A 56,238-nucleotide genomic window follows, 5' to 3' on the forward strand; every position below is an offset into this window, starting at 1 on the left:
TAAAGCTTTCGAAAGATGGTTTCACCGTTGAGGATGCTGGTCCAGAGCGCCGGATTCCGATCCGGCGAGCCACTGGTGACCGCCTGTGGGGGCGTGAGGCGTGGAGAACAGATCGCTGTTACGATGATCTTGCACCGTTAGAAATGGGGGGTGAAGAGCCTCTGATTTACACCTGCGACGACACTGTGCAGCGATGGGGGTGGAGGCCTGACGCATTGTCGATGTGGGGTCGCATCCGTCGCCCCCAACACATGCCCCGCTGGGCCTCTCGCCTGACCCTGATCGTCACAGACGTGCGGGTTATGCGGGTGCAGGAGATTGGCGACGTTGACGCCAATAAGGCGGGCCTCAAGGGCTTCATATCGGCAGACGGTCAAGACGGGGTGTCCCCTCGCGAAGAACTTCAAGACACCTGGAACACCCGCCACGCCAAGCGCGGCCTTGGCTGGGACGCGAACCCCTGGGTGACAGCCACCACCGTCACCGTACACCGCTGCAATATTGACCAGACGGAGGCTGACCATGACTGACAAGCAAGTAGGTGCAATTTGCATATCTGCCATGTGGTGCGTTTGGGCGCTGGCGATGGGTGCGATTGGATACGGCGAATCCATTCACGAGACAGCGAACGCCACAAACTGCGCGCAGACCGAGGTCCGCCAATGAAAGACACCTTCCTAGACCTGCTGGACGCCCCAACCGAGCTGGAGCGCGGACCCGATGGCCGCACCTTCACCAAAACCGAACAAACCCGCATGTGCGGCAACTCAGTGCCCCCGGTAATGGCCGAGGCGCTGGTGTCCGCCAACGTGCCCGAGCTGGCCGTGGTGGCCTGAAAGGAGAGAAGAAATGCAATCAGCAATCAAATGGGCGGTGAGATACTTTTTCGAGCCAACGGCATCCGCTGCCGGCATGATTTTGATTTTGTGCTCAGCCATAGCCATAGATAGCGCACCGGAAACACGACAAAAAGTGGCGGCCTTTCTGATCGGGATGGTGCTCTATTTGCTCTGCTATGCGGTATGGCCCACTGTCAATCAATGGACCGCGCCCAGGCGGGATGGTCACGTCTTGCGCCACCCGACGAAGCGCGAACTTCTCGTTCAGGCCGAGATTAAAGACCGGCGCATGGCTGAACTAGAGGCCAAGTTAGCAAAGGCCAAAAGGGCCTTGCTGGCTATTTCGAAATGGGAGGTTGGGCCAAGCGGAACGACGGCCGGGGAACGATCCATCAAGAATCTTGCCCGCGCCACCCTGGCAGAACTGGAGGATGGAAAGTGATGCCTCAAAGACCATTCACACCCGAAACCCTCGCCGCCACCTGGGGATGCAGTGCGGAAACCGTGCGCAATCTCTGCCGATCTGGCACCTTGAAACATTTTCGCCTTGGGCGTCTATATAGAATTCCAGCCAACGCAGTAGAGGAATACGAATGCCAGACATCAGCATCGGACGGTTCAGAGGTGGTTTCTGCGTCTACTGGACCAAACCCGACGGAAAGCGCGCCAGGCATAAGCTTGCGGCACGCACCCGAGCGGAAGCAGAACCGGAAGCAATAGACGTCTATCGCCGCGAGAACCAAAAGGCCCCAGGGGCGCGCACCGTTGCTGCGCTGTGGGAGGCCTATCGCGAAGACCTGGGCGAGAAGCCGACAGCAAAGACGATGGGCTACACCGGAAAAGCCGTGCTGGAGCATTTCGGAGCCTATCGCCCCGACCAGATCGACAAGGCGCTGTGCCGATCTTATTCCGACAAACGGATCGCCGCCGGAAAATCGGTCGGAACCGTCTGGACCGAACTCGGACACCTGCAATCCACCATGAATTTTGCGCGCGACATCAACGCCATTGACCGCGCACCGCGGATCTGGCGTCCAGCAAAGCCCGAGACAGACAAGCGAATACTGAATGCAGGCGAGGCCCGCGCGCTGATTGACGGAGCCCACGATCCTCACATTCGTTTGGCTTTGATCCTGTTGCTGGGCACCGCTGCCCGCGTCAGCGCCGTCCTGGAGCTGACTTGGGACCGGGTAGATTTTGAGCGCAACTCGATCAACCTGCGAATCGACGACGGCACCACGCGAAAAGGCCGCGCAATCGTTCCGATGAACAGCGGCGTCCGGGCCGCGCTGTCAGTCGCTCATGACGCCGCCCTGTCTGACTACGTGATCGAATACGCCGGCCAACCGATCAAATCCATCCGCACCGGCTTCAAAGCAGCCACCAAGCGCGCTGGTCTTGGCCGCGTCACCATCCACGAGCTGCGCCACACCGCCGCCGTGACCATGCTGTCAGCTGGTGTTCCGCTTGTAAAAGTTGGTCAAATGCTGGGCCACACAAACACAGCGGTCACCTATCGAACATACGCCAGATACCTGCCTGAACAGATGCAAGACGCCGCCGACGTGCTGGATTTTGCGAGTCGCAAGCGCAGCGTTTAGGTTCACTGAACCTGAATGCACTTCGTTAAATGCAGATCACCACACATAAGGCACTGTTATTTATAGGGAAAATGGTGGGTGATAAGAGATTTGAACTCCTGACATCTTCGATGTGAACGAAGCGCTCTACCACTGAGCTAATCACCCGGTAGCGGGGTATTTAGAGAATCCCCGCGCGATGTGCAAGAGGGTTCGCACCCGGTTTTTGCAGGAAATTTGCGCATGAAAAAGGCGCCGCTGTGGGCGCCTTTTCCGCAGGTCCTCAATGGGCGACGGCCCCTGCCCCCGGCTTGGCCGCCAGGGCGGCAGCGGCGGCGGCCTCTTCGGCCTCCTCGTCCCATTCCACCGCTTCGGGTTCGGCCACCAGCGCCAGTTTCAGCACCTCGCTGACATGGGTCACGGGAATGATCTCCAGCCCTTCCTTCACGTTGTCAGGAATATCGGCCAGGTCTTTTTCATTCTCCTCGGGGATGAGGACGGTCTTGATGCCCCCGCGCAAAGCGGCCAGAAGCTTTTCCTTGAGCCCGCCGATGGCCGAGGCATTGCCGCGCAGCGTGACCTCGCCAGTCATGGCGATGTCCTTGCGCACGGGAATCCCCGTCAGGACAGACACAATGCCCGTCACCATGGCCAGACCCGCCGAAGGCCCATCCTTGGGTGTTGCCCCATCCGGCACATGGACGTGGATGTCCATTTTGTCGAATTTGGGGGGTTTCACCCCGATCTGCGGCGCGATGGAGCGCACGTAAGAGCTGGCCGCGTCGATGGATTCCTTCATCACATCGCCCAGTTTCCCGGTGGTTTTCATCCGGCCCTTGCCCGGCAGGCGCAGCGCCTCGATCTGCAACAGATCCCCCCCGACCGAGGTATAGGCCAGCCCGGTGACAACGCCCACCTGATCCTCTTTCTCGGCCAGACCATAGCGGAATTTCTTCACGCCCAGGAATTCGTCCAGATTGTCCGGCGTGACCTTGATGGCCTTGGCCTCGCCCTTGACGATCTGAGTGACGGCCTTGCGCGCCAGCTTACCGATCTCGCGTTCCAGATTCCGCACGCCTGCCTCGCGGGTGTAGCGGCGGATCATCTCATCCAGCGCGTCATCCGTGACCTCGAACTCGCCCTTGCGCAGCCCGTGGTTTTTCACCTGTTTGGCGATCAGATGCTGCTTGGCGATCTCGCGTTTTTCATCCTCGGTATAGCCGGCCAGGCTGATGATCTCCATCCGGTCCAGCAGCGGGCCCGGCATGTTGTACGAGTTCGCCGTGGTCAGGAACATCACGTTGCTGAGGTCATATTCGACCTCCAGATAGTGGTCCACAAAGGTGCCGTTCTGTTCGGGGTCCAGCACCTCCAGCATCGCCGAGGCAGGGTCGCCCCGGAAATCCTGACCCATCTTGTCAATTTCATCCAGCAAGATCAGCGGGTTGGTGGTTTTCGCCTTTTTCAACGCCTGGATGATCTTACCAGGCATCGAGCCGATATACGTCCGGCGGTGACCGCGAATTTCGCTTTCGTCGCGCACGCCGCCCAACGAGATGCGGATGAACTCGCGCCCCGTGGCCTTTGCCACCGATTTCCCAAGCGAGGTTTTCCCCACACCCGGCGGGCCGACAAGGCACAGGATCGGCCCCTTCAGCTTGGCCGAGCGCTGCTGCACCGCCAGATATTCGACGATCCGTTCCTTGACCTTCTCCAGCCCATAGTGATCGGCATCCAGCACGTCCTGAGCCTTGTTCAGGTTCTTTTTCACGCGCGACTTGGTGCCCCACGGAATGCCCAGCAGCCAGTCCAGATAGTTGCGCACGACGGTCGCCTCGGCGCTCATCGGGCTCATGTTTTTCAGTTTCTTGATCTCGCCCTCGGCCTTTTCGCGGGCCTCTTTGGACAGTTTGGCGCCGGCGATTTTCTCTTCCAGCTCGGCGATTTCATTCGAGCCATCCTCGCCATCGCCCAGCTCTTTCTGAATGGCCTTCATCTGCTCATTCAGATAATATTCGCGCTGGGTGCGCTCCATCTGCGATTTGACGCGGGTCTTGATCTTCTTCTCGACTTTCAGCACGGACATTTCGCCCTGCATCAGGCCATAGACCTTCTCCAGTCGCTCACTGACGGAAAGCGTCTCCAGCAGCTCTTGTTTTTCGTTCACCTCGATGCCCAGATGGCCCGACACCAGGTCGGCCAACTTCTCGGGCTCGGTGGTTTCCGAAACGGCGACCAGCGCCTCCTCGGGGATGTTCTTCTTGACCTTGGCGTAGCGCTCGAATTCTTCGGCAACGGTGCGCAGCAGGGCCTTGATCGCTTCGGGATCGCCCTCTTCTTCGGTCAGCGGCTCGGCCGTGGCCTCAAAAAACGAGTCGTTTTCCAAAAAGTCGGTGATCTGCACACGGGCCTGCCCCTCGACCAGCACTTTGACAGTGCCATCGGGCAGTTTCAGTAGTTGCAGCACATTGGCCAGCACGCCGGTGCGATAAATGCCGTCCGCCTCGGGCTCGTCCACGGCCGGATCAATCTGGCTGGACAGCAGGATCTGTTTGTCATCCTGCATCACCTCTTCCAGCGCCCGCACGGATTTGTCTCGCCCGACGAACAGCGGCACGATCATATGCGGAAACACGACAATGTCGCGCAGCGGCAGGACGGGATAGGATGCGTTGAGATGCTCTTGCATACGTTTTCCTTGTTCTTGGCAAGACAGCACCGGCCCCGACATGCGGCAGCCACGGCTGTCTCCGTTTCCAGGTTGTTAATCTGGGGCGCCGCGCCGCAGATTTCAACCGTATCACACTTTCCTGACACCAAACTGCCCGCCCCCGCGACCGGGCGCAAGCCGAGATCGGACAGAATGGTTGAAAAGAAGCGAATCCGCCCCGCAATCGGATAAAACACCACCAAAAGCAGCAGATCCCACCGCCCCAACCACAACATATAGGGACGGTGGGTGGGGCGATGCGCCAGCGAGCGTCACCTACCGTCCCATCTCTCTCACAGCCGCTCGATATCCCCATCAGCGCGCTGCGCGTGAAAATCCGCCTCCCACGCGTCAAACCGCCCTTCCGAGATCGCCGCACGCATCCCGGCCATGATCTCTTGGAAATAATGCAGATTGTGCCAGGTCAGCAACATCCCCGAAATCATCTCTTTGGACCGATACACATGATGCAGATAGGCCCGGCTGTAATTCCGGCAGGCCGGGCACGAGCACTCTTCATCCAAAGGCCGCGGATCGTCCTGATGACGGGCATTCTTGATATTGACCACCCCATAGCGCGTCCACGCCTGCCCCGTCCGCCCCGAGCGCGACGGCAACACGCAATCCATCATGTCGATCCCGCGCTTCACCGCCCCCACGATGTCATCGGGTTTGCCCACCCCCATCAGATACCGCGGCTTGTCCTGCGGCAAAAACCCAGGCGCATAGTTCAGAACGTCGAACATGGCCTCCTGGCCCTCGCCCACCGCCAGACCGCCCACCGCGTAGCCGTCAAAGCCGATCTCGACCAGGGCCTTGGCGCTTTCCTCGCGCAGATGCGGCGTCACGCCCCCCTGCATGATCCCGAACAGCGCATGACCGGGCCGATCGCCAAAGGCATCGCGCGAACGCTGCGCCCACCGCATCGACAGGCGCATGCTCTCGGCCACGCGGCGTTCATCGGCAGGCAGCGCGGGGCATTCGTCAAAACACATCACGATATCCGAGCCCAGCAGCTTCTGAATCTTCATTGACCGTTCCGGCGACAGGAAATGCCTGGAGCCATCCACATGGGATTTGAAGGTCACGCCGTCTTCGGTCAGTTTGCGCAGATCCGACAGGCTCATGACCTGAAACCCGCCCGAGTCCGTCAGGATCGGCTTGTCCCAATTCATGAACTTATGCAGCCCACCCAGACGGTCCACCCGTTCCGCCGTGGGGCGCAGCATCAGGTGATAGGTATTGCCCAGCAGAATATCGGCGCCGGTGGCGGCCACGCTTTCGGGCATCATCGCCTTCACGGTCGCGACCGTGCCAACGGGCATAAAGGCCGGCGTGCGAATATCGCCGCGCGGCGTGCGGATCACGCCCTGCCGGGCCTTGCCGTCGGTTGACTGTAGCTCGAACGAGAATTTCCCGGTCATCGTGCTCATCCTGCGCCTCTTTATCTCAGAACCCGCTGCTTTTCCCACTCGGCACAAGAAAAGCCAAGCTTTGAGTCGCACAATTCCGGCACCCTCCCTCCAGACCAGAGGATTTCATGACCGATTCCATCTGTGCCGATCTGAAACACCACGTATTAACGCTGACATTGGGCGGCGGCGTGGCGCATCCGCTGTCACTGACCATGATCGAGGAGCTGCACCGGGCGATCCGTGCCGCCCAGACCGATCCGCAGGTCCGCGTCATCGTAATCCATGGCCCCGGACGGATTTTCTGCGCCGGTCATGACCTAAAGGAAATCGACGCCCATCGCAGCGATCCCGATCAGGGGCGCGCCTACCTGACCCGGCTGTTCCAGACATGCAGCGCGCTGATGCAGGACATCACCAACGCCCGCCAGCCCACCATCGCCATGATCGAGGGCATCGCCACCGCCGGCGGGCTGCAACTGGTCGCGGCCTGCGATCTGGCCTATGCCGCGCCGCAGGCCCGGTTTTGCCTGCCCGGCGTGCAGAATGGCGGGTTCTGCACCACCCCCGCCGTCGCCGTCTCGCGCAATCTTTCGCGCAAGCACCTGATGGAGCTGGCCCTGGCCGGAACCCCTTTTAATGCCGAATGGGCGCTGTCTGCAGGGTTAATCAATCGCATTATCTATGACGATCAACTTTTTGATTTTACGATGGATTTTGCCAAAGATATTGCACAAAACAACCCCCGCGCCATCGCCAGTGGCAAGCAGACTCTTTATGCGCATCTGCACCTGCCGCTGGATCAGGCCTATGCGATGGCGACCGGCGTCATGGTCGAGCATTTCATGGATCCGCACCGCATCGCCAGGGACGCCCGCCGCCTCCACGATGCCGCGGATGCGAAAAAGACCTGACCGCTTGGTCTGGACGAAGCCCGCCTCATTCCTTATATCTTCACTCAGGATATACAGGACGGGCCACAGGCATACACTCGATGACTGAAAACGCAGAACCACTTGAAGGCACCCCTTTGATCGCGCCCTCGACCGTTGACCACCCGCTGTTCGATAAGGTGGTGGATGGATGCCGGTCGGTCTATGATCCGGAAATCCCGGTGAATATTTACGATCTGGGGCTGATCTATACCATCGACATCAGCCCCGAAAATGATGTTAAGATCATCATGACGCTGACCGCGCCGGGCTGTCCGGTGGCGGGCGATATGCCCGGCTGGGTCGTCGATGCCGTCGAGCCGATGGAAGGTGTCAAAACCGTCGATGTCCAACTGACCTGGGATCCGCCCTGGGGCATGGAGATGATGTCGGACGAAGCCCGCCTTGAATTGGGTTTCATGTAATTTCTCAATGGATTGAGAGGCAAAGCTCATGTTCGGAATTCCTGGCAAGCAAGCGGTCACCATGACCCCGAAGGCCGCCGCTCAGATCGCCAAGCTGATGGCCAAGGACGGTCACAAGGGCCTGCGCATCGGCGTAAAAAAGGGCGGCTGCGCGGGCATGGAATACACCATGGATTATGCCAATGAGGTGGACCCGAACGATGAAATCGTCGAACAGGACGGCGCGCGGGTGATGATCGCCCCCATGGCGCAGATGTTCCTGTTCGGCACGCAAATCGACTATGAGGTTTCGCTGCTGGAATCGGCCTTCAAATTCAACAATCCCAACGTAACCGAGGCCTGCGGCTGCGGAGAATCCATCAAATTCGAGGGCATGTAAATGGCCGTCGAGCCAGAGTTCCTGACCCATGTTCTGGAACTCTTTGAGGGCCTGGGCCCCATCCGCGCGGGGCGGATGTTTGGCGGTGTCGGGCTTTTCGTCGAAGAGGACGTGATGTTCGCCATGGTCTCGTCCTCGGGCACGGTCTATATGAAATCCGACGCACAGACCCTGCCCGCATTCCAGGGCGCGGGCAGCCAGGCATTCTGGTATATGCGCGGCGAAAAGCGCATGGAAATTCAAACCCTTATGAGCCTTCCTGAAAGTGCCCTGGACGATCCCGAGGACGCCATGCACTGGGCGTCTCTGGCCTTGCCTCCGGCCCGTGCCGCGGCCGAGCAAAAGCGCAGGCAGAAGGCCCGCAGGAAGAAACCCTAGTCTCGGATCAGCAAATCCACCAACGGGCTTGACCTTGGGCGCGCCATCGCAATGATGCGCGCGATAGATAACCAAAATAATTGACGGGGTGCATAAAATGCGACGCAAACTGGCGGCTGGAAACTGGAAGATGAACGGGCTGATCGCGCAACTGTCCGAGCTGAAGGCGATTGCCGAGCAGAACAGCGCCCCCGCGGTGGATCTGTTGATCTGTCCCCCGGCGACTTTGGTGGGCGTGTCGGCGGCGAAACTGGCCGATCACCCGCTGATGATCGGCGGGCAGGATTGTCACGCTCAGGACTCGGGCGCGCATACGGGTGATATTTCGGCTTTGATGCTGGCCGACGCTGGCGCGGGCGCGGTGATCGTGGGCCATTCCGAACGGCGCGAGGATCATGGCGAAACCGACGCGGATGTGCGCGCCAAATCGGTGGCTGCGATGCAGGCCGGGCTGATCTCGGTCACCTGTCTGGGCGAGTCGCTGGCGCAGCGCGAGGCTGGCGACACCCTGACAGTGATCGGCGCGCAGCTGGCAGGATCCCTGCCCGATGACGTGGATGCCGCCAAGCTGGTGATCGCGTATGAACCCATCTGGGCCATCGGCACCGGGCTGGTTCCGACGCTGGAACAGATCGCCGAGGTGCATGATTTCATCCGCGCCGAGCTGACCGCCCGTTTCGGCGCTGACACCGCTGACGGGGTGCGTATCCTCTATGGTGGCTCGGTCAAGCCAGGCAATGCGGCCGAGATTTTCGCCGTGTCCAATGTGGATGGCGCGCTGGTCGGTGGGGCCAGTCTGAAGGCGGCGGATTTCACCCCGATCATCAAGGCGCTGGAAGCGACCTAAGCCCCTGCCCCATAACGCAAAACGGCGCCCCAGGAGGCGCCGTTTTTATTTGTGTATCCGGGGTCACTTGGTGATGATTTCCGGCCCCATGAAGGTTGTCGGCAGGAAGGTGGACAGCCACGGAATATACGTCACCATGATCAGGAAGACGAACAGCACAGCCAGGAAGGGCAGCGCCGCACGCACGACCCGCATCATCGGCATCCCCGCCACGCCCGAGGTGACGAAGAGGTTCAGGCCCACGGGCGGTGTGATCATCCCGATCTCCATGTTGACCACCATGATGATGCCCAGATGGATCGGGTCGATGCCCAGCTCGATCGCGATGGGGAACACCAGCGGCGCGACGATCACGATCAGGCCCGAGGGCTCCATGAACTGCCCGCCGATCAGCAGGATGATGTTCACGATGATCAGGAACATGACCGCACCGAACCCTGCGGACAGCATTGCCTCGGCGATCTGCTGCGGGATCTGCTCGTCCGTCAGAACGTGTTTCAGGATCAGCGCGTTGGCGATGATGAACATCAGGGTGATGGTCAGCTTGCCAGCCTCGAACAGGGTATCGCGGGTGTCACGGTGGAAAAACGCGGTGACGATGGCCAGAGGTTTCTGGATCAGCGAGAGGTTGCGCTCGCCCTCGGGACGGGCCAGCGGGCCCATATCGCGATAGATGAAATTCGCGATGAAGAAGGCATAGACAGCGGCCACGGCTGCGGCCTCGGTCGGGGTGAAGATCCCGCCATAGATGCCGCCCAGGATGATCACGATCAGGAACAGGCCCCAGCCGGCCTCGCGGCCCGCGGCAAAGGCTTCGCCCCAGCCTTTCCACTCGCCCTTGGGCAGGTTTTTCACCTTAGCGATGGCATAGATGGTCAGCATCAGCATGGTGCCCGCCATCAGGCCCGGAATGACGCCCGCCAGGAACATCCGCCCCACGGACACATCCGTGGCCGAGGCATAGACCACCATCACGATGGACGGCGGGATCAGGATGCCCAGGGTGCCCGCATTGGCGATGACGCCGGCGGCAAAATCCTTGGAATACCCCACCTGGCGCATCCCGGCGATCACGATAGATCCAATCGCCACCACGGTGGCCGGGCTGGACCCGGACAGAGCCGCGAACAGCATACAGGCAAAGACGCCCGCGATGGCCAGACCACCGGGGAAATGCCCCACGATCGCGATGGAGAAACGGATGATCCGTTTCGCCACACCGCCCGTGGACATGAAAGACGAGGCCAGGATGAAGAACGGGATCGCCAGCAGCGTATAATGGCCCGCCATCGCCTGAAACAGCGTCTGCGCGATGGACGCCAGCGAGGTATCGCTGAGCACCAGCAGGAACACGATGGACGAAAAGCCAAGCGAGACGGCAATCGGCACGCCGATCAGCATCAGGCCAATGACCATGGCAAAGAGAATTGCGACTTCCATGATCTTAGTCTCCGGCGTTCATGTGTTTGACATCTTCGATGGCATCCTCGGCCTCATGGCTGACGATCAGCGACGCGGCCTGCCCCGAGATCAGACGCAGCGTGGCCTGAACGAAGCGGAACAGCAGCAGAGCCATGCCAAAAGGCAGGATGAAATAGGGAATGAAGCGAGGCAGTTTCTCGTAATGCTCGCCCTCATTCATGATCGGCTCGATCCAGCGCAGGAATTCGGGCAGCGGAATGTCCACGACCTCGTACCAGCCGCGATAAGAGGTGCGGCGCATTTCCTCCAGCCCGGTGGGGAACCAGCGCCCCGTGGTCTGCGGCAGGTTGGCGAAATTGGCCCAGTAATCCCAGGCGCCTTTCAGCAGCAGGGCCGCGTAGATGATGCAGATCGCCGCCGCAATCAATGCCACGATGCGGCGCAGATTGGGCGAGAAGAAATTGATCAACGCGTCCACGCCCAGATGGGCTGTGACCTTGACCGCATAGCTAAGCCCGAACAGCACCAGCCAGGCGAACAGGAAGGTCACGGCTTCCAGCCCCCAGATCAGCCCGGTGTTAAAGCCATAGCGCAACACGACGTTGACGAAAGTGATAAGTGTCATGAGCCCCAGGAGCACCGCAATCGCGGTTTCCTCGATCTCGTTGACGATGCGGCCCAGGGCCGTCTTCGCTTGGTAATGGGTGGACATGCCTATCCCCTTTCCCCCGAGGATATAAAAAACCCGGCCCCGTAACAGGGCCGGGTCAGTTCGGCCTGTTGATCAGGCTTAGTGTTTGGCGTTGATCGCCTGAGCCGCGTCGATGTTCTCTTGACCGACGTCTTTGGTGAACTGCTCCCAGACGGGTTTCATCACGGTGACCCATTCGGCCCGCTGTTCAGCAGTCAGTTCGCGGATGACCCCGCCCGCGTCCAATACGGCCTGACGGGCCTGCGCATCCACTTCGGCCACGGCCGAGTTGCGGGTCTCGGTGACTTCGGTCACGATCTGACCCAGCTGGGTGCGCACGTCGTCAGGCAGGCTGTCCCACCAGTCAGCGCTGGTGACAACCATGTAGTCCAGCACACCGTGGTTGGTTTCGGTGGTGCCGTCCTGAACCTCAAAGAATTTCTGGCCGTAGATGTTGGACCAGGTGTTTTCCTGCCCGTCCACAACGCCGGTTTGCAGCGCGCCGTAGACCTCTTTGAAGGCCATCGGCTGCGGGCTGCCGCCCAGGGCCGCCATCTGCGCCTTCAGCACGTCCGAGTTCTGCACACGGAATTTCAGACCCTCGGCATCCTTGGGGCTGATCAGCGGTTTGTTGGCCGACATCTGCTTCATGCCATTGTGCCAGAAGCCCAGGCCCAGCAGACCGCGGCGCACCATGGATTCCTTCATCGCCTGGCCGGTTTCCGAGGTCTGGAACGCGTTCACCGCATCCATGTTCTTGAACATGAAGGGCAGGTCGAAGATGCGGAATTGCTTGGTGAACTGCTCGAATTTCGACAGGCTGGGCGCGGCCATCTGCACATCGCCTCCAGCACCTGGTCATCGTTGTAAAGGGTCGAGTTGGGGAAGACCTCCATACAGGCCTTGCCGTCCATTTCAGCATTCACGCGCTGTTGCAACAGCGAGGCCGCCAGCCCCTTGGGGTGCTTGTCGGTGTTGGTTACGTGACTGAATTTGATGACGATTTCGCCGTCCTGGCAGGCATCCGAGGCAAATGCAGCCTGCGCGGTGACGGTCAGGGCCAAGGCCGTGGCGGCAGTGGTCAGGAATTTCATTGTCTATCTCCTCCCAGAGACTTTGAGACGTTGGACACCCCCATTGGGCGCTGTGCGCTCAGGTTTCTATGCCGCCCGCAAAGCTGACAAGGGAAAGTCGGAAAATTCAGAAAACCTTGAATTTTTCATGCAATTTCAGAGAGGTAGAGTTGCAAAACCCGCATATCCGCCATGCCTGCGCCGCCCGGTGTGCGATTTTCCGCACAGGCATTTTCAGGGACTGTGCGGAAATTCGCACAAGCTGCAATGCAGCGACTCGGGGTTAACGATAGGCTTCAGGTTTGATGCCGTGGCGGGTCAGCTTGTCATAGAAAGTCTTGCGCGGAACTTCGAGCGAGCGCGCCGCCTCGGTGGCGTTGCCCTCTGCCCGGCGCAGCGCGGCAATCAGCAACGAGCGTTCGACCCGCGCCATCTGCCCGGACAGCGACAGCTCTTCTGTGGGGGGCTCGTCGGTTTCGGCCACGCCCTGCCCCAGCACGAACCGCATGGCCCAGCTCATCAGCGAGCGCGCATTGCCCGGCCATTCGCGCCCCATCAGCGCCGACAGCACACCCGAGGTGATCTCAGGCGCGGTCAGGCCCGCCTGCTCGCTGGCCTGTTCGACATATTGGCGGAACATGACCGGGATGTCGTCGCGCCGTTCGGACAGGGCCGGAATGCGCACCTGCATCACATCCAGCCGGTAAAACAGCTCAGGGTTCAGCCGGCCCGCATCCACGGCCTCTTGCAGATCCACCGTGGTGCCCGCGATCAGACGCACGGGATTTTCCCGCTCCAGCCGTTCGAGCAGCGCAAATTGCGTGTCCGCGGGCAGGTTACCGATGTCGTCCAGAAACAGGCTGCCGCCCTGGGCCATATCCAGCGCCATATCCAGCGCCTCAAGCGTCAGCCCGGTGGCCGTGCGTTTGACAAACGGCCCCTTGGCCAGCGGAGACATCAGATGAATGACCTCGGCCACCTTGGAAATCCCGGTTCCGGGGGCGCCGGTCACCAGGGCCTCGGTGCGCGCCATGCCGGCGATCCGCACCCGCGCGCGCAGCCCCTCGGCCAGATCGGACGAGCCAAAAATCAGCCGCGCCGCCGGATCGCCGGTTTCCAACTGCACTTTCATCCGGCGGTTTTCCAGCACCATCGCCCGCAGGCCGAGCGCGCGTTTCAGCACGTTCAGCAGTTCCTCGGGGGCGCAGGGTTTTTCCAGAAAACTGTTCGCCCCCGCGCGCAGGGCCCGCACCGCCATCGGGATGTCGCCCTCGCCCGTCAGCAAGATCACCGGCAATTCGGCATCCACGGATTTGGCGTGCTCCAGCAGGTGAAACCCATCGCGCCCCGGCATCCGGATATCGGACAGAACGACGCCCTCGAACGTCTCCGAGATATGATCCTTGGCCTCGATAAAGCTGCTGACGGCGATCGGGGCCAGATCGGATAATTCCAAGGTCTGCCCCAGCGCGTCACGCACCGCTGCATCGTCATCGACCACCAGAACTTTGCGGATCATGCTGCCTTGGCCCCCTGGGGTTCGTGTGGTTCCTGTGCTGCGGTCAGCTCCACGGTGAAAATCGCGCCGCCCTCGGGGCGGTTGCGGCCACGGATCATGCCGCCGAAACTTTGAACCAGACCATAAGAGATGGACAGCCCCAGGCCCATCCCCTCGGCCGCGCCCACTTCTTTGGTGGAATAGAACGGATCGAAGATACGCTCGGGTTCCTGAATGCCGGGGCCGGTGTCGGCCACATCCATACAGATCTGCCCGCCCTCGCGCCGCAGAGCGATCGTGATCCGCCGGTCGGCCTGTCCGGCCCCCACCATCGCATCCGCCGCATTGCCGATCAGATTGACCAGCACCTGGCCCAGCCGGACTTCGCCGCCCATCACGATCATCGGGGCGCTGGGGGCCGTCCACTCCAGGGCGATCTGATCGCGGCGCAGGCGGGGCTGCGACAGCTCCAGCGCGCTGTCCACAACCGAGACCAGATCCACCTGCGCGACCGGCTCGCTTTCCTGGCGGGCAAAGGCGCGCAGGTTCTTGATGATCCGCGCCATGCGTTTGGCCAGCCCGGCGATCCGAGACAGGTTTTCGGCGGCGGTCTCAGGGGCGCCGCGCTCCAGAAAGGCCGTGCCGTTTTCGGCATATTGCTGGATTGCCATCAGCGGCTGGTTCAGCTCGTGGCTGATCCCGGCAGACATCTGCCCCAGCGCTGACAGTTTCCCGGCCTGCACCAGATCGTCCTGCGCCTTTTTCAGGGCAAGCTCGGCGGCGGTGCGCTCGGCGACTTCGTGGCGCAGGGCCTCGTTGGTGCGGGTCAGCGCGGCGGTGCGTTCGCTGACGCGGCTTTCCAGGCGGGCATTGGCCAGCGCCAGCGTGCGCCGGCGTTCAAGCGTCAGAAACAGAACCGAGCCAAACGCCAGAAACACCGCAGCCACCACAGCCGCCTGCAACCACGCAATATTGCGCGCCGGATCAACGTCTATCAGCGCCTCGGCCCGCAGCCCGATCACCGGCAAATCGCGCTGCACATAGAGCGCCCGGCTGGGCACATAAGGAGACCAGTTTTCCAGCCAGATCTCATGCCCGCCCACAGTCCGACGGCTGAACGCCGGCACGGGCCCGGTGGGCGGAGCCAGCCCGCCCTGATCGGTCTTGCGCCAATGCAGCAGCTCAGAGCGGTTGGTGATGAACACCTCGCCCGCGGCATCGGTGAAAAAGACCGCCGGCCGCGCACCGCGCCATTCGGCCTCGACCTTGCCGACATTGGCCACCACGATCAGAGCGCCGCCCACCCGGCCATCGTGCCGGAACACGGGCGCCGCAAAATAATAGGCCCGCAGCCCGGTGGCCGGGTTGATCCCGTGCCCCTCGCCCAGGGCTCCGTGCATTGCGCGCTGAAAATAGCGCTGGCCCGACAGTTCGCGCGGCTCGGTTCCGTTGGCCGTGGCCAGCACCCGCCCGTCCCGGTCGGCCAGCAGCACGTCCAGCGCGCCGGTCTTATCCGAGGCCTGCAACAGCAACGTATCCGATGGCCCCGATTGAATGCCCGACAGATAGCCCGTGACCGCCGGATGCTTGGCCATCAGGACCGCCAGTTGCTGATACAGCTGCAACTGCCCGGTCAGCCGGTCCGCCGTCAGCGTCAGATCCGAGGCTCCGCGTTGCGCCAGCTGGTCCAGCGCCTGCAAATAGCCGTAACGCCACACGCCTCCGGCCACGCCCAGAACGGCGCCCAGAAACAGCAGCACGATTGCCAGTCGCCTGCGCAGATCGCGTGAAATCTCGCCTGTGATGCCTGTCATGGCGGGCAATTTAGCGCGCGCCCCCCGCAAAAGACCAGAGCCTTAGCGCGTCTCCAGCGCCTCGGCCAGCACATTGCGCACGATGGACAGGTCCACATCCTGCGTCACAAAGGCCTGCCCAATGCCACGCGCCATGATGAAACGGATCTTCCCATCCACGACTTTTTTATCCTGCCCCATCAGCGCGATCAAATCGTCAGCCGAGGGCAAATCCCCTGGAATATCAGATAGATCGACCTTCATCTTCATGTCAGACAGATGGGCGCGCAGGCGGCTTGGGTCTTCTTGCGGGCACAGGCCCATACGCGCCGACACCTCGAAGGCCAGCGCGCACCCGATGGCCACGCCCTCGCCATGTAGCAGCCGGTCCGAATAGCCCGTCGCGGCCTCAAGCGCATGACAGAACGTGTGGCCCAGGTTCAGCAAAGCGCGGTCGCCCTGTTCGGTCTCGTCGCGTTCGACGATCTCGGCCTTCATCTCAACCGAGCGTTTCACCGCCGTGATCCGCGCCTCCATGTCACCTGATGCGGCACGTGAGGCATTACCCTCAAGCCATTGGAAAAATTCATAATCTCCCAGAAGCCCGTATTTGACGACCTCGCCGTATCCCGCCAGAAAATCGCGTTCTGTCAAAGTGCCCAGAACCTCGGTATCGGCCAGAACCATCGAGGGCTGATGAAACGCGCCGATCAGGTTTTTCCCCTGCGGCGCGTTGATCCCGGTTTTCCCCCCGACCGAACTGTCAACCTGCGCCAGAAGGCTGGTCGGCAACTGCACAAAGCGCACGCCCCGGCGCAGAACCGCCGCAGCAAAGCCCACCAGATCGCCAATTACCCCGCCACCGAAGGCCAGAACCACGTCGTTGCGCTCGATTTTCTGTTCCAGAAGCCATTCAACGGTGCGGGTAAAATGCGGCCAGCTTTTGGTGGATTCACCTGCGGGCAACACCAATGAAACGCTTTCAATACCAGAGACTTGAAGTCCATTCTTCAAGTTATCCAGATGCAGACGCGCAACATTTTCATCCGTGACAATCGCCACGCGCGGCCGTTTCAGCAAGGGCTTGATCAGCGCGCCGGACTGCGCCAGAAGACCCGGCCCGATATGGATGTCATATGCGCGCCCTTCCAGGCCAACATGCACGGTTTCCATTATGAAATTTCCTCTAATACATCCGGGCGCGTCAGCAGCGCGTCAATCACCAGGCTGGCGGTTTCCTCGATCGAGAATTTGGGCTGTACCGATATGGCCAGATCCGCATTCGCATAGACCGGCGTGCGCGCCTGGTAAATCCCGCGCAGCGTTTCATAGGGGTTTTCAGTGCGCAGCAGCGGGCGCGTATCCTTATGCCGGACACGATTCCACAGCAGATCCAGATCGGCATTCAGCCAGACCGAGACCCCCTGCCGTGAAATCATGTCCTGATTGCGCGGTGCCATGAACGCGCCTCCGCCGGTGGACAGAATGCAGCGTTCGTTTTCCAGCAGGCGCTGGATCACTTGGCTTTCCTTTTCACGAAAGAACGGCTCTCCATCGCGGGCGAAAATCTCGGCGACGGTCATGTTGGCCGCGCTTTCGATCTCGGCATCCGAATCGAGAAAAGGCACCTGTAGCCGCGCCGCCAGAGCCTTGCCCACAGCGGTTTTACCCGCGCCCATCATGCCCACCAGGGCGACTGTTTTCTTCAGTTTCCAACTCATGGCTGCGCCTTTTCGGCTATCTTGCGCCGTTTTTCAATCTTCACGGATGAATGACGTGATCTTGGGCAAAAGGCCAGTTATAAGTTCAGGAAAATGCACACACACAAAATCAAACGGGCAGATCAATGGGGCGTCTCATCAAATGGTTGTTCATTCTGGCTATCCTTGGGGTTATCGGGCTGACGGGCTATGCTTATGTGGGGCCGTTTCTGGGTGCGGATTTTTCGCCCGATCAGGTTGAGGTGCGTGAAAAGGTGACATTGGATGCAAGCTAGGTGGCTGGCGGTTTTTCTCTGCCCCACGATGGCGCTGGCCCAGCCGCCCCTGTCGGCGATTGACTGGCTGAACGATCCGGTTCCGGTGATCCAGCCCATTGCGCGGGACGAGCCCCCCGTGACCGGCGGCGTCAGCACGCCGGATGTCAAGGTCACCCCCCTGGGAGAGCCGGCCCGCGATTCTGTCGGGCTGCTGCCGGTGTCTGTGACCGGGCTGCCCACCAGCCTGTGGCAGTTCAGCCAGACCGAGCGGATCGCCGCCCTGATGAAGGCGCAGAAACTGGCCGATCTGCCCGCGATGCAATCTTTGTTCTACACGCTGCTGCTGGCCGAGGCCGAGCCCCCCGCCCAATCGGGCACCGATGGCACATTTCTGTCGCTGCGGCTGGACATGCTGATGGGGCTGGGTGCGGTCGAGCCCGCGCAGGCTCTGCTGCAACGGGCCGGGCCCGTCACCCGGCCTTTGTTTGCGCGCTGGTTCGATGCCACGCTGCTGACCGGGGACGAGGACACCGCCTGCGCCAAGCTGGTGGATGCGCCGGGGCTTGCGCCTTCCTGGGCGGCGCGGATTTTCTGCACCGCGCGGATGGGCGACTGGCGCGCGGCGGCGCTGACGCTGAACACCGCGCAGGCGCTGGGGGTTCTGTCCACCCAGGAAGAGGCCCTACTGCATCATTTTCTGGACCCCGAGGCCTTTGAGGACGAGCCCCTGCCGCTGCCTCCCGTGCGCCCCTCTCCGCTGGTATTCCGCCTGTGGGAGGCCCTGGGCGAGCCGCTGCCCACCGCGCCTCTGCCGCGCGCCTTTGCGGTCGCCGATCTGCGCAACACCGCGGGCTGGAAGGCCCGGATCGAGGCCGCCGAGCGCCTGGCGCAGACGGCCGCCCTGCCCGTCAATCGCCTGCTGGGCATCTATTCCGAACGTCTGCCGGCGGCCTCGGGCGGGATCTGGGACCGGGTCGAGGCCGTCCAGCGCTTTGACACCGCGCTGCAATCCACCGATCCGGGGTCTGTTGCGCGGGCGCTGACCCCTGCCTGGCGCGCGATGCAGGCGGCCCGGCTTGAGGTGCCCTTTGCCCGCGCCTATGCCGAACAGCTGGCCCACCTGCCCCTGACCGGCGAGGCCGCGCGCCTGGCCTATGACATCGCCATGCTGTCCCCCGATTACGAAAAAATCGCCCGCAGCAAGGGCGCACAGACCCCCGAGAGGGCCTTCGTCACCACTTTGGCGCTGGGAGCACCGCGCCCCGCCGAAGCCCGAACCCCGCTGGAGCGCGCGATTGTCAGCGGGTTTCAATCGCCCAACCTGCCGATGGATCTGACCGCCGCCCTGCAACAGGCCCGCGTGGGCGAGGCAATCTTGCAGGCCATGCAGCTTTATGCCAGCGCGATGCGCGGCGAAACCAAAGATCTGGTCACCGCGCTGGCCGCGTTGCGCAAACTGGGGCTGGAGGATACCGCCCGCCAGGCCGCGCTCCAGGCGCTCTTGCTGCAAAGGCGGCCCTGATCATGAACGCGCATCGCTGGATCTCGACCTTTCTGGAAGCCCAGGCCGCCGAGCTGGGCGCGGCAACGAACACGCTGCTGGCCTATGGGCGGGATCTGAAGGATTTCGCCGACTGGTGTGACCGGCAGGGCCATGATCTGGCGGATCTGACCCGCGCGGATGTGGAATCCTATCTGGTGTTCTGCGATGCGCAGGGGCTGGCGCAATCCACCCGCGCCCGCCGCCTGTCCGCGATCAAACAGCTGTTCCGCTTTGCCTTCGAGGAAGGCTGGCGCACCGACAATCCCGCCATTCAGATCAAAGGGCCGGGGCGCAGCAAAAAACTGCCCAAAGTCCTAAGCATCGAGGATGTCGAACGCCTGCTGCAAGCGGCGCGCAGCACCGGCCGGTCCCCATCGGACCGGCAGCGCAACACCTGCCTGATGGAGCTGCTCTATGCCACCGGGATGCGGGTGAGCGAGCTGGTCTCGCTGCCGCTGGCAGCCACGCATGGCGATCCGCGGATGCTGCTGATCCTGGGCAAGGGCGGCAAGGAACGCATGGTGCCGCTGTCCCCGCCGGCCCGCGCGGCGCTGGCCGACTGGCGCGAGGCGCTGGCGCAGGAAACCGCAGAACAGAAGGCGCAGGGCAAGCCGCCCTCGAAATACCTGTTCCCCGGACGCGGCAAGGCAGGCCACCTGACCCGGCATCGCTTCTTTGCGCTGATCAAGGAAATCTCTGTGGCCGCTGGTGTGCCCCCCGCGCATGTGACGCCCCACACCCTGCGCCACGCCTTTGCCACGCATTTGCTGGCCAACGGGGCCGATCTGCGCGCGATTCAGACCCTGCTGGGTCATGCGGATGTCTCGACCACGGAAATCTACACCCATGTTCTGGATGAGCGCCTGAAAGAACTGGTTCTGACGCACCACCCGCTGGCAAAGGGCGACAATCGCGGCTGATCTCTTGATCACGCCCGATTTGATCCCCATAACCCTAGCAAGTTTCTGGCCGATGGATTGATAAGGGATCACCATGGACACCACTCCCGTTTTGGGCCCCGCTCTGGACAGCGCATTCTGGATCACCGCCGCGTCGATCCTGTTTCTTTTGGTGCTTTCGGGCTTTTTCTCGGGGTCGGAAACCGCGCTGACGGCGGCCTCGCGCGGGAAGCTGCGGGCGCAGGCCGATAAGGGCTCGCGCGGGGCGCAGCGGGCGCTGAACATCACCGAAGATAACGAACGGCTGATCGGCTCGGTTCTGCTGGGCAACAATCTGGTGAATATTCTGGCCACCTCTCTGGCGACGGCGCTTTTCACCCGCGTGTTCGGTGAAAGCGGCGTGGCGCTGGCGACGCTGGTCATGACGCTGCTGGTGCTGATCTTTGCCGAAGTCCTGCCCAAAACCTATGCCATCACCAATGCCGAGCGCGCCGCCGCCGGGGTCTCGCGTCCTATTCAGATCGTGGTGACGGTTTTTGCCCCGCTGGTGACTGCCGTGCGCTGGCTGGTGCGTCTGGTGCTGCGGGTTTTCGGCGTGCAGACCGACCCGGACAGCCAGATCCTGGCCGTCCGCGAGGAAATCGCCGGCGCGCTGCATCTGGGCCATTCCGAAGGGATCGTCGAAAAGGAAGATCGCGATCGCATCCTGGGCGCGCTGGATCTGGGGGACCGCGCGGTCGAGGAAATCATGCTCCACCGCAGCGGCATCGAGATGATCAACGCCGATGACGCCCCCGAGGCCATCCTGTCGCAATGTCTGGAAAGCAGCCACACCCGCCTGCCGGTATTTCAGGGCGATCCGGACAATATCGTGGGCGTCGTCCATGCCAAGGATCTGCTGCGCTCGATGCACAAACTGGCCTTCGGGCCCGAGGCCAAGGGCCTGAAAGGGTTCAATATTCTGGACGTGGCCATGCCGCCCTACTTTGTGCCCGACACCACCACGCTGGACGATCAGATGCGTCAGTTCCTGCGTCGGCACACGCATTTCGCGCTGGTGGTGGATGAATATGGCTCGCTTGAGGGGCTGATCACGCTGGAGGACATCCTGGAAGAGATCGTCGGCGAAATCACCGACGAATTCGATGCCGCCGCCGATCACCCCATCCAGAAAACCAAGGACGGGCAGTCGCTGATCGACGGGGCCATGACGATCCGCGATCTGAACCGCGCCACCGATTGGGCCTTGCCCGATGATGAGGCCAACACCGTCGCCGGCCTGGTGATCCACGAGGCGCAGATGATCCCCGAGGTCGGGCAGGTGTTCAGCTTCCATGGGTTCCGTTTCGAGGTGCGCGGCCGCGATGGCAACCGCGTCACCCGCCTGAAAATCCGCAAACTCTGAGGCCGGGGATGGAGCGCACCACGCTTATCCTGGCCGCCGGAAGTTCATCCAGAATGGGAACTTCGGGCGATAAGCTTCTGGAAAAAATCAACAATACCCCCCTGCTGGCAATCATAACCCAACGCGCCATGGCCGCTTCCGATCGGGTGTATGTTTGCCTGCCCGGCCCCAGTCATCCCCGCGCGCAGCTGGTGCAGCCAGAGCAGGCGATCTGGGTGTCAGAGGCACACGAAGGCATGGGCGCCACGATCCGCACCGGGATCGGCGCGCTGCCCGCCGCCAGCGATGTGATGATCCTGCCCGCCGATATGCCCGAGCTGACCGAACAGGATCTGGCCTCGGTCTGGGGCGCGCATGAGGAAGGGGCCATCACCCGCGGGGCCTCGGCTGCGGGGCGCGCGGGCCATCCGGTTATCTTCCCGCAGGATTTGCTGCGCGAATTGCTGGAACTGCGCGGGGATGAGGGCGCGCGGCAGGTGATCGTCCGCCACCGCCACCGGCTGCACCTGGTCCCCCTGCCGGCCGAACACGCGCTGACCGATCTGGACACGCCCCAGGCCTGGGCCGCCTGGCGCGCGCAGCAGGGTTAACCCAGCAACACCCGCGCCTCGCGCGAGGACAGGGTGACGCGCGCCGCCGGATATGCCTCAAGCGGGTTTTCATCGGCCAGTTCGGGGAACAGGGTGAACAGTTCGGCCCGTTGCGCCGGGTCCATCCCCGCCAGCGTTCTGTCACCGGGCTGGAAGCTTTCGCTCCAGGCGCCATCGCCCATCACCACCTGGTGACGCTCCATCATGAAATGCACATAGGTGACGCCCGGCGCGCGCACCTGTTTGACCCCCGGCAGGCACGTCAGCGCAATGGCGGGCACGAACAGCTCGGGCTCGCCGAACCACAGTGCCGCCTGACGCGAGCTAACCAGCATCCGGTGCTGAGGCGAGACCATCAGATCCCGTTCAGGCTGTTGCCCGCCCAGAGCCCCCTTGCGGATCAGAACGGGCCGCAAATCCGGAGCCCGCGACAATCCCCGCCGGGACAGCGCGCGCGCGCCAATCCAGGTGATCGGCTGCATCCCATTGTCACGCGTCAGGATCAGATCCCCCGGCTGCAACAGCCCCGCCGGCTTTTCGCCGCGCGCGGTCTTGATCAGCGCGGTGGGGGTAAAGCAGGGCACATAGTTCACATTTTCAATGTTTTCAAAGCTCAGCGTGGTGCCGTCGCGCCATTCGACCGTGCCATTCTCTGCATTCAGCGGATCATAGGTGATCGTCGCCGGCCCGATGATATTAAGCGTATCGCCCAGGGTTTCGCCGTCCTCGCCCCCGTCAATCGTGTTGGAGGTGCCGCCCTGCGCGCCCATGGTAAAGGTGTCATCCCCGCCGCCGCCACGCATCGTGTCATTGCCCGCGCCGCCGTCGATCGTGTCATCGCCCGCGCCCGCCTCGATCAGGTCATCATCGCCGTCCGCGCCATCCACCACATCGCCGTCGGGATCGCCGGCATAGCTGTCGTCGATCAGGTCGCCGCCGCTGGTGCCCTCAACCACCCCATCGGAATTGACCGGGGCCAGCGGAATGCCAATCGCGTGCAGAGCCGCAGGACTGCCCAAAGCCGAGGGCGCAATGCCGATCAGCGTCAGCCCCTCGCCGCCTGGAAACGACAGCACCGCATTGCCCGCACCGTCATCCGATACGGTGACATCGGCGGTATCAATCAGATCGCCATCGTCATTGATCATATCGGTCAGGTCCAGCACGTCATGGCCGGTGAAGGTTCCGTCACCATTATCCGTAGGGGCCGTGAACCCCTGCAACACATCAACCCCCGAGGTCTGCCCCAGCACGATCGTATGATCGCCCGAGCCCAGGATCAGATGCTCGACCCCTTCGAAATGCGCAGTGGACACCCCATCCGACAGCGTGCCCACCCCGGCCGAGGCCGCGCGCAGATCCACCGTCAGATCCGAGGTCACGGCGCTGGCGTCCAGCACATCGCCGGTGGTTTCGTCGATGTCCTCCATCTCGATAGTGTCATTGCCGAAATTATCCTCAAGCGAGATCGTATCGTCCTGAAACCCCGACCAGATGTAATCATCCCCAGTGCCGCCCGACATTGAATCATTGCCGACGCTGCCGCGCAGCCAGTCATTGCCCGCGCCGCCAATCAGCGTGTCATCGCCCACATCCCCCAGGATGGAATCGTCGCCCGCGCCGCCCTCGAAATAATCGCTGCCATAGTTGCCTTCGAACGTGTCATTGCCCGCGCCGCCATAGCCGACATCATCGCCGTCATTGCCATACATGCGGTCGTTACCCGCATTGCCATAGAGCGTGTCGTTCCCCTCGCCGCCCTCCAGCTGGTCATGGCCCGCGCCGCCTTCGACCAGATCATCGCCCAGCCCGGCCAGCACCGTGTCATTGCCGCCCCCGGCCTGAACGTGATCGTCATCCGACAGGTCCGGCGCATCGCCCGCGTCAATCAGATCGCCCTGCGGATCGTCTGTATAAAACGTGTCGATCCAGTCATCGCCGCCGGTGCCGGACACGATATGATCCGGCATCGGCCCATACACATGGTCCGGCAGATTGATGTTGAACCAGGTGTTGCCCTCTTCCGTCGTACCGCCCTGGATCATGCCATCCCCGTCCAGGTCCACATCCGTGTCCCTGTCCAGCGTCAGGCTGCCATAAGCGTCATTCGCGTCTGCCCCCGGTGCGACGAACATGTCCCCCAGCACCGGCGCCCCCGCATCCCCCGAGACCAGAACGCTGGCGTCGAACCGCAGGTAGGTGTCGCCCATCCCTTCAAGATCGGCCTGCGTCGGCGCATATTCCCCCGGCGTGGTCGGGCTGTAATCATACAGAACCGTGCCCGCCTGATACTCGGCCAGATTGGCGTAAACCTTGATCCCGGTGATCTGAGCGCCGGGCATAATCTCACCGTCGGCCGAGACTTCGCTGACGAAAAATTCGACGATCTTGCCGTCATCGAACAGCTGACTGCCGCCGGTCAGCGTGATCTGGCCTGCCCCGTCATTGCCCCCCCCAGGCTGCAAGACCAAAGCGGGGTCGCTGACCACGTCGATACCATATGAAACGAATGAAACACTCACCTTGCCGACTCCAATGTTTGGCAAGGCCCCTGTGTCTGGGCTGCGCTGCCCAGCACACGCGCGGACGGAATGTGTGTGCTCCGCATGTGACTTTGCCTCAATACCTGTGTCCCGGCGATGTCCGGAACTTATCGCGCATTGGTTACACAAGGGTTTCCCGGCAAGAATGGGGCGCGAATAGGGTTTTTCAGCAGAAATCCGGGGGAAATGGGGCGATTGTTTCGCCTCAAAGTTAAAAACCCTGCCCCAGGCAGTGCCCAGAGCAGGGAATTCGCAAGGAACAGAGGACAGCCCCACCCCCTATTCCCGCACCCGCCCGAACAGGCCGGGCAGGTCGCTGCAAAGAGTATAGAGAGCTTAGCCGTTCACCAGCAGACGGGCCTCATAGGACTTCAGCGAGCGGCGCGCGGCGGCATAATCCCGAATACCGTCCTGCGTGGCCAGTTCGGGGAACAGCTCCAGGATTTCCTGACGCTGCGCATCGCCGATACCGTTCAGGGTGTAATCCCCCGGCTGGAAGCTCTCGGTCCAGGCGCCATCCGACAGGACGACCTCGTGCCGGTCGAACATGAAGTGGATATAGGTGGTACCCATCACGTCCACATTATGGATGCCGTCCATCCCGACCAGATGTTTGGCTGCGGCCAGGACCTCGCGCTCTTCGAAATAGAGCGCAGCCTTGTCGCTATTCACCAGCATCCGGTGGTTGGGCGACACCATCATGTCGCGTTCCGGCAGGCCATTGCCCAGGGCGCCGGCCTTGATCAGCACGGGTTTCAGGTGCGGGGTCTGCGCCAGTTCCAGCCCTGTCAGCTGTTTCGCACCCACCCAGCGGATTTCCTGAATGCCGTTGTCACGGGTCAGAACCTTGTCGCCTTCCTTCAGATCCTGCACCAGACGCGCGCCCTGAGGCGTGGCAATCCGGGTGCCGGGGGTAAAGCAGGGCACGATTTCCTCGATATTTTCGAAGGTCGCGGTGCCGATCACATTGCCGTCGTCATCCAGATATTCGATGGTCCCGTCAAAGCCGTTGCCATCACTGTCTGTCGTGGTGGTGCCCACACGCGCATTGCCGCCCGTCAGGATCAGCGTATCCCAGTCATCGCCATCCTCGTCACCGCTGGCATGTTCGCCCGCTTCGATGCCGATGATGGTATCGCGATCCGCGCCGCCGGTCATGTTATCCACGCCCGAGCCGCCAACCAGCGTATCGTCGCCGTCGCCGCCGAACAGGGTGTCATCGCCATTGCCGCCGATCACCAGGTCTTCGTCGATCTGGCCATCCAGGAAGTCATTGCCCGCGTCGCCATACAGGGTGTCGTCGTCATCGGCCCCAAAGATGGTGTCGTCGCCGGTTTCACCGTGGATCAGATCGCGGCCGTTTTCGGGGCGCAGGTCAGAGTCATCCTCGATATTCACCGAGTCGGGATAGATCGGGTCCAGCCCGCCGTAGATGAGGTCATCGCCCGAACCCGCGTTGATCGTGTCCGAGCCCTCGCCGCCGATGATCGTGTCATGGCCCGAGCCCCCATCGATCAGGTCGGCGTCAATGCCGCCGTCAATCGTGTCAGCGCCCAGACCGCCCAGAATGGTGTCCGCGTCATCGCCGCCATAGATCTCATCCGCGCCGTCACCGCCGTCGATATAGTCACGGTTGTTATCCGGGTCCGCGTCCGAGCCATACAGCCCCGGATAGCCCAGATCGGGCAGATCGGTGGCATCCGGCACGGTATCGTCGCCATAGATGACATCGTGGTTGTCACCGCCATAGACCTCATCGGCGCCGTCACCGGCCTCGATCGTGTCTTCGCCATTGCCGCCCAGGATGGTGTCATCGCCGTCACCGGCCTGGATCACGTCATCGTCGGGGTCATTGCCGGGGAAGATATTATCGCCCGCATCCACGAAATCGCCATCGGGATCGCCGTCATACGAGGTGTCGATCAGATCGTCCCCGCCAGTACCCAGAACGATACCGTCGCGCTCGCCCGGCTCTTCGGGTTCATCGCAGTCGATGGTTTCGAAATGCACATCGGTGACATAGACGCGCTGCGCGCCGTCGCCTTCGTTGGCGTATTCGATCTCGATCCGGGCCACGGGGCCGGCGATTTCCACCAGAGCCGAGCCCTCGGCGTCCGTGGGTTCGAAATTGGCACCGCCGCCGGTCATGTCATCGCCGGTCACGCCAACGGCGCTGCCGGGGGTCAGGGTCACAGGGACCACGTTGCCATGCGCATCATAGGCGCGCACGGTCACCACATCCAGCATCGAGGTGCCGCCCTCGGTGTAGGGGTCCGCGCCGCCGTCAATATCCGAAATGCGGAAACTGACATCCTGAACTTCGTCACCATAGGCATCGTCGGCCGAAGCAAAATCCAGCGACACAACCGAGGTGGTGTCCCGGCCGCCCTCGCCGCCCGATCCCAGCAGTTTCAGCACGGAATCGCCAGCGTCGAACACCTCGCCCGGCGCAACGTAAGTGTCTGTTGCCATGACGTAGGCTTCGGCACTTTCATCAACGGGGGTAAAGCCGACGGTGACATTCACCCCGCCAGTGTCCACAGTTGACGATCCCGTTACAGCCGCGTTGGTTGCCCCAATGGCACCCCAATCCAAAAACAAATTAGCCATGACAAACCTCTTTCACCAGACTCTCGCGCCTTGCGGCCTTATCCTTAGACAAGCGGGCGCGAGGCCCATGCCCATTTCCACAATGTCGCGCAATCAGCCGTCAGCGAAGCAAACCTGTCCCGGCACCGGAAACGCATTCCGGCGTTGGTCTTTCCGATCCAGTACCTGACCTGTTTTCCCCCCCAGGATTACACAGATGTGGTACGTCAGCAGCTTCGCATCAGTGATGCGCAACGGTTCCAATGGCCGCCCCAGTGGCCATAGACTTCGCCCCCCAGTCGGGCTGTCCATTGAAATCTAGCCAAAGCCATGGCCCCAAAAAAGACAGGATTTCCACGGAATTGCCCGGTTTCGCCCCATTTTGTGACAAATTTGATCAGCCAGCACGGGGAATTTGCAATGAATGTAGACAATATGAGGCTCAAATTTAGTGACAAATTGAGATTTTACCGCAAGATACGCCCCGAACCCGCAACCCCTGCGGGAATCCTGCGCCTTATAGCTGCAAAACTGTTCCCGAATTGCGAACAATGCCACATTTCCCAATTCAGCCGCCTGGGTGACACATTTTCGCCCAATTTCAAACTTCCGCAGGGTCAATTGTCGCCAATGTCGAACCAATCTCGGGGATTTTAGGGGTTTGGCCCCTTCTCGGCCCCAGCAGGCAACGTATTTATGCCCCGCAAAGGGCGCGAATCACCCTCAGCGCGCAGCCCGGTCCGTTCGGTCTCCAGCTCACGCGCATGACGCCCCAGAATCAGCAATCCGGGCCACAGCATATAGGCCTCGATCTCGATATTCTCGCCAAAGGACAGCAGGACAAACGTCATGACAATCCCCAGAGGCAGCCGCCCGCGTGGCCCGCGCGCCGCATCCCACAGCCCCAGACCGATCTGCCACAGCAGCGGCACCAGCAGGGCGGCAAAGCCCACCAGCCCCTTGACGAACAGCAGCCCATACCAGGTGTGATGGCTGCCGATCGGCATGTATTCCACCAGATGCGGACCGGGCTGGACGGTGCCATGGCCGAACCAGTAGGCCTCATTCTGCCAGCGCTCAGAGGCAATGCGTTGCAGCGTTGCGCGCACTCGCGTGCTATCTGCCCGCGCCGAGGCAAATGCGTTCACCCCCGCCTGAAGACTGTTCCAGATCGCCCCGCCCAGCACCGCCATCGAGGCCGTCACCCCCGCCAGCACCTGCCAGGCCCAGCCGCGCAGGATCAGCGGCAGCATCCGCGGGCCGATCGTGCAGGCCACCAGCCCCACCAGCCCCATGCGCGATTTCGAGGCCAGGATCATCAGCACCCCCGCCGTCAGCCCAACCCACATCCAGCGGCGGTTCTTTTCCTCCAGCGCGAACAGCACCATCATCACCCCCAGCAAGGCCGCAAAGGGCGACCAGGGCGCAAAGAACTGCCAGCGCGGCGTCCAGCTGGCCGGATCCAGCGTATACAGATAAACCGAGAAATATTCAGGCCCCGGCCCGCCCACGGCCTTGAACGGCGAGGTAAACAGCCTGGACGGCAGCCCCACATAGGGCGCCACCAGCAGCAGCGGCGCCAGAGCCAGCGTCCACGCCCCCACCACGCATTGCGCCCGCACCAGCAGCTCGCGCCGGATCGGCAGGATGGCACCAGCCAGAATGAACAGCGCCAGCAGCGCCCAGCCCTTGGCCCATCCGATTGAGGATTTGATCGTCTTCTTCAGCCCCAGGCCCCAGTCCAGATGGCCCACCCACAGCGCCACCAGCATCACCGCCATACCCGCGATCCACGCCCAGACAACAGGCGGGATCGGGCCCGTGGCGCGCAGGTCGGTGCGGATCGCGGGGCCCAGATACAGCGACAGCACCGCCAGCCCGGCCAGCAGCCACCCCAGAACCGGCCCCACCAGATACAGCGCGCCGATGGCATAGAACGGCCATGTCCAGATCAGCGCGCGCCAGATCAGCGCCTCGGCCGGGTTGAGCGGCCTCATGACCGGGCCGCCTTTGTGCCCAGCAGCCCGTCGATCAGGCGGCGGCGGACCCAGCCCATGGCCAGCCCGATCAGCAGGAACACTGTTGCGCCTGCCCCGGCCACCAGCGCCAGTTTCCGATTAGGAGAGCTGGGGCGCTCGGCCAGGGTCGGGTCTTCCAGCACCTGCACCAGCGGATACGAGGCATAGATGTCCGATTTCGACGATTGCGCCCGCGCAATGGCAGAGGCAAAGACCGCCTCGGCCACGTCGAAATCACGCTGCATATCCTCCAGCTGCGCGGCCTGGGGGGCGGCGCGGTCCAGACGGGCGGTTTCACGCATCAGACGCCGCGCCAGGGTTTCGGTCTGCGCGTGCAGCCCCGCGCGCTCGGTTTCCTGGCGGACCAGTTCAGACAGCAAATCCGCTCGGGCCCCATCCGGAGCCAGATCCAGATGCGCCAGCGCCTGCGCGCTTAGCCCGGTCAGCGCGGTGGCGCGCGCCAGTGTCAGGCGCTGCTCGGCTTCATGCGCCGCCCGCGCACGGGTCACATCGGGATGCTGCGGGCCAAAGCGCGCCCGCAAACCGGCCAGATCCGAGGCGCTCTGGGCCATTTGCGTCATCATCGTCAGGTATTCGCGATCGGCAAAAAGCTTCAGCGCCGCAGCCGCCTGATCGGGGCTGACCCCCAGCTGTGTGGACAGTTTGGCCACGGCCCCGCTGCGCTGTTGCAGCTGAGCGCGCAGGGTTTCCAGCTGATCGCGCAGACGGTCATTGGCGGCGACTTGCTCCTTATATTGCCCCGCCGAATGCAGCCCGGTTTCCCGTTGCAGGGCAGTGATCGCGGCACGCGTCGCCTGCACCGAGGCGTAATATTCCTGAATGGCACCCTGCCCGCCGCCCTCGCGGGTTTGCTGTTCGTCCTGGCGCAGGCGGTCCAGTTCCTCGAAGAAGGCGTTCAGCAGCGCCTGCGCGCGGGCCTGCGCCTGCGCCGGGCTGGGGCCGTCCAGACGCAGGTGAATCATGCCGGTCTGATCCACCAGGGTCACGCGCGGTTTGCCAAAGGCCCGCGGCTGGACCCCCACCCGATCGGCCGCAGCCTGAACGATCCGATCCGCGGCCAGCAGGCGTTTGTAGGTTTCCGTCGGGCTGATCGCATTGCTGGCAAAGGCCGAATTAGCATAGGACGAGGCCTGCCCGATCTCATTGAGATTCACCGAGGCCGACGCGCCCGAGCCAGGCAGGATCAGCGACCCATGCGAGGCATAGCGCAGCGGCGCGGTTTTCAGATAGCCCGTGATCGGCGCCCAGATCAGCGCCGCGCCCAGCAGGAAAAACCCCAAATAGCGCGGCAGCCGGCCCAGATCGTCCAGACGCCCCCCCCGCAACACCCGCCGCACCGACAGCAGACGCAGAGGGATGCGCCACAGGCTGGGCAAGGCAGGTTTTGGGGAAATTGCGGGGTGGGGCCTGGTAACCATTGGATGTCTCCTTTGGCTACATCCCTAACGCGAAACGCGCCGCATTTGTGCCGCGCGCTTGGATGGTCCTCTTGGGGAAATGGCTAGGCCCCTATCCGATCGGATGGGTGCGTGGGCCGGTCAAAACACCCCCGCATCGCGCGCCACGATCGCCGCCTGCGTCCGGTTCGACACCTCAAGTTTGCGATAGAGCGTCTTCATATGCAGCTTGATCGTCGGCTCGGTCAGGTCCAGATCGCGGGCGATTTCCTTGTTGGATTTGCCCTCGGTCAGCCCCTTCAGAACCTGCATCTCGCGGGTTGTCAGCTTCTCGGCCAGCGGGTTGACGGCCTCTTCTTCTTCGGCGGTCATGAAGGCGATGGGGGCGTATTGTTCGCCCATGGCCATGAATTTGATCGCGTTGACCAGCGACTTGGCAGGCAGCGTTTTGGGGACGAACCCGGCCGCGCCGGCCTCCAGTGCTTCTTCGGCAATGGCGCGCGTGGCCTCGCCCGAGATCAGCGCCACCCTCAGACCATCGCGCATCTGCAGCGCCTGGCGCAGGCTGTCCAGCCCGTTCATGCCTGGCATCTTGTAGTCCAGCAGCACCAGATCATAGCTTTGACCGCCCTCGATCAGCGCACGGGCCTCATCGAACGAGCCAACGGTGTCTGTCTCCAGCCCGCCCTCGGCACTCAGGAACGCAACAAGCGTGTCGCGCAGCAATTCATGGTCATCGGCTATCAGAATACGCAATCGGTTTTTCTCTCTCTATCTATGAGCGATTAAATCCTCAGCGCCCCGCGAACTCAAGCGTTTATCCCAAAGCCCCCCCGCGCGTTCGGGCAGCCCACCTATCCGGACGGATGGGTTCCGGGGCGTCAGCGCATCTTGGGCACCCTATCGGCAGCCCCGACCAAACCAACGCCCCCCGAACCTGTCCGCCCGCCTGATTGCGCGGCGCAGGGTCAGGGCGGCACGCTCAGGGCAATCCCGAACCCATCCACACCCCCGAGGTTGCCCCATGCAGATGACCCAAGTTTTCCCCGCCGCCGATGCCCGTCCTTTCACACGCATCCCCGCCTATCCCAAACCGCGCTGCGCGGATGGGAGCCTGCCGACGCTTCCCATTCTGGGACTGCCCGTCGTTACTGCCACCACTCATGAAACGGTGCAGGCGCTGCTTAGCGGCAGCGCGGCGCGGCAGGTGTTTTTTCTCAATGCGCATTGCGCCAATATCCGTGCGCAGAATCCGGCCTATGGCGCGGCGCTGGCGCGGGCCGATTATGTCCTGCCGGACGGGATCGGCGTTGAGCTGGCCGCGCGGATGCAGGGCAATCGGCTGGCAGAGAACCTGAACGGCACCGATTTCACCCCGGCCCTGCTGGCCGAGGCGGCGCGGCGCGGCAAATCCGTGTTTCTGCTGGGCGGGCGTCCGGGCACCGCGCAGGCGGCGGCGGACCGGCTGTGCCTGACCATTCCGGGGTTGAAAATCGCGGGCACGCTGAACGGGTATCAGGATGCGCAGAACGAGGACGCCGCCATTCACACCATCAATGCCTCGGGCGCGGATATTCTGCTGGTCGCTCTGGGCGTTCCGCTGCAAGAGCTGTGGCTGGATCGCAATGGCGCGCGCCTGTCGCCGCAGCTGCGGCTGGGGGTTGGGGCCTTGTTCGATTTTCTGGCCGGCAATGTGAAACGCGCCCCCAAGCCGGTGCGCCGGGCGCGGGCCGAATGGGTCTGGCGCCTGGCAATCGAGCCCCGCCGCATGGCCCGCCGCTATCTGATCGGCAATGTCACCTTTCTGGCCCGCGCGATGCGCCATGCCCTGCCGCGCCCCAGCCCCGCCCAGATCGCCAAGCGCGCATTGGATCTGACGCTTAGCGCCTGCGGCCTGCTGGCCCTGACGCCGCTGTTCGCGCTGACCGCTCTGGCGATCAGGCTGGACAGCCGGGGCCCGGTCTTTTTTACCCAGGAACGGGTGGGGCGCGATGGGCGTCCCTTTCGGATGATCAAGTTCCGCTCGATGCATGTGGATGCGGCGGAACGGCGCGCGGCGCTTCTGGCCAGCTCGGATCGGGACGGTATCTGCTTCAAATCCCGCAACGATCCGCGGGTGACGCGTGTGGGCCGGTTGCTGCGCCGCTCGTCTCTGGATGAGCTGCCGCAGATCCTGAACATCCTGCTGGGGCATATGTCCGTGGTCGGCCCCCGCCCGGCCCTGCCCGAAGAAGTGGCCGCCTACCCCGCCCCCGCACTGGAGCGCCTGTCCGTCCGCCCCGGCCTGACCGGCGTATGGCAGGTGTCAGGCCGCGCCGACATCAGCTTTGAAAAGATGATCCAGATGGATGTGGCCTATGCGCGCTCGCGCTCGGTGCTGCTGGATCTGATCCTGATCGCGCTGACAGTCCGCACGGTGATCAGCGGGCGCGGCGCCTATTGACCCCCCAAAAGGATAGGCGCACCTATCCGACCGGGTAGGTGCGCATCCGATTGCCCAGATGCCCGGCGATCCGCTCTATGCGATAACTGGGTCCAAGCCGTTCTACGTCAAGGAGACCTCAATGTTGCCCCCCCTCTTTCGCCCGCTGCGCCCCCTGGCCCTTGGTGCGGCGCTGACGCTTTCGCTTGCACAGGTGGCACTGGCCGAGCTGGCCACGCCCGAAGGCAAGGTGGTTCTGACCGTGTCTGGCACGATCAGTGAAACCAACGCCGGCGACACCGCGCAGTTCGACATGGCCATGCTACGCGCCCTGCCCGCGCAGGAAATCACCACCTCGACAATCTGGACCGCGGGCGATCAGACATTCGTGGGCGTCGCGTTGAAGGATCTGGCCCAGGCGGTGGGCGCCGAAGGGGCGATCCTGCGCAGCTATGCGATCAATGACTATTCGGTGGACATTCCGGCCTCGGACGCGATCGAGGGCGGCCCGATCATCGCCTATCAACTGAATGGCGCGGCCATGTCCGTGCGCGACAAAGGACCACTTTGGATTGTATATCCGTACGATTCGGCCTCCTCGTATCGAACCGAGGTGATATACTCGCGCAGTATCTGGCAGCTGGATCGCATCCAGATCACCGACTAAGGCCAACCCGCACGAGGATAAATGTTACGAGCCGGAACTTTGCGCCGCCAGGGATATGCCGTTCTGTTGACCGCCGCCGTGCTTTGCATTGTGGCGATCATCTCTTTGGCGCAGGCGGTTTCGCGCGATTTGACACTGCTGGAATCGGCCAATTCCGATAACGTGCAATGGACCCTGTCGCAGGCCGAAGTCGAATATCTGGAATTCGAACGCGAGCTGGACCACGGCATCGCGCGCGGCGCGCCCGATCTGGATCAGATCCGGCAGGAATTCGACATCTTCTATAGCCGCATTGCCACGCTGCAAAATGGCGCGCTCTATCAGGATCTGCGCCAGACACGCGATTTCACCGAAGCACTGACCGGGATTCGCGCCTTTCTGGACCGACATGTGCCGCTGATCGACGGGCTGGAAGCGGCCTCGGAGCAAGAGCTTCTGGTCCTGCAACGGGAAACGGCCGAGCTGGATTCAGAGGTGCGCAAACTGGCCAATTCGGGGCTGTTCTACTTTGCCAAACTGTCGGACGAGCGGCGCAAATCCATCGCCATTTCGCTACAGCGGCTGGCCCTGGTGACGACCTCGCTGATCGCGGCGCTGGCGCTGCTGGCTTATTATTCCCACTGGATGCGGCATCAGGCGCAGCGCGGCAAGATCGAACTGCAAAAGGCCTATGCGCGGGTGAACACGGTGGTGAATGCGTCGCTGGATGCGGTGATCGTGTCGGACAATCAGGGGCGCATTCTGGATTTCAACGCCGCCGCCGAACGGATTTTCGGCTATCGGCTTGAGGACATCCGCAACCAGCCTCTGGGCGATCTGCTGGTGCCCGAACACCTGCGCGAGGCACATTTCAACGGGGTGCGCCGGATGAACCGCAACGGCGAGGCCCGCGTGATCGGCCATGGCCGCCTGCAACTGGAGGCCATGCGCGCAGGCGGCGAGGTTTTCCCCTGCGAACTGGCCCTGGAAAGCGCCGGACGCGGCGAAGACCGCCTGATCATCGGCTTTCTGCGCGACATCTCGGCCCAGGTCGCCGCCGAGCAAGAGCTGGTCGAGGCCCGCGACCGCGCCCTGGCCGGAGAGAAAGCCAAATCCGATTTCCTGGCCGTGATGACCCACGAAATCCGGACACCGCTGAACGGGGTGATCGGCAATCTGTCCCTGCTCGAAGAAACCCAATTGACCCAGCGGCAGGGGCGCTATGCGCATAACATGTCGATCTCGGCCCGGCAGCTGATGCAGCATGTGGACACGGTGCTGGACATCGCCCGTTTCGAGGCCGGACAGATCGCCAGCACCGAGGCCCCCACCCATCTGGGCCACCTGCTACAGGATATCGTGGACGGCCAGAGCGGCCACGCCGAGGCGCGGGGCAACACGCTGCAATGGGGCTGGCTGGGCCAGCAGATGACCTGGGTCCAGACCGACGCGGCCAAGCTGCAACAGGTGCTGCTGAATCTGGTGGGCAATGCGATCAAGTTCACGCGTGACGGCAAGGTCTCGCTTGAAGCCGAGCGCGTGGCGCCCGGACAGGTGGAATTTCGGGTGATCGACACCGGGATCGGAATTGCTCAGGCCGATCAGGCCCGCGTCTTCGAGGATTTCCAGACGATTGACACCTCATTTCAGCGGCAGAGCAGCGGCACCGGGCTGGGGCTGGGCATCGTGCGCCGGCTGGTCGAAACTCTGAACGGCGAAGTGGGGCTGGAAAGCGCGCCGGGGGCCGGCAGCGTGTTCTGGATTCGCCTGCCGATGACAGAATGCGCCCCCCCCGAGCCCGACGCCGCGCCGCCCACCTTGCATGACCTGCAGCGCAAGCTGGACATCCTGGCGGTCGAGGACAATGAAATCAACCTGATGCTGCTGCAAGAGCGGCTGGAGCTGATGGGCCACAGCGTCCAGACCGCGCGCAACGGGCTGCAAGGCGTCCAGGCCGCGGGCGCGCATCGGTTTGACCTGATCTTGATGGATATTTCGATGCCGGTGATGGACGGGCTTGAGGCCTGCCGGCAAATCCGCGCGGGCCAGGGGGCCTCGGCCGGGGTGCCGATTGTGGCGCTGTCGGCCAACGTGCTGCCGGATTTGCGCAGCAAAATCGACGAGGCCGGCATGTCCGGTTTCCTGGGCAAACCGCTGCAACAGAACGAATTGCTGACCCTCCTCAGCGAGGTCGAACGCGCCCCCACAGCCGCCCCCGTCCCCACAGCCGCCCCCGTCCCCACAGCCCCCGCCCCCGCGCCGCACAGCACCGTTCTGGAACGGCTGCGCGGCCGGTTCGAGGCCGAAGTCTCCGAGCTGATGGCCTGGCTGAACGCCCCCGGCACCGATCACGCCGACATCGCCGCGCGCTGTCATATGGTGGCCGGGTCCGCCGCCGCCTTTGACCGGCTGGACCTGCGCGACGCGCTTGTGCAGATTGAACATGCGGCCAAAACCGGCGCGCCCTCTGAGACCTTGCAGGCAAAGATCAAAGCCGCCCAGGCGCTTTGGCCTGTGCCGTGATCCGGCCCATCGCGCGCGCCAGGGCAGCACCGGCCCGCCATGCCCGTGGCTTTAATCGCTTCCAGAGCTTTTGTTAAACAGGGTCAGCGCGCCGATCAGCCCCAGCACGCGGGCGGCCTCGGCCAGGTTGGTGACGCTGCTGTCATAGCAGGCCAGCGCATCGCCGGGCAGCACGTAAGGATCATAATCATCGCGGTCCGCGCGGCGCAGCAGCGGCTCGATTTTGCGTTCGATCACCGTGGACACACCCGTCATCGGATTGCGCGAAGCCAAAAGCGCCGAGCGCCGCGCGCTGGTCACTTGTGCCCCGCCCACGCAGTTCGAATCCACCACCGCCTGAATATAGCGCGTGCCATACGGCACCTCGCGCACCTCGCGGCCAATCGCAGACGAAGCATTGTGCAAGGCCGGTTGGGTCAGGTTCGACAAAAACAGCGTCACCCCCGGCGGGCTAAGCGGGCCCGGTTTCATCAGATCGTCCTGAAAACAATCGCGGCTGTGGACGAAAATCTCGTCCCCGGTCAGCAACATCACATCGGCATTGGTGCGCCCGGCGAACAGATCGCGCAGGTCCAGCCGGTAGGTGCGGTTTGCCCGGCGCAGCTCGACCGCGGAGAGATCGGCATCGGGGCGCAATCCCCCCGCCGCCCGGATCGCCGCCGACAGATTGCGCGCCTCGGTCGAGGATCCCAGCGCGGTTTGGCGTTCGCTGTCGATCTGATCGCCTGGCACGCCGCCGATCTCGACCGCGTGGGGTTCGAACACGGCGCCATTCACCCCCACCGAAACCGAGGCAAAATCCGTCACCCGCACCGACAGGCGCGGCAGCGTTTCGTAAAACCCTTCGGCCAGCAGGGCGCGGCCCAGATCCGCCTCGATGTCATCCGTGGTGCGCCCCTGCGCGCGGATCGGATCCAGAAAGGGCAGCTTGAGCGTGCCATCACGCGAAATCACGTAAGATCCGTTCAGCACCTCATCGTCATCGACCCGCACATCCACCAGATCATTGCGCGTCACCCGTTCGCCCAAAAGTGGCAGCGCCGCCAGTTTTCCGCCCTTACCGCCCTGCGCCATATCGGTGAAACCGCCCCCCAGAAGCGGCTTGCAGCGCTGCGCGTTCATCGTGGCCGATTCCAGAAAGACGGGCTTTGCGATGGCCGAGGGCGGTTCGCGATATTGCGCCTGATACCCCCCCCCGCGCGAGACTTGCTCGATATTGTCGGGCATGGGCGAAACAGAGCAGCCGCCCAGAAAAACCAGGCCAAGGCCCAGAAAAGCGTTCGCTTTGGGGAAGGATGTCATCGGGGCTCCGCTCGGGTTCTTGTTTTAACCATCTTAGGGTCAGCGCCCCCTCTAAGGCAACAATCTGTTCGCGCCAATACTGCGGACAGATAGGCGGACCTACCCACCCGGATAGGCGCGCGCTGCCTTTCCCCCAACGATCCGCCCCTGTGCGCAGCGGCATGCGCCTTCGCCTTCAGATAGTCTGAGCCTATACCCAAGCACGGACACGATCATGAACAGCGCAAAGCAGACAAGCAGCACAAAGACACTGGCCCAGAACCTGGCCGCCTATGGCGCGTCCGAGGCTGCGGCCAAGCTGTCGCGCCTGTTCGTGGTCGTGGCCGTCGCACATCGTCTGGATCCGGTTCAGATCGGCCTGGCCGCCGCCGCGCTGGCCGCTGCCGACATCCTGAAGGCGCTGACGGAAAACGGGGTGATCCAACGTATTATCGCCGCGCCCGACTCGGTGCTTGCGGCCACCTGCGCCGCCGCCCACCGGATTTTCTGGGTCTGGTGTGGGGGGCTGTTCGCGCTTCAGGCCAGCGTAGCCGGAGCACTGTGGATGCTGGGCGGCAATCTGACCGTATCGCTGCTGATCCTGATCCTGGCGGCCGAGTATCTGTTCATGCCCGGCGGGCTGGTGCAGGCCGGCCTGGCCATGCGCGCCGGGAAAATGAAACGCACCGCCGCCATTGCCGGCAGCCAGGTGGTGATCGCGAATGCGATGGCCGTGGCGCTGGCGCTGATCTGGCCAAGCGCTCTGGCGCTGATCCTGCCGCGCCTGCTGACCGCCCCCTATTGGCTGATCGCCATGCGCCGCCTGCACCCCTGGCAGCGTGCCCCACAAGTGCGCCCGGCGGCCCTGCGCCCCTTTGTTTCTTATGGCGGGGCCGTGCTGGGGGTTGAGATCGTCAAGGCCCTGCGGATGCAGGCCGATAAGCTGATCGTCGGGCTGGTGCTGGGCACCGAGGCGCTGGGGATCTACTTCATGGCCTTCAACGCGGGGCTGAGCATTGCCAGCTCGTTCTCGGTGGCCTTTGCCACGGTGCTGTTCCCGCATCTGTGCGCCGCGCAGGATCGGGCCCATGCGCTGCGCAACTCGATTATCATGAGCCTGGGTCTGATAACCCCCGCCGTTCTGGCTCAGGCGCTGCTGGCGCCGGTCTATGTGCCGCTGCTGCTGGGCCAGACCTGGGCCGAACATGCGCCTGTCGTGTCCATCCTGTGCCTGGCGGCGATCCCGACCCTGCTGTGGACCTCGGCCGCCGGATGGCTGCGCGCCCAGGACCAGCCGCAAAAGGAATTCGCCGTCACCGCCCTGCTGACCACCGCCCTGGTGGCCAACACGATCCTGATGGCGCCTCATGGCCTGCTGGCCATCGCCACCGGCTATACCGCCGTCACCTTTGCGGTGCTTGGCCTGGCCTCGATCCCGGCGCTGTCCTTCGCTTTCTCCCGTCCCCTGATCCGAGTGTAACCCATGCCCCGTTTTTCCATCATCATCCCCGCCTATAACGCCGCCAACACGATCGGAGACACCCTGTCCGCCATCGTCGCGCAGACCTATACCGATTGGGAGGCGCTGGTGATTGACGATGGCTCTGTCGATGCGACGCGCGAGATCGTGGGCCAGTGGACCCGCAATGACACCCGTATCCGCCTGGCCGGCCACCCCGGCGACGGCCCCAGCGACGCGCGCAACTTTGCCGCCTTTCATCTGGCTCAGGGCGATATTCTGGCCTTTTGCGATGCCGATGACATGTGGGCCAACACCAAGCTGACGCAGATCGCGCAGGCCATGGTTTCACCGCTTGTGGATGGCACTTTCGGACGGGTGGCGTTTTTCGCCCAGAACCCGGCCGATGCGCGCAGCCTGTCGAACATGCCCAAAACCGCGCTGAGCATCCCGATTCTGATGGGGGAAAATCCGGTCTGCACCCTGTCCAACCTGTCCATCCGACGCGAGATTTTCCTGCTGTCGGGCGGGTTTGACCGCAGCTTTGTCCACAACGAGGATCTGGACTGGCTGATCCGCGCCGTCGGCTCGGGGGCCAGCCTGCGCGGCATTGACGAGGTGCAGGTGTGGTATCGGGCCTCTCCCACGGGGCTGTCCTCGGATCTGCCGGCGATGCGCGCCAGCCGGTTGCGGGTGCTGCAAACCGCGCAACGCTACGGCTACCGGCCCGACAGCGCGACCGAGGCAATTTATCTGCGCTATCTGGCCCGCCGCGCCCTGCGTCTGGATCTGGGCCGGCTCGAGGCCCTGCGCCTGTCGCTGGACGGCCTGCGCCAAAGCCCCCGCGCCTTTTGCAGCCCCGCCCGGCGCGGGATTGCCACCGCCCTGGCCGCCGCCCTGGCCCCTGTCCTGCCGCGCGCTCTGCGCCGCGCTTTGTTCAGCCACTAAGAAAGGTCCACGTCATGCCCAAAGCAACCGTTGTCGTTCCCGCCTTCAATTGCGCCAGCACGCTGAGTCAGACTCTGGAGGCGCTGATCGTCCAGACCTATACCGATTTTGAGATCGTCATCGTCGATGACGGATCCACCGATGACACCCCGCAGATCGCCCAGGCCTATGCCCGCGCGCCCAACATCCACCTGGTGCGCCAGGCGAACCGAGGCCTGGCCGGCGCGCGCAACACCGGGATTGCCGCCGCGCAGGGAGACTATATCGGCTTTTGCGATGCCGATGATCTGTGGCTGCCGGAAAAGCTGGCCCAGCATGTGGCCCATCTGGATGCCAATCCCGCGGTCGGGCTCAGCTATGCGGGCTCGCGGCTGATGACAGCCGAGGGCACGCCCACCGCGCATACTCAATCGCCCAGGCTGCGCAATGTCACCGCCGCCCATATCCTGAAACGGAACCCGGTGGGCAATGGCTCGGCCCTGGTGATGCGGCGCGCGGCGCTGCGTGACATTGCCACCCGCCCGCTGATCGAGACCCAGCGCGACTGGGTGTTTGATGAGACCTTTCGCCAGTCCGAGGACATCGAATGCTGGCTGCGCCTGGCCCTGACCACCGACTGGACGATCGAGGGCATCCCCGGTGCGCTGACCCTGTATCGCATCAATCCGGGCGGGCTGTCCGCCAATACCAGCCGCCAGCTGGCCGCATGGGAACGCATGATCACCAAGCTGCGCCCGCTGAACCCGGCGTTCTTTGACCGGCACGCCGCCCCCGCCCGCGCCTATCAGCTGCGCTATCTGGCGCGCCGCGCCATCAGCGACATGGACGGCAACACCGCCCGCAAACTGATGCAGCGCGCGCTGGCTACCTCGGGGCGGCCGCTGATCGAAGAGCCCGCCAAAACCCTGATCACCTGGGGCGCGGCTCAGGCGCTGGCCCTGCTGGGCCCGGCCGCCCTGCGCCCGCTGTCAGGCCTGTTCCGCCCCGCCCTGCCCAAAACCTGAATCCCGAAAGGAGCCGCCATGAAACGCCCTCAGATCATTCACCTGGTTGACGACACCACCGCCGGCGGCGTGATGCGCCTGCTGGAGTATATCTGCACCGACCCGGACATGGGCCGCAACGCCCACCACAGCCTGCGCGTGGTGCGCAAGGGGGCGCTGTCCATGCGGCGGATCAAGGCAGATGTCATTGTCTCGCATCTGTCGGTCAGCTGGCGCACCCTGCCCGCCCTGATTTCCCTGCGCGCGCTACATGCCGACACCCCCCTTGTCCATGTCGAGCACAGCTACACCCAGTCCTTTACCGCGCTGAACGTGGCCAAGAAGGATCGGTTTCTGACGCTGCTGCGGATCGGCTATGCGATGTTCGATCATCTGGTTGCCGTCAGCCAGGCGCAGGCGCGCTGGATGTTTCGCCACCGCCTGGCCGATCTGGGCGCGCTCAGCGTGATTTCTCCGACTGTGCCGCTGGCCTCTTTTGCCGCCCTGCCCGCGCCCAAGGGCCCCCCGCGGACCATCGGCGCCATGGGACGTCTGGACAGGCAGAAGGGCTTTGATCTGCTGATCCCGGCCTTCCGCCAGATCGCCGCGCCGGACGCACGGCTGATTTTCTATGGCGAGGGCCCCGAGCGCGCCCGGCTGACCGCCCTGGCCGAGGGCGATCCGCGTATTGTTTTTGCCGGTCACAGCGACAGCCCCGAGGCCGCAATGCAGTCCGTGGACGCCATTGCCATGCCCTCGCGATGGGAGGCCTACGGGCTGGTCGCCCTTGAAGCCCGCGCCGCCGGTCGTCCCGTTCTGGTGTCGGGAATCGACGGGCTGAAGGATCAGATCGCCGACGGGGCCACCCCCGTGCGCAACTACACCGTCGAAGGCTGGAGCGCGGCGCTGCAAAGCCTGCTGAACGGTGACATTCCCGCCGCCCCCCGCCCCGATGCGGCGCTTCAGTCGGTGGAGTTCGCCCGCCAGTGGGATCAGCTTTTTCGCGGGTTTCAACAGCAAACCCCGGTGGTTCTGAGCGCCGCCAAAGCCTAGGGTTTTTGCTGCAAAAGCCGTTGAAAGCTCATGGAAATATGCGCGCGCTGCACATCGGCCAAAGCGGCCGGATCGCCCGCGCGCAGCGCCAGCCGGATGGCCTCCAGCTCGTGGTGAAAAATGCGGAACTCGTCCTGTAAATCCAGGCGCGAGTTCAGCACGAACTGCAACCAGATCCGTTTGGTCTGATAATACAGCCGCTCCAGCACCTGCCGGAGCGGCGGATTGCCGACCAGCTCCAGCAGGGTTTCGAACACTTCGATGTCGAATTCGGTGAATTCCTGCGCAGAGCCGCCCGTGATGATCTGCCGGCTGCGCGCGATCAGCCGCTCGAACCGTTGCAAAAACGCCGCATCGGCCTGCACCGGATCCAGCCGCCCGGTCAGCGCTGTCAACTCGACCCGCAGGCGGTAGACCTCGGCCAGCTGATCAATCCCGGCATCGGTGACCAGCGTGCCGATACCGTGCTGCGACTGCACCAGCCCCTCGTCCTCAAGCCGCGCCAGAACCCGGCGCAGAGGCGTCCGGCTGATCCCGAAGTCCTGCGCCAGCTCGGTTTCGGACAGCCGCAGCCCCGGCGGATAGATCAGCAGGCAGATACGCCGCCGGATTTCCCCGTGGATCGCCCGATGCCGCCCCCGGCCCGAGACCGCCGCGTTATCCTGCTGCGATGTCATTTTCCCGCGGCGCTCAGATGTTCGGACAGCCCGTCCAGCATCCGCAGACAGGCCTTCAGCTGATCCAGCGCCAGGTATTCATCGGCCTTGTGCGCCTGCCGGATCGAGCCCGGCCCGCACACCACCACATCCATCCCCAGCGCCTGATATATCCCGCCCTCGGTGCCAAAGGCGACCTGCGCCGCGTCCTTGTGCCCGGTCAGCGCGCTGACGATCCGGCGGGCCTCGTTCCGGGTGGTGGGCATCAGCGGGCCGACCTCGGCCACCACCTGCGTGCGCACATCCGAGCCCGCGTGCACCGCCCGCATCTGCGGCAGCAATTCATGGGTGACGTAATCGCGCAGCGCAGTTGTCACGAAATGCGCATCCTTGGGATCAACCGGGCGCATTTCCCAATCCACCTGCGCCTGTCCGGCAATCACATTGCGTGCCACTCCGGCCTGAATCTGCCCGATATTGATCGTCGTCCAGGGCGGATCAAAGGGGCTGTCGGCGGGGGCCATATCGCGCAGAATGTCCCGCAGATGCAGCAACCGCGAGACATATTTCACCGCCGCCTCGGCCGCGTTCACCCCAAAATCAGGCTGCGAGCCATGCCCCTCAAGCCCCTGAAAATGCGTGCAATATTCATAACATCCCTTATGGCCTTCGATGATCTTCATCTCGGTCGGCTCGCCCACGATGGCCAGGCTGGGCCGCAGCCCCTGCGCCTTTAGCATCCCGGCCAGAGCCTGCGCGCCGAAACAGCCGGTTTCCTCATCATAGGTCATGGCGATATGCAGCGGGCGATCATGCACACGGCGCGCAAACACCGGGGCCGAGGCCAGAACGGCCGCCAAAAACCCCTTCATGTCGCAGGCCCCGCGCCCATAAAGCCGCCCCTCGCGTTCGACCATCACGAACGGGTCCGAGCCCCAGTCCTGCCCGGCCACCGGCACCACATCCGTATGCCCCGCCAGCACGATCCCCCCATCTACACGCGGGCCCAGCGTTGCGAACAGATTGGCCTTGGTGCCGCAGGGGGCGGCCTGGATGTCCACCTCGGCCCCACACAGGCGCAACAGCCCCGCCGCATAGTCGATCAGCGCCAGATTGCTGTCATCGGACAACGAAGGAAAGCCGATCAGCTCGCCCAAAATCTCTTTGCTATAGGCCAATTGCATGGCTCAGTCCTTTACGAACAGTTTCCGCGGCACATCGCACAGGGTCTGCGCGGCCCCCTCTGGCTGGATCAGGATGGTTTCGGTTGTCTCCAGCCCCCAGCTGTCCATCCATAGCGCGGGCATGAAGTGAAACACCATACCCGGCTGCAAAACCGTCTGGTCCTCGGCCCGGATCGAGGCCGTCCGTTCCCCCCAGTCGGGCGGATAGCTCAGCCCCACCGGATAGCCCGCGCGCCCCGTACGATCTATACCATAAGACCGCAGCACCTCTAAGAACGCATTATATATATCGCAGGTCCGGTTGCCGGCGCGGGCGGCTTGCAGGCCTGCCTCGATCCCCGCCATCTGCGCCTCTTCGGCGCGGCGCATGTCATCGGGCGGCGTGCCCAGAAACACCGTCCGGCATAGCGGCGCGTGATAGCGCCGGTAGCAGCCCGACAGCTCGAAAAACGTGGCCTCGCCCGCGCGCATTTCATCGCCGTTCCACGTCAGATGCGCCGCCGTCGCATCCAGCCCCGAGGGCGTCAGCGGCACGATCGCCGGGTAATCGCCCCAGATGTCGCCCACCCCGGTCAGAGCCGCATGATAGATCTCGGCCACCAATTCGTTCTTGCGCAGCCCCGGCGCGGCGCGCTGGAGTGCGGTTTCGATCACATGCTGGGAAATCCGCGCGGCCTTGCGCATAAAGCCGATCTCTTCGTCCGATTTCACCAGCCGCTGCCAGTTCACCATCCCCGAGCCATCCAGCAGGCTGGCATTCGGCAATTCCTGCGTCAGCACCGCATGGGCCCTGGCCGAGTAATAGTAGTTCTCCATCTCTACCCCGATCCGCGCGCCCGAATGGCCCAGATCCTGGATCAGCGCGGCCAGATGCTGCATCGCGTGGCGCTCGGTCGATTGGACGTAATCGTCGGGGTAGCCGTGGATGCACTCCGCGCCCATCCAGCAGGTCCGCCCGGCCCCCACCGCATCCATGTTGCGCCCCCACCAGATCGGCGTGCCCTCGGCCGGCACCAGAACCCCCTGATGCACATAGAAAGACCAGCCGTCATAGCCCGTCAGCCAGGCCTGATTGGACGGATCGGTGACAAACAGCAGATCCAGCCCCGCCTGCGCCATCGCGGCACGGGTCAGGGCCAGACGGCGGTCATACTCGGCCGGGCTAAAGGGAAGATGGCTGGCGCTCATGGCAGTTCCTTTCCGAGGGCGCCCGCGCTGTACACAACATGGGCGAAAATCCAAGTTTCAGACGGATTAACCCCCAATAACCTTGCTAAAATCAAGTCCCGCCTTAAAGGTTGTGTACAAATTCCCCGATTCCGGCCAGAACAGGAGATGCCGATGCTGAAAAATGACCAACTTGATGCCTGGGATCGCGCGGCGTTCTTTCATCCCTCGACACATCTGGCGCAGCACGCACGCGGCGACAGCCCGACCCGCGTGATAAAGACAGCCGAAGGCGCGCATATTCAGGATCGGGACGGCACCCGCCTGCTGGATGCCTTTGCCGGGCTGTATTGCGTGAACGTGGGCTACGGACGCTCCGAAATCGCCGAGGCCATCGCCCAGCAGGCGCATCAACTGGCCTATTACCACGCCTATGTCGGCCACGGCACCGAGGCCAGCATCACCCTGGCGAAAATGATTCTGGATCGCGCACCGGCCGGCATGTCCAAGGTCTATTTCGGGCAATCGGGCTCGGATGCGAATGAAACCAATATCAAGCTGGTCTGGTACTATAACAACATCCTGGGCCGCCCCGAGAAAAAGAAGATCATCAGCCGCTGGCGGGGCTATCACGGCTCGGGGTTGATGACGGGCTCGTTGACCGGGCTAGAGCTGTTTCACCGCAAGTTCGATCTGCCGCTGACGCAGGTGATCCACACCCAGGCCCCCTATTACCTGCGCCGCCCCCGCCGCGACATGTCCGAGGTCGAGTTTACCGCTCATTGCGTGGCCGAACTGGAGACGCTGCTCAAACGCGAGGGCGCGGACACTATCGCCGCCTTCATTGGCGAGCCCGTGCTGGGCACCGGCGGCATCGTCCCCCCGCCCGAAGGCTACTGGCCCGCGATTCAGGCGGTTCTGGACAAGCATGACATCCTGCTGATCGCGGATGAGGTGGTGACAGGCTTTGGCCGGCTGGGCAGCATGTTCGGCTCGGATCATTATGGGATGAAGCCCGACCTGATCACGATCGCCAAGGGGCTGACCTCGGCCTATGCGCCTTTGTCCGGGTCCATCGTCGGCGACAGAATGTGGAAAGTTCTGGAACAGGGCACCGATGAAAACGGCCCCATCGGCCATGGCTGGACCTACTCGGCCCACCCGATCGGAGCGGCCGCAGGGGTGGCGAATCTGACCCTGCTGGACGATCTGAATCTGGTGCAGAATGCGGCGCAGATCGGCACCTATCTGAAGGCCGGCCTGACGGACGCCCTGGCCGATCACCCCCATGTGGCCGAGATCCGCGGCGAAGGGCTGCTCTGCGCGGTTGAATTCGCCAAAGACCCGGAAACGCTGACATTTTTTGATCCGTCCGAGAAGATCGGCCCGCGCCTGTCCGCCGCCATGCTGGACCAGGATCAGGTCATCGCCCGCGCCATGCCCCAGGGCGACATCCTGGGATTTGCCCCGCCCTTCTGCCTGACCCAAACCGAGGCCGACACAGTGATCGCCGCCACCAAACGCGCAGTAGAAACGGTGCTGGGCTAAGCGCCTGCGGGGCATATCACCACCAGGGCTGCCCCGCAAAAACACCCCGCGTCAGGCGGTTGCATCCCTGAATATTCCAAAAAATGCGGAAGCCTTGACATTCAAGGTGGTACCCAAGGCCGGACTCGAACCGGCACGCCTTGCGGCGGGGGATTTTGAAACTCTCGATTTCCCAATAAAATCAATGACGGCGTTAGTCAAAATTCACCACTATCGCCGTCAATGTGCCAAAGTGTTAGTTGGCAATTTTGAATTGCGGGATTTTCCCGCTATTCAGCTTACCGTCTTCCGGATCGCCTCGATCTTGCCGTTGGCACAGTGACGCCCCCGCATTTCAGCGAGCGCAGCATCAGCCCATTCACCCTCTGTCTCAGGACGCGGGCCAGTCCAACCGGCACAGGCGCGCAGCAGATCGGCCGGGATCACAGGTGGCGGGGCGACAACCTCGGGCAGACTACGGCCACAGCCGCTTAGCAGCACCGCGCAGATAATCAGATAGCGGCGCATCGGCCCCCTCCATTTTGATCAGTTCGTTTCGTAGTTTGTCGAAGTCGGCTCGCTCTTTTTCGGCCTGATCCAGATAGGCGCGATGGACGCGGGCGGCTTCCTCGGCCTGAGACAATGCCGCCTGAGCAGAGGCCAGAGAGGCCTGTGTGGTGGCAAGGTCGGCTTTCAGGGCACCTCGGTCGCGCTCGACCCACCACAGCGCCACAGCAAGCCCAGCAGCGGCCACAGCGCCACCTATGGCCGCCCACCGCCAGATCATAGGAACACATCCTCTGTGGCAGCCAGAATGGCGCGAGCCAGCGCGTCAACTTCGCGCCCTTCATCCGTAGCCGCAAGTCCCTCGGGTGACGACCCGAAAAACGGCTCGATCAGTGCTGCGGGGGCCTTCCCGCTGATCAGGCTTGCCGATCCGCGTCCGGTGCGCACAATCTTTTCGCCACGGTCTTTCAGCCCCAGAGCGTCAAGCATGTGCTCTTGCAGCGCCCCTGCATAGGCCAACGACATTCGCGACCCGCTGGATAGTGTCTCCGTGCCCGTGGCGTCGGGGTTGTGGTGACTGTTGAAGTGAAGCTCTACCGTCGCGTCAGCACCCCATTCGTCGGAGCGCCGGTACACGTCCTGAATTTCCTTGGTGTAGGATCGGATCACCGGGTTGCGAAAGAACACCTTCACATCAATCGCCGCCGGAGCGAGATCATAGATCCGCATGGCCAGCTTGGAGTTCCATGACCACTCTGTTTCGCCGGTATCTTGGCGGATTGCCCCTTGGGCTCGGGCATTATGCCCAACTACAACGGCCAGCTTCATGGCTACTTCCTCCAGTTTTCACGAAAAGCGCGCCCGAGGCGCATGAAGCACCATCCACGCGGGTAGAAGGGCGACGAGACAACAGGCCAGTTGCTGCGCTCTTCCTCTGGGATCATGGCGTGGAATGCCTTCAGGACATGCCAGCACCCGATGACAAGCCCGACATTGAATGCTGCATTGATCCAGCCTGGGCCGCTCACAACCTCGGACCATGCCGACCAATGCTCAGGCCCAATCGCCAACACCGCGCCGCGCAGGACACCCCAATAGAAGGTCCGAACCAAAAAGACGCCAAGAATCCAACTCAGCCCCAACGCAAAATGGGTCAATTCAGGGGACGCGCTACGCCGCCAGTACGGCATAAGCCCTCGCAGAACCAGTCCGATCATCAGTATGGCAATGATCGAGGTTGCAACATTGGGGTCAGGCATTTTTCTTCTTCCTCTCGGCCATTTGCTCCACAATCTCTTTGAGCCTGTCCCGCGAGGTCGTCATTTCCCGCCGAATCGTCTCGGTCACGATTTTTGCGGCTGCCGCCTGATCCTCTTTGGACTTTTTCTTGGTTCGCCAGGCCTCAAGCATTGCGCCCCTCCATCACGCGGATCGCCGCATCAAGCGTCCGCGTGTTCTCCAGCATCTGAGCACTATGCTCCTTGTGGTCGGCCACGCGGGCGTCCTGCAATTCGTTGGCACGGCGTTGATTTTGCCACCCCCACCAACCCAAGGCAGCAATTACGGCAGCCGAAAGCCCCCCGCCCAACTCTCCTATGACAGCACCCCAGTCCATCACAGCAGCCCAAATACCGCATCCAGCGTAGCTGTGGCCGTAGCCTGATCGCCATCGGCATGAGCCAGCGCCAACTGCTGCAACAGATCGTCCGCGTAATGGATGCTAGTTGCCGCGGCCCAGCGAATCTGGGCATTTGTTGCATCAGACTCATTCATGGTGGCAGTGAACGCAGCAAATGTTGCTGGCCAGTCACCCCGCGCAGCCTGAATGGCCTCATATGCTGGAAGGATACCTGAAGTGTGCAACGCTGAACAAAATGCCGCGCGAGTCAGCACCGCCTCGGCGCGGGTCCGCGCCAAAACTTCATCCTCGCTGGGCGGAACGTAATCAACAACACCCCCGCCCTCGATAATGTCAGCATAGACCTCGCGGCCTTGCGCCTCCTGATCGTCAGGACTGGCCGTAAAGGGCACCCACCCCATCGACGGGTGCAGCACCTCGCAGTCGATGGTGCCTCGGGCGTTATAGGCGGGATTGCGAAACTCCATCACGAAATCCTCCGAAAGAGTGAAAGGCGGTGTGTGCTGTCGCTGTGGTGGCCGCAGCTCATCCATGTGCCGCTGGGATTGGTCCCGCTGACATTGGTGGCCCCCTCGGTCAGCGAGGCCCATTCCAGCGTCGATCCGGCAACCGTGGCGCCAACCGCCAGCGCCGCGCCGTTATAGCGAAAGAAACCATAAGCCCCGATCGCATCCACGGCCATGCCAGCCATCGCGTCCCCAATGCCGGCGATTAGGGCCTGGTTCAGGCGCAAGCCACTGACGAAACCAAAGGCGGTGCCCAGCGGATTTTCCACTTCTGCCTGCGACAGATCATAGGACAAGTTCCACCAGCCCCCCCAGGAACCAGCAATCTTTTGCCGCAGCCACACCTCATCAACGCCAGCTTGAATGGCGACCACAACACCCTCTTCCCCGTCATCATGCATCCAGGCCCAAGCATTGAAGTAATGGGCGCTGGGGGCATTGAGGGCCGTGTTTGCGGCGTAATACGCGCCTGTCTCCGAAATGGCGTAGAAATCGGTGATCGTCGTCACGCCCTTTAGCGCGGCCTCAGGGATCATGCCGGGGTGAACTGTCTGCGTCATTGCGCCCTACCTCCATTTTCCAATTGCTTCCATTCGAAGCAGCGCCGACACAAAAAGGTAGCTCGCGTCCGTAGATCGAATGTGCCATCCGGTCGTATCAGTCGCATAAGCAGCGGATGCGTAAGCCTGACAAATGGAAAGTGTCCCAGCGCCGGACGCGCCGGTCCCCGTGCCCAAGGAGAAGCTGCCAGCAACCACAGACCCAGAAGCGAACGCTTTTGGGAACCCGTAGGTGAGAATATTACCAAACGCGATGCCGCTGGTGGTTACGGTTTCCTCTCTGATGCAAACGAGAGTTCCATCGGAAAACATCCGATATTCACCATTTGCATTGCTTCCACTTTCAATAATCGTTGCAGTTGTCGAAAAGGCCATATGCTTAGCTCCACTTGTGCGAGCTCTCGCCATCAAGCGAGACTTGCAGGCGCAGATTGTCCAAATCTCCGCCGCTGCTGTTGGTGATAGAAACGGCGAGATAGGTGCCTTGCACCCCAACAGGACCGCCCGCCGTGAATGAAATATTGCCAGCCGCAGTTCCGCCGGACTGATCCGGCCGGAAATCCATATTCGTGCCGTCCCAGCGCAAATGCCCAGAAATCTCGGCGCAATTGGTGCCGTCGTCGTCCTGAATGCTTAGGGACAAGCGCCCTTCAACCTCATCCCCGATCGAAATGATATTTTGATAGGTGACACCATTCGCATAGGTTGCTCGCGGCGCGTGCCAATCCCAGCCGTCCATGATGCCGACGCCGCCTGTAACGCTGATTTCTGCGGGGTCAGGCATTCCCGATTTCGACCGGAAAAACATCTTTCCGATATTGCCGCCACGATCAAATTCAACAGCCGTATCGCAGTCAAAGATCATGACGTGGCTGTGGGCGTGGCTTGGGTCTTTTGTCCGCAAGCCAACATCCCCGGAGGTCGTCCCAACAATGATACCATTGTTGATAAAATCGCGATGCGCGCCCTGGTGTAGATCCGCGCCGTAGGCCCATCCGCTGACCGCCCAATTGGTAAAAACGCTCTCACCAACGGTTTCAGCGTCCTCCAGTCCAGACACGCTGTCATAGACCCAGAGCTTAAGACCTGCCCCCAGCGCGCTTGCCGTTGTCAGGCCGGTGTTGTCGAGCGCAACGCCGCTGAACAAACCAAGCGTGGGGCGATACACCGTCACAGCGTCGCCCGCGTGATTTGGGATCGCCTCAAAGCCGTCCTGGCCGTTCAACTCAGCGGCCATGTTGGAGACCACCCAGCCACGCGCGTCCTCTTCCATGCGCAGCGCTTCGCCGCCATCGCCAAATGCGATTACGTCAGTCCAAAGGAAATAGTGATTGTGGCCCGCGAAAGACGCGCGGTGCGGATAGCCTCTCCCCGTGCCCGGCCCAAGAGTGCCATATTTGGTTTTGTTGGCCCCAAGCAGAACTCGGTTCACCATGATCCTTTTATTGTAAGACCCAGCTGCCGGGCTGTTGAACAAAAGTGCCGGCGCGCCAAAGTCCTTGAAGGTTGTATCGGCAATGGTCAGATCAGTGACCGCAGCCGAGGTACTGTTCGATTGCAAAAACCCGTAAAAAAAGTTCTCGAAATGGCAATCTTTGATGCGGAATCCGTCAACGGTTGCGCCGTTAGACACCAAGACGACGCCTGCAAGCCCATTGCGCGCGCCAGTTGAGGGATCAACGGTGATATTGGCCGTGGCCTCTACGTGATCCAGCTCGTAATCAGACAAGGAAGATGCCCAAGGGACTAGGTAAACGCCATTGGTCGCGGCCACGTCGGCCGCAATGTCGAAATCAACCCGCGAAACAGTAAAGTTTTGCTCCGCCTCCAAGACATAAACAGGGCCAACCGCAGCCCCCGCAGCCTTGGTAATCTGCGCTCCTTTTTCACCACGAATGCGGATGTTGGATTGCGTCGAAAGCTGGTTCGAGATCAAAAATTCTTCGGGTGGCAGGGTGACATTTCCGTCCGCCATTGCGGCTTCAAGGGCCGATTCCATATCAGTCGTGCCGGGCGTTGTGTTGACGGTGTAGTGCCCTGGCTGCCCACTTCCGGCAGCTTTCCATCCCGGCATGTCGCTGATCCCGCTTGATACGCCATCGTACTCCCACACCAGCGCACCAATTCGAACCGTCGTGCCCACTTCCGGCGCCCATCCGTAAGTTCCAATGGCTGTGACCAGATCGGCCCGAGACAGGAAGGGATCAACCGTGCCACCAATGTTGAACTTCCGGCCCTGGATTGTCATATCCTCGCCGCTGCCATTTTTGTTGCCGTAGAACGTCCCGGCAAAGCTGCCCCATGTACCAGCGCCAATCGTTTCGAGCGTCACGGCTGCATCACCGCCTCCAAAGCGACAGTTTGCCAAAGTAAACTGTTCAAAGGTCTCGTTTTCGGCAGAAGCAACCAGCGTAATCATGTTGTGCGTGTACTGAGCCAGCGTCAGGCCAATAATCTTGCCGTTGCCCGACATGACCCGAATGCCGCCGTCCTGCACATCCGCGCCCAGCCAGGTGTAGCGCTGCGCGCCCGGCGTGATCAAAAAGGCGTTGATCCCCGAAGTTCTGTCAGGGCCGGAATACAGTTTGGACACAGGCGCGATTGTCGCACCGTAGCCTTCGCCCAATACAGCGCAGGGCGCACCTCGGGCGAAATGGGGCTCGACAAAAACGTCGGATGAATACACCACAACGCCAGACGAGGTGCGCCCTGTCGGCCCATAGTGGCCAGTGCCGTCATCGGTGCCGAAAACGCCGCTGGAATTTTCCAAGTAGGCGTAGTGCCAGCCTCGCACCTTGATTTTACAGTCCGTGGTCGCTGCGCTGTTGTTGCCAGGAACGCCGATAAGAACTTCGTAGTCAAGTCCCCGAACGGCCAGAGCGCTTGCGTCAACGTCTTCAAGGCCACGAAACTGAATGCAGTTTTTAATGCGCTGACCGTCCACGCGCACCCCAGGGCCAAGCGTGACGCGATACTTGTCAGTGTCGCCTGCTCGGTTCCCGACGCGCAAAACTGGCGTATTTGTTGTCCAAGGCCAGTTGTCTGGGTTTTGATCGGTTTTGGCAATTGCAGTGTCCGCAGCGCCAATCCACATGAGGCTGCAATTGTCCAGCTCGGCCGAGCCTTTTGGTGTCACCGTGGCGGTGCTGCCCCAATTCAACTCCGTGGCCGTGCCGTAGACGCGAGTTGCATCCCCCACTAGATCGTAGCCGTTCGCAACACAGAAATTGAATGCTGCCTGAATCGCCGCGTATTCGTCGGAGGCTGGGGTGGCGTGGTAGTAAAGCCCAGCCCCAATGTCAGTACCATTAACATCGAAATGCGCCAGCGTTGCACGTCCTGCGATGCGCCATCCGGGCTTGTCGGGCAGTGCTGTGTAGGCGTCATCTGCATAAAAGGCCGCGCCATTTGCAAAGGCGTAAGTCCCGTTTGCGGCCGTCCCGCCGCCAGCGATCCACGTCTCGAAATCAGCAACGGTTTCAAAAGCGCTTTGCGTACTGCCGCCACCATCTGGCAAATCCCCGGCCTGTGCGCGATAGATCTCTCCATTGCGAGTAATAAGAACGTAGTCTGCTGCGGATGGCGTGGCCAGAATATTCAGGTCATCAACATTTGTTACCGTTTCGAGTTCAGGCATCTGTTCACACCTCAGCTATAGAAAATGTTGATTTGTCCGGCGTCGAGAGTGTCCGTCCCGCCGGTTGTCGTAAGGCGAACTTCTGTCAGCGTGTCGGACAATTCTTTTTGGCCCGCGCTATTTCCGCCGCCGCTGCCAGTGGTGTCTCGGATCGTTCCGGAAGCGACCCACTTGGTCCCGTCGATTTTGGTTAAGACTACGTGGCCACAGAGGCTGTCGCCTGCATCCGTGCGGCGCGTGACAATAAAGCCAGCCGTGCTGGTATCGACGTTGCCATTTTCTTCAACCGTACTGGCATAACCTGTCGCTTCGATCCCACCAGCGTCCCCGATTTGAACAAGAAAATCGTCGGTGCCGTCGGACGAGACCCCAGCCAGCATAATGGTAATTTGCCTCGCGCTGCTGGGGATGCTGGCAAACGACGCATATGTCCCGCTTGTGGTGTCGATTGCAGCCTCTTCGCCAGAAATGGCCGCTACCTGCGCCCCCACGTAAGCAACAAGAGACTGTTGCGTCGGAACGTCCCACCGGCTGTCCGAGGACATATCGTCCTCGTCCAGAATCCCGTATAAGGTTGCGGCTTCAAGAGCGGTAAAAGCCGGGACTTCCGCAACGCGGTTCCCAGCCAAGCTTGGCGCAAGCGCTGCCACCGCGGTTAGTTGCGGGTCCAGCGGCTGCTTGCTGGCCAAGGATGTAACATTGTTTTCAATAGCCGACTGAACATCGGTCGCCGAGTTCCCCGTTACTGGCGAGAAGGTAACATTGCCAGCCGAACCAGCGCTTTCGGGCACAACATACCAGTTGTCCCCCGGAAAGCCTGAAAGGCTAGCCCCCGTGGCCGGATCCCGAATGTCAATTTTGATACCCGAAGTCGCATAGGCCGCCATTTCAAACACGCCCGCAGCGTTTGCCTCTAGCGGCTGTGCAAGCACCGTACTACCGGCTGATGTCGCGTAGACCGTCGCCTCTGTTGTGGTGCCTGCGAGGTAAAAACGCGCCTCAGCTCCGGCCACGGGGTCGCCATTCGCGTCAAGCGCGATAGGCAGGAAAATCCTGTCTGCCATTGGTCTGCTCTTTTGTGGATTGTTGGAATGGTCGCGCTAGGGTAAGGTGCGCGGCATGGAAGTTGTGATTGCCCTAATCGGCGTTTTCGCCATCGTCTTTCTCGAAGCGTATTGGCGACAGGCCCGCATCAAGCGGGACAAAAAGGTTATGCGTGATTTTCGTCGGCACATTTACGGCGACGAGGACGACTAACGAACAGCTTCCGATCCCAAGAGCCCTGCCAGAGCGTTTGCCGCCCCAGGGGAGGTTACTCTAGGCCTTGCTGGGTTGTGGCCGGACACCGTAGAAAGAAGGCGATTGCGCCCGCGCTCTACAGATTGGTCCGCCGCCTCCTTCGCCCCAGCCCCGGCGGCGGTAAACGCAAGCATAGATGGGTCTGCCGCAGCCGCACCAAGGTTCAGCGCCATCATAAGGCCGTTTCCGCTTGGGGACAGCTTCCCAATCCGACGCAGCGCGTTTTCCGACATTGACCCGCGAACAAACTTTTCCATGACTTCTATTTCGCCAGCGTTGAACCATTTGGCGCTTTTCGGATTGTTCAGAATTTTCGTAACTGCCTGGCGATATTTGTTCAGTATGTTCCCGCCAGACCCGGAAGCCGCTGTTTCGCGCTCGGCTCGTTGAAACGCATTTTCAAGCATTTCGGCCTTCTTGTAGCGGGAATTTGCCAACCGCGCCGCGTCCATCAGATCGGAGGTCCCGGCTCGGGATTCGATCAGGTCGTCCACTTCGTCAATCATATCGAGGATCAGCTTTTCGCCACCACGGCTATACCTTCCCCAAAGCGTCTGCCTCAGCTTGTCAAGACGGCCAATTGTCAGCTCCTCACCCTGCCTGCGCTCGAACATTTTGAGGGATGCCGCAGTTTGCGGGTCCGCAATGTCGTCAAAATCAGAGGCGTCGAGGTTTGCAAGTATCCGTTGATACAGGCCTTTCATATCGTCCGGGCTGAATTTCTCGCCAGAACTGTCAACCGCGTTGTATGCTGCGTTTTTCGTGGCCCGCAGGCTCTCAATTGTCGGGCGCTCGGCTGACTTGTTGAACAGGCGCTGAAACGCCTTGCTGCCAAAGTTCAGCGCCACTTTCGACCCCGCTCCGAACAGCGCGCCTGCCATGGCGGCGTCCTTGGCCGCATTGATGCGGTCCCCGCCATCAGCCGCGCCAGATGCGTCAAGCGCAGCATACGCCGCGCCCTCTGCCGCTGCACCGGCAACGGTTGAGGTCCCGGGAAGCAATGACCCGCCCAGAACCGCCCCGCCAATTTCAGAGGCCAGCGCGGTCTTTGGCCTTTGGCGATCCATTGCGCCAGCCACCTGACGAATGCCCTCGCCAGCGCCTGGCGCGATCTTGTCCGCCGCTTCGTCAATCCATTTCCCGCCGGGCAGGCCTTGAGTGGCCTTGACCACAACACCGCCAACGGCACCAGCGGGTGTTTGCTCGATCACCGCACGGTCATAGTCGCCCTGTACGAGGTTTTTTGGCGCGGCCCCTCCCATGATCTGTTTGATGCGGT

At 62.4% G+C, this 56,238-nt stretch carries 53 protein-coding genes, 1 tRNA gene and 1 pseudogene (1 of these 55 only partly in view); 25 read left to right on the top strand and 30 right to left on the bottom strand.

Going from position 1 to position 56,238, the window contains the following annotated elements; translation table 11 throughout:
- The 5 genes from ACP15O_RS17935 to ACP15O_RS17955 form a co-directional block, all read left to right on the top strand.
- Positions 1-530, top strand: a 530-nt coding sequence (locus tag ACP15O_RS17935; RefSeq protein WP_425097392.1) for a hypothetical protein, incomplete at its 5' end; no start/stop codon positions are given.
- A gap of 132 nt (positions 531-662) precedes the next feature.
- Entirely contained in the window at positions 663-836 is a 174-nt protein-coding gene (locus tag ACP15O_RS17940) for a hypothetical protein (RefSeq protein ID WP_425097393.1), read from the top strand.
- Between the two features lie 13 nt (positions 837-849).
- Positions 850-1,281, top strand: coding sequence for a hypothetical protein (locus ACP15O_RS17945; protein WP_425097394.1), 432 nt, complete (start codon positions 850-852; stop codon positions 1,279-1,281).
- Positions 1,281-1,559 carry a helix-turn-helix domain-containing protein gene (locus ACP15O_RS17950; protein WP_425097395.1) on the top strand — a complete coding sequence of 93 codons (279 nt, stop codon included), beginning with the start codon at positions 1,281-1,283 and terminating at the stop codon, positions 1,557-1,559. Before ACP15O_RS17945 ends, ACP15O_RS17950 begins: the two co-directional genes overlap by 1 nt.
- Before the next feature lie 104 nt (positions 1,560-1,663).
- On the top strand, positions 1,664-2,440 hold the full coding sequence (locus tag ACP15O_RS17955) for a tyrosine-type recombinase/integrase (RefSeq protein WP_425097396.1): 777 nt from the start codon (positions 1,664-1,666) through the stop codon (positions 2,438-2,440).
- Positions 2,441-2,512: 72 nt separating this feature from the next.
- On the opposite strand, the gene ACP15O_RS17960 is transcribed toward ACP15O_RS17955, so the two are convergent.
- The 3 genes from ACP15O_RS17960 to tgt form a co-directional block, all read right to left on the bottom strand.
- A tRNA-Val gene (locus tag ACP15O_RS17960) sits at positions 2,513-2,587 on the bottom strand.
- Positions 2,588-2,702: 115 nt separating this feature from the next.
- Positions 2,703-5,108 carry an endopeptidase La gene (gene lon / locus ACP15O_RS17965; RefSeq protein ID WP_425097397.1) on the bottom strand — a complete coding sequence of 802 codons (2,406 nt, stop codon included), beginning with the start codon at positions 5,106-5,108 and terminating at the stop codon, positions 2,703-2,705.
- 314 nt (positions 5,109-5,422) lie between these two features.
- Complete coding sequence (gene tgt, locus ACP15O_RS17970; protein ID WP_425097452.1) at positions 5,423-6,553, bottom strand: tRNA guanosine(34) transglycosylase Tgt; 1,131 nt, start codon at positions 6,551-6,553, stop codon at positions 5,423-5,425.
- Between the two features lie 116 nt (positions 6,554-6,669).
- Here tgt and ACP15O_RS17975 point away from each other — a divergent pair, with 116 nt between their 5' ends.
- From ACP15O_RS17975 to tpiA, 5 genes are all read left to right on the top strand, one after another.
- Positions 6,670-7,455, top strand: a complete 786-nt coding sequence (locus ACP15O_RS17975; RefSeq protein WP_425097398.1) for an enoyl-CoA hydratase-related protein — start codon at positions 6,670-6,672, stop codon at positions 7,453-7,455.
- An 80-nt stretch (positions 7,456-7,535) separates the two neighbouring features.
- Positions 7,536-7,898: an SUF system Fe-S cluster assembly protein gene (locus ACP15O_RS17980; RefSeq protein ID WP_425097399.1), complete on the top strand. Its 363-nt coding sequence runs from the start codon at positions 7,536-7,538 to the stop codon at positions 7,896-7,898.
- A gap of 28 nt (positions 7,899-7,926) precedes the next feature.
- Complete coding sequence (locus tag ACP15O_RS17985) at positions 7,927-8,277, top strand: HesB/IscA family protein (RefSeq protein WP_425097400.1); 351 nt, start codon at positions 7,927-7,929, stop codon at positions 8,275-8,277.
- Entirely contained in the window at positions 8,278-8,655 is a 378-nt protein-coding gene (locus ACP15O_RS17990; protein WP_425097401.1) for a TfoX/Sxy family protein, read from the top strand.
- A 97-nt stretch (positions 8,656-8,752) separates the two neighbouring features.
- Positions 8,753-9,502: a triose-phosphate isomerase gene (gene tpiA / locus ACP15O_RS17995; RefSeq protein ID WP_425097402.1), complete on the top strand. Its 750-nt coding sequence runs from the start codon at positions 8,753-8,755 to the stop codon at positions 9,500-9,502.
- A 63-nt stretch (positions 9,503-9,565) separates the two neighbouring features.
- Here the strand turns inward: tpiA and ACP15O_RS18000 are convergent, their stop codons facing one another.
- The 7 genes and pseudogenes from ACP15O_RS18000 to ACP15O_RS18030 form a co-directional block, all read right to left on the bottom strand.
- Positions 9,566-10,942 carry a TRAP transporter large permease gene (locus tag ACP15O_RS18000; protein ID WP_425097403.1) on the bottom strand — a complete coding sequence of 459 codons (1,377 nt, stop codon included), beginning with the start codon at positions 10,940-10,942 and terminating at the stop codon, positions 9,566-9,568.
- 4 nt (positions 10,943-10,946) lie between these two features.
- The gene (locus tag ACP15O_RS18005) at positions 10,947-11,636 is read right to left on the bottom strand and encodes a TRAP transporter small permease (RefSeq protein WP_425097404.1); all 690 of its coding nucleotides are present in this window, start codon (positions 11,634-11,636) and stop codon (positions 10,947-10,949) included.
- A 78-nt stretch (positions 11,637-11,714) separates the two neighbouring features.
- Positions 11,715-12,709 (bottom strand): annotated as a pseudogene (locus ACP15O_RS18010) (DctP family TRAP transporter solute-binding subunit).
- 262 nt (positions 12,710-12,971) lie between these two features.
- On the bottom strand, positions 12,972-14,207 hold the full coding sequence (locus ACP15O_RS18015) for a sigma-54-dependent transcriptional regulator (protein ID WP_425097405.1): 1,236 nt from the start codon (positions 14,205-14,207) through the stop codon (positions 12,972-12,974).
- Entirely contained in the window at positions 14,204-16,000 is a 1,797-nt protein-coding gene (locus ACP15O_RS18020) for a sensor histidine kinase (protein ID WP_425097406.1), read from the bottom strand. Before ACP15O_RS18020 ends, ACP15O_RS18015 begins: the two co-directional genes overlap by 4 nt.
- A 42-nt stretch (positions 16,001-16,042) precedes the next feature.
- Positions 16,043-17,155 carry a 3-dehydroquinate synthase gene (aroB, locus tag ACP15O_RS18025; protein ID WP_425097453.1) on the bottom strand — a complete coding sequence of 371 codons (1,113 nt, stop codon included), beginning with the start codon at positions 17,153-17,155 and terminating at the stop codon, positions 16,043-16,045.
- Entirely contained in the window at positions 17,152-17,700 is a 549-nt protein-coding gene (locus ACP15O_RS18030; protein WP_425097407.1) for a shikimate kinase, read from the bottom strand. The genes aroB and ACP15O_RS18030 overlap by 4 nt, the downstream gene beginning before the upstream one ends.
- 125 nt (positions 17,701-17,825) lie before the next feature.
- Between ACP15O_RS18030 and ACP15O_RS18035 the strand changes: the two genes are divergently transcribed.
- The 5 genes from ACP15O_RS18035 to ACP15O_RS18055 all read left to right on the top strand — a co-directional run bounded on the left by ACP15O_RS18035 (position 17,826) and on the right by ACP15O_RS18055 (position 22,394).
- On the top strand, positions 17,826-17,975 hold the full coding sequence (locus tag ACP15O_RS18035; RefSeq protein WP_425097408.1) for a hypothetical protein: 150 nt from the start codon (positions 17,826-17,828) through the stop codon (positions 17,973-17,975).
- Entirely contained in the window at positions 17,965-19,479 is a 1,515-nt protein-coding gene (locus ACP15O_RS18040) for a hypothetical protein (RefSeq protein ID WP_425097409.1), read from the top strand. The genes ACP15O_RS18035 and ACP15O_RS18040 overlap by 11 nt, the downstream gene beginning before the upstream one ends.
- Before the next feature lie 2 nt (positions 19,480-19,481).
- Positions 19,482-20,420, top strand: coding sequence for a site-specific tyrosine recombinase XerD (locus ACP15O_RS18045; RefSeq protein ID WP_425097410.1), 939 nt, complete (start codon positions 19,482-19,484; stop codon positions 20,418-20,420).
- A 73-nt stretch (positions 20,421-20,493) separates the two neighbouring features.
- Positions 20,494-21,804 (top strand): HlyC/CorC family transporter, encoded by a 1,311-nt coding sequence (locus ACP15O_RS18050; protein WP_425097411.1) that lies wholly within the window; start codon positions 20,494-20,496, stop codon positions 21,802-21,804.
- Between the two features lie 8 nt (positions 21,805-21,812).
- Positions 21,813-22,394, top strand: coding sequence for a nucleotidyltransferase family protein (locus ACP15O_RS18055; RefSeq protein WP_425097412.1), 582 nt, complete (start codon positions 21,813-21,815; stop codon positions 22,392-22,394).
- Here the strand turns inward: ACP15O_RS18055 and ACP15O_RS18060 are convergent.
- The 5 genes from ACP15O_RS18060 to ACP15O_RS18080 all read right to left on the bottom strand — a co-directional run bounded on the left by ACP15O_RS18060 (position 22,391) and on the right by ACP15O_RS18080 (position 31,718).
- Positions 22,391-24,916 carry a Hint domain-containing protein gene (locus ACP15O_RS18060; RefSeq protein WP_425097413.1) on the bottom strand — a complete coding sequence of 842 codons (2,526 nt, stop codon included), beginning with the start codon at positions 24,914-24,916 and terminating at the stop codon, positions 22,391-22,393. The two genes, ACP15O_RS18055 and ACP15O_RS18060, sit on opposite strands and share 4 nt — an antisense overlap.
- Before the next feature lie 357 nt (positions 24,917-25,273).
- On the bottom strand, positions 25,274-27,547 hold the full coding sequence (locus ACP15O_RS18065; RefSeq protein WP_425097414.1) for a Hint domain-containing protein: 2,274 nt from the start codon (positions 27,545-27,547) through the stop codon (positions 25,274-25,276).
- Positions 27,548-28,179: 632 nt separating this feature from the next.
- A complete protein-coding gene (locus ACP15O_RS18070) occupies positions 28,180-29,523 on the bottom strand; it encodes an O-antigen ligase family protein (protein ID WP_425097415.1) in 1,344 nt (447 codons plus the stop codon).
- Positions 29,520-30,983 carry a GumC family protein gene (locus ACP15O_RS18075; protein ID WP_425097416.1) on the bottom strand — a complete coding sequence of 488 codons (1,464 nt, stop codon included), beginning with the start codon at positions 30,981-30,983 and terminating at the stop codon, positions 29,520-29,522. The genes ACP15O_RS18070 and ACP15O_RS18075 overlap by 4 nt, the downstream gene beginning before the upstream one ends.
- Positions 30,984-31,103: 120 nt before the next feature.
- On the bottom strand, positions 31,104-31,718 hold the full coding sequence (locus ACP15O_RS18080; RefSeq protein WP_425097417.1) for a response regulator: 615 nt from the start codon (positions 31,716-31,718) through the stop codon (positions 31,104-31,106).
- Positions 31,719-31,992: 274 nt separating this feature from the next.
- Between ACP15O_RS18080 and ACP15O_RS18085 the strand changes: the two genes are divergently transcribed.
- The 3 genes from ACP15O_RS18085 to ACP15O_RS18095 all read left to right on the top strand — a co-directional run bounded on the left by ACP15O_RS18085 (position 31,993) and on the right by ACP15O_RS18095 (position 36,553).
- Complete coding sequence (locus ACP15O_RS18085; protein ID WP_425097418.1) at positions 31,993-33,405, top strand: WecB/TagA/CpsF family glycosyltransferase; 1,413 nt, start codon at positions 31,993-31,995, stop codon at positions 33,403-33,405.
- A 121-nt stretch (positions 33,406-33,526) separates the two neighbouring features.
- A complete protein-coding gene (locus ACP15O_RS18090) occupies positions 33,527-34,051 on the top strand; it encodes a putative pterin-binding protein (RefSeq protein ID WP_425097419.1) in 525 nt (174 codons plus the stop codon).
- Between the two features lie 21 nt (positions 34,052-34,072).
- Positions 34,073-36,553, top strand: coding sequence for a hybrid sensor histidine kinase/response regulator (locus ACP15O_RS18095; RefSeq protein WP_425097420.1), 2,481 nt, complete (start codon positions 34,073-34,075; stop codon positions 36,551-36,553).
- Between the two features lie 51 nt (positions 36,554-36,604).
- On the opposite strand, the gene ACP15O_RS18100 is transcribed toward ACP15O_RS18095, so the two are convergent.
- Positions 36,605-37,855: a polysaccharide biosynthesis/export family protein gene (locus tag ACP15O_RS18100; protein WP_425097421.1), complete on the bottom strand. Its 1,251-nt coding sequence runs from the start codon at positions 37,853-37,855 to the stop codon at positions 36,605-36,607.
- 214 nt (positions 37,856-38,069) lie between these two features.
- Between ACP15O_RS18100 and ACP15O_RS18105 the strand changes: the two genes are divergently transcribed.
- Genes ACP15O_RS18105 through ACP15O_RS18120 form a run of 4 tightly spaced genes read left to right on the top strand, consistent with a single transcriptional unit; the run spans position 38,070 to position 42,277 of the window.
- Entirely contained in the window at positions 38,070-39,314 is a 1,245-nt protein-coding gene (locus ACP15O_RS18105) for an oligosaccharide flippase family protein (RefSeq protein WP_425097422.1), read from the top strand.
- A 3-nt stretch (positions 39,315-39,317) separates the two neighbouring features.
- The gene (locus ACP15O_RS18110) at positions 39,318-40,241 is read left to right on the top strand and encodes a glycosyltransferase family 2 protein (RefSeq protein ID WP_425097423.1); all 924 of its coding nucleotides are present in this window, start codon (positions 39,318-39,320) and stop codon (positions 40,239-40,241) included.
- Positions 40,242-40,255: 14 nt separating this feature from the next.
- A complete protein-coding gene (locus ACP15O_RS18115) occupies positions 40,256-41,245 on the top strand; it encodes a glycosyltransferase family 2 protein (protein ID WP_425097424.1) in 990 nt (329 codons plus the stop codon).
- Positions 41,246-41,263: 18 nt separating this feature from the next.
- Positions 41,264-42,277 carry a glycosyltransferase family 4 protein gene (locus ACP15O_RS18120; protein WP_425097426.1) on the top strand — a complete coding sequence of 338 codons (1,014 nt, stop codon included), beginning with the start codon at positions 41,264-41,266 and terminating at the stop codon, positions 42,275-42,277.
- Here the strand turns inward: ACP15O_RS18120 and ACP15O_RS18125 are convergent.
- The 3 genes from ACP15O_RS18125 to ACP15O_RS18135 are packed head-to-tail and all read right to left on the bottom strand — an operon-like array spanning position 42,274 to position 45,305.
- Positions 42,274-42,954 (bottom strand): GntR family transcriptional regulator, encoded by a 681-nt coding sequence (locus tag ACP15O_RS18125; RefSeq protein WP_425097427.1) that lies wholly within the window; start codon positions 42,952-42,954, stop codon positions 42,274-42,276. The genes ACP15O_RS18120 and ACP15O_RS18125 overlap by 4 nt on opposite strands.
- Positions 42,951-44,117, bottom strand: a complete 1,167-nt coding sequence (argE, locus tag ACP15O_RS18130) for an acetylornithine deacetylase (RefSeq protein ID WP_425097428.1) — start codon at positions 44,115-44,117, stop codon at positions 42,951-42,953. Before argE ends, ACP15O_RS18125 begins: the two co-directional genes overlap by 4 nt.
- A 3-nt stretch (positions 44,118-44,120) precedes the next feature.
- Positions 44,121-45,305: a M24 family metallopeptidase gene (locus ACP15O_RS18135; protein ID WP_425097429.1), complete on the bottom strand. Its 1,185-nt coding sequence runs from the start codon at positions 45,303-45,305 to the stop codon at positions 44,121-44,123.
- A gap of 153 nt (positions 45,306-45,458) precedes the next feature.
- On the opposite strand from ACP15O_RS18135, the gene ACP15O_RS18140 reads away from it, so the two are divergent.
- Positions 45,459-46,832, top strand: coding sequence for an aspartate aminotransferase family protein (locus tag ACP15O_RS18140; RefSeq protein ID WP_425097431.1), 1,374 nt, complete (start codon positions 45,459-45,461; stop codon positions 46,830-46,832).
- A 94-nt stretch (positions 46,833-46,926) separates the two neighbouring features.
- The gene (locus tag ACP15O_RS18145) at positions 46,927-47,154 is read left to right on the top strand and encodes a hypothetical protein (RefSeq protein WP_425097454.1); all 228 of its coding nucleotides are present in this window, start codon (positions 46,927-46,929) and stop codon (positions 47,152-47,154) included.
- Here ACP15O_RS18145 and lysC read toward each other — a convergent pair.
- The 10 genes from lysC to ACP15O_RS18195 form a co-directional block, all read right to left on the bottom strand.
- On the bottom strand, positions 47,106-47,339 hold the full coding sequence (lysC, locus tag ACP15O_RS18150) for an Rz1-like lysis system protein LysC (RefSeq protein WP_425097432.1): 234 nt from the start codon (positions 47,337-47,339) through the stop codon (positions 47,106-47,108). The genes ACP15O_RS18145 and lysC overlap by 49 nt on opposite strands.
- Complete coding sequence (locus ACP15O_RS18155; protein WP_425097433.1) at positions 47,287-47,598, bottom strand: hypothetical protein; 312 nt, start codon at positions 47,596-47,598, stop codon at positions 47,287-47,289. The genes lysC and ACP15O_RS18155 overlap by 53 nt, the downstream gene beginning before the upstream one ends.
- Positions 47,595-48,146, bottom strand: coding sequence for an N-acetylmuramoyl-L-alanine amidase (locus ACP15O_RS18160; RefSeq protein ID WP_425097434.1), 552 nt, complete (start codon positions 48,144-48,146; stop codon positions 47,595-47,597). Before ACP15O_RS18160 ends, ACP15O_RS18155 begins: the two co-directional genes overlap by 4 nt.
- Before the next feature lie 2 nt (positions 48,147-48,148).
- Positions 48,149-48,577: a hypothetical protein gene (locus ACP15O_RS18165; protein WP_425097435.1), complete on the bottom strand. Its 429-nt coding sequence runs from the start codon at positions 48,575-48,577 to the stop codon at positions 48,149-48,151.
- Positions 48,570-48,728, bottom strand: a complete 159-nt coding sequence (locus tag ACP15O_RS18170; RefSeq protein WP_425097436.1) for a hypothetical protein — start codon at positions 48,726-48,728, stop codon at positions 48,570-48,572. The genes ACP15O_RS18165 and ACP15O_RS18170 overlap by 8 nt, the downstream gene beginning before the upstream one ends.
- A 204-nt stretch (positions 48,729-48,932) precedes the next feature.
- A complete protein-coding gene (locus ACP15O_RS18175; protein WP_425097437.1) occupies positions 48,933-49,424 on the bottom strand; it encodes a hypothetical protein in 492 nt (163 codons plus the stop codon).
- Positions 49,424-50,023 carry a hypothetical protein gene (locus ACP15O_RS18180; RefSeq protein ID WP_425097438.1) on the bottom strand — a complete coding sequence of 200 codons (600 nt, stop codon included), beginning with the start codon at positions 50,021-50,023 and terminating at the stop codon, positions 49,424-49,426. The genes ACP15O_RS18175 and ACP15O_RS18180 overlap by 1 nt, the downstream gene beginning before the upstream one ends.
- A gap of 6 nt (positions 50,024-50,029) precedes the next feature.
- The gene (locus ACP15O_RS18185) at positions 50,030-50,398 is read right to left on the bottom strand and encodes a hypothetical protein (RefSeq protein ID WP_425097439.1); all 369 of its coding nucleotides are present in this window, start codon (positions 50,396-50,398) and stop codon (positions 50,030-50,032) included.
- A 4-nt stretch (positions 50,399-50,402) separates the two neighbouring features.
- Entirely contained in the window at positions 50,403-53,660 is a 3,258-nt protein-coding gene (locus ACP15O_RS18190; RefSeq protein WP_425097440.1) for a hypothetical protein, read from the bottom strand.
- Between the two features lie 11 nt (positions 53,661-53,671).
- Positions 53,672-54,724 carry a hypothetical protein gene (locus ACP15O_RS18195; protein WP_425097441.1) on the bottom strand — a complete coding sequence of 351 codons (1,053 nt, stop codon included), beginning with the start codon at positions 54,722-54,724 and terminating at the stop codon, positions 53,672-53,674.
- Between the two features lie 55 nt (positions 54,725-54,779).
- Between ACP15O_RS18195 and ACP15O_RS18200 the strand changes: the two genes are divergently transcribed.
- Positions 54,780-54,917: a hypothetical protein gene (locus ACP15O_RS18200; protein WP_425097442.1), complete on the top strand. Its 138-nt coding sequence runs from the start codon at positions 54,780-54,782 to the stop codon at positions 54,915-54,917.
- On the opposite strand, the gene ACP15O_RS18205 is transcribed toward ACP15O_RS18200, so the two are convergent.
- A protein-coding gene (locus tag ACP15O_RS18205) for a hypothetical protein (RefSeq protein WP_425097443.1) crosses the window boundary here: on the bottom strand, positions 54,914-56,238 show its 3' portion. 232 nt of this gene lie beyond the right edge of the window; the window shows 1,325 of its 1,557 coding nt (coding positions 233-1,557); its start codon lies off the right edge, out of view — the gene reads right to left on this strand; the stop codon is at positions 54,914-54,916. The two genes, ACP15O_RS18200 and ACP15O_RS18205, sit on opposite strands and share 4 nt — an antisense overlap.

Source organism: Youngimonas ophiurae (nom. illeg.), from assembly GCF_049803795.1.
In the GTDB taxonomy this organism is placed as follows: Bacteria; Pseudomonadota; Alphaproteobacteria; order Rhodobacterales; family Rhodobacteraceae; genus Thalassobius.

What these genes read in the sequence shown, in the direction of transcription:
- ACP15O_RS18030 (WP_425097407.1), bottom strand. Translation starts at nt 17,700, where the DNA reads ATGAGTTGGAAACTGAAGAAAACAGTCGCCCTGGTGGGCATGATGGGC.
- ACP15O_RS18155 (WP_425097433.1), bottom strand. Translation starts at nt 47,598, where the DNA reads ATGATCTGGCGGTGGGCGGCCATAGGTGGCGCTGTGGCCGCTGCTGGG.
- ACP15O_RS18070 (WP_425097415.1), bottom strand. Translation starts at nt 29,523, where the DNA reads ATGAGGCCGCTCAACCCGGCCGAGGCGCTGATCTGGCGCGCGCTGATC.
- ACP15O_RS18075 (WP_425097416.1), bottom strand. Translation starts at nt 30,983, where the DNA reads ATGGTTACCAGGCCCCACCCCGCAATTTCCCCAAAACCTGCCTTGCCC.
- ACP15O_RS18005 (WP_425097404.1), bottom strand. Translation starts at nt 11,636, where the DNA reads ATGTCCACCCATTACCAAGCGAAGACGGCCCTGGGCCGCATCGTCAAC.
- ACP15O_RS18035 (WP_425097408.1), top strand. Translation starts at nt 17,826, where the DNA reads ATGGGGCGTCTCATCAAATGGTTGTTCATTCTGGCTATCCTTGGGGTT.
- ACP15O_RS18090 (WP_425097419.1), top strand. Translation starts at nt 33,527, where the DNA reads ATGTTGCCCCCCCTCTTTCGCCCGCTGCGCCCCCTGGCCCTTGGTGCG.
- ACP15O_RS18125 (WP_425097427.1), bottom strand. Translation starts at nt 42,954, where the DNA reads ATGACATCGCAGCAGGATAACGCGGCGGTCTCGGGCCGGGGGCGGCAT.
- ACP15O_RS17985 (WP_425097400.1), top strand. Translation starts at nt 7,927, where the DNA reads ATGTTCGGAATTCCTGGCAAGCAAGCGGTCACCATGACCCCGAAGGCC.
- ACP15O_RS18050 (WP_425097411.1), top strand. Translation starts at nt 20,494, where the DNA reads ATGGACACCACTCCCGTTTTGGGCCCCGCTCTGGACAGCGCATTCTGG.
- ACP15O_RS17990 (WP_425097401.1), top strand. Translation starts at nt 8,278, where the DNA reads ATGGCCGTCGAGCCAGAGTTCCTGACCCATGTTCTGGAACTCTTTGAG.
- ACP15O_RS18120 (WP_425097426.1), top strand. Translation starts at nt 41,264, where the DNA reads ATGAAACGCCCTCAGATCATTCACCTGGTTGACGACACCACCGCCGGC.
- ACP15O_RS18065 (WP_425097414.1), bottom strand. Translation starts at nt 27,547, where the DNA reads ATGGCTAATTTGTTTTTGGATTGGGGTGCCATTGGGGCAACCAACGCG.
- ACP15O_RS18045 (WP_425097410.1), top strand. Translation starts at nt 19,482, where the DNA reads ATGAACGCGCATCGCTGGATCTCGACCTTTCTGGAAGCCCAGGCCGCC.
- ACP15O_RS18000 (WP_425097403.1), bottom strand. Translation starts at nt 10,942, where the DNA reads ATGGAAGTCGCAATTCTCTTTGCCATGGTCATTGGCCTGATGCTGATC.
- ACP15O_RS18135 (WP_425097429.1), bottom strand. Translation starts at nt 45,305, where the DNA reads ATGAGCGCCAGCCATCTTCCCTTTAGCCCGGCCGAGTATGACCGCCGT.
- ACP15O_RS18190 (WP_425097440.1), bottom strand. Translation starts at nt 53,660, where the DNA reads ATGCCTGAACTCGAAACGGTAACAAATGTTGATGACCTGAATATTCTG.
- ACP15O_RS18175 (WP_425097437.1), bottom strand. Translation starts at nt 49,424, where the DNA reads ATGGAGTTTCGCAATCCCGCCTATAACGCCCGAGGCACCATCGACTGC.
- ACP15O_RS17940 (WP_425097393.1), top strand. Translation starts at nt 663, where the DNA reads ATGAAAGACACCTTCCTAGACCTGCTGGACGCCCCAACCGAGCTGGAG.
- ACP15O_RS17955 (WP_425097396.1), top strand. Translation starts at nt 1,664, where the DNA reads ATGGGCTACACCGGAAAAGCCGTGCTGGAGCATTTCGGAGCCTATCGC.
- ACP15O_RS18170 (WP_425097436.1), bottom strand. Translation starts at nt 48,728, where the DNA reads ATGCTTGAGGCCTGGCGAACCAAGAAAAAGTCCAAAGAGGATCAGGCG.
- ACP15O_RS17980 (WP_425097399.1), top strand. Translation starts at nt 7,536, where the DNA reads ATGACTGAAAACGCAGAACCACTTGAAGGCACCCCTTTGATCGCGCCC.
- ACP15O_RS18160 (WP_425097434.1), bottom strand. Translation starts at nt 48,146, where the DNA reads ATGAAGCTGGCCGTTGTAGTTGGGCATAATGCCCGAGCCCAAGGGGCA.
- ACP15O_RS18100 (WP_425097421.1), bottom strand. Translation starts at nt 37,855, where the DNA reads ATGACATCCTTCCCCAAAGCGAACGCTTTTCTGGGCCTTGGCCTGGTT.
- ACP15O_RS18105 (WP_425097422.1), top strand. Translation starts at nt 38,070, where the DNA reads ATGAACAGCGCAAAGCAGACAAGCAGCACAAAGACACTGGCCCAGAAC.
- tpiA (WP_425097402.1), top strand. Translation starts at nt 8,753, where the DNA reads ATGCGACGCAAACTGGCGGCTGGAAACTGGAAGATGAACGGGCTGATC.
- ACP15O_RS18185 (WP_425097439.1), bottom strand. Translation starts at nt 50,398, where the DNA reads ATGGCCTTTTCGACAACTGCAACGATTATTGAAAGTGGAAGCAATGCA.
- ACP15O_RS18180 (WP_425097438.1), bottom strand. Translation starts at nt 50,023, where the DNA reads ATGACGCAGACAGTTCACCCCGGCATGATCCCTGAGGCCGCGCTAAAG.
- ACP15O_RS18115 (WP_425097424.1), top strand. Translation starts at nt 40,256, where the DNA reads ATGCCCAAAGCAACCGTTGTCGTTCCCGCCTTCAATTGCGCCAGCACG.
- ACP15O_RS17950 (WP_425097395.1), top strand. Translation starts at nt 1,281, where the DNA reads ATGCCTCAAAGACCATTCACACCCGAAACCCTCGCCGCCACCTGGGGA.
- ACP15O_RS18020 (WP_425097406.1), bottom strand. Translation starts at nt 16,000, where the DNA reads ATGACAGGCATCACAGGCGAGATTTCACGCGATCTGCGCAGGCGACTG.
- argE (WP_425097428.1), bottom strand. Translation starts at nt 44,117, where the DNA reads ATGCAATTGGCCTATAGCAAAGAGATTTTGGGCGAGCTGATCGGCTTT.
- ACP15O_RS18095 (WP_425097420.1), top strand. Translation starts at nt 34,073, where the DNA reads ATGTTACGAGCCGGAACTTTGCGCCGCCAGGGATATGCCGTTCTGTTG.
- ACP15O_RS18040 (WP_425097409.1), top strand. Translation starts at nt 17,965, where the DNA reads ATGCAAGCTAGGTGGCTGGCGGTTTTTCTCTGCCCCACGATGGCGCTG.
- lysC (WP_425097432.1), bottom strand. Translation starts at nt 47,339, where the DNA reads ATGCGCCGCTATCTGATTATCTGCGCGGTGCTGCTAAGCGGCTGTGGC.
- ACP15O_RS18015 (WP_425097405.1), bottom strand. Translation starts at nt 14,207, where the DNA reads ATGATCCGCAAAGTTCTGGTGGTCGATGACGATGCAGCGGTGCGTGAC.
- ACP15O_RS18165 (WP_425097435.1), bottom strand. Translation starts at nt 48,577, where the DNA reads ATGCCTGACCCCAATGTTGCAACCTCGATCATTGCCATACTGATGATC.
- ACP15O_RS18055 (WP_425097412.1), top strand. Translation starts at nt 21,813, where the DNA reads ATGGAGCGCACCACGCTTATCCTGGCCGCCGGAAGTTCATCCAGAATG.
- ACP15O_RS17945 (WP_425097394.1), top strand. Translation starts at nt 850, where the DNA reads ATGCAATCAGCAATCAAATGGGCGGTGAGATACTTTTTCGAGCCAACG.
- ACP15O_RS18140 (WP_425097431.1), top strand. Translation starts at nt 45,459, where the DNA reads ATGCTGAAAAATGACCAACTTGATGCCTGGGATCGCGCGGCGTTCTTT.
- lon (WP_425097397.1), bottom strand. Translation starts at nt 5,108, where the DNA reads ATGCAAGAGCATCTCAACGCATCCTATCCCGTCCTGCCGCTGCGCGAC.
- tgt (WP_425097452.1), bottom strand. Translation starts at nt 6,553, where the DNA reads ATGACCGGGAAATTCTCGTTCGAGCTACAGTCAACCGACGGCAAGGCC.
- ACP15O_RS18085 (WP_425097418.1), top strand. Translation starts at nt 31,993, where the DNA reads ATGACCCAAGTTTTCCCCGCCGCCGATGCCCGTCCTTTCACACGCATC.
- ACP15O_RS17975 (WP_425097398.1), top strand. Translation starts at nt 6,670, where the DNA reads ATGACCGATTCCATCTGTGCCGATCTGAAACACCACGTATTAACGCTG.
- ACP15O_RS18110 (WP_425097423.1), top strand. Translation starts at nt 39,318, where the DNA reads ATGCCCCGTTTTTCCATCATCATCCCCGCCTATAACGCCGCCAACACG.
- ACP15O_RS18195 (WP_425097441.1), bottom strand. Translation starts at nt 54,724, where the DNA reads ATGGCAGACAGGATTTTCCTGCCTATCGCGCTTGACGCGAATGGCGAC.
- ACP15O_RS18200 (WP_425097442.1), top strand. Translation starts at nt 54,780, where the DNA reads ATGGAAGTTGTGATTGCCCTAATCGGCGTTTTCGCCATCGTCTTTCTC.